The following is a 57,671-nucleotide window of genomic DNA, read 5'->3' as shown; positions in this document are numbered from 1 at the left end:
TCAGAAGGACGCTGCCCGTGCCGTCGAAATGGCCGAACGCAAGGAAGCCGACACTGCACGAGATGTCCTCGAAGCACAGAAGGCCCTGGCGAAAGCCAAGGACGCCCTTTCCACCGGTGATGGCGATGCTGATGCTGTCCTCGCCGCGGAGCAGAAATTAACTGACGCCCGACTCTCGCAAACCGATGCTATTCGCGATCGCGAGGATGCACAGGCCGATGCCCTCAAGCAGGAGAAGGACGGCGCCCGTCAGATCGCCGACGCGCAGCAGGCTATCGAAGATGCTACCCGCCAGGCGGAGAAAGCTCAGGTAGATGCCGCCCGCGCCGTGGAGCAAGCTCATCGGAACCTTGAACGGGTTCAGATGCAGCAGGCAGACACCGCTTCGCAGGCTGGCCAGAAGTCGGCTGATGCCATGGGCAAACTGACGCCTGCAGCGCAGGAGTCAGTGCGGGCTCTGCTCGCGGTCAAGGAACAACTGGGGCAAATCCGGAGGATCGCGCAGGAGAACTTCTTTACTGGGTTCGCTGCACCTCTGCTCTCTCTGGCCGGTTCAGTGATGCCTCAGCTGGCAACGGGTGTGGGCGCTATCGCTTCGGCGCTGGGTTCCGGCGCGCAAATCTTCATGCAGGCGCTTGAGAAGTCCCTTGATGGTGGCGTTCTCGAATCCTTGCTGATGGGCGTGGCGACAAGCACGACCATTTTGAATCGGGCCATTGAGCCTGTTGTGAACTCGTTCGTGACCCTCGGCCAGGTTGGCATGAACTACATGCCCCGCCTTGCTATTGCAATCGCGGACATCGCCACACGCTTCAATGACTTCATTCAGGCCGCGGCCGCTGACGGGCGTCTTGCAACGTGGATCGACAACGGAATTCAGGGGTTCAAGGATCTCTGGTCCATTGGTGGTTCGGTGGCAGGGATTTTCTCCGCCCTGAATCGAGCAGCTGAAGCTGGCGGCGCGGTGTCGACTTTGAGCGGCATGGCAGCAGCTTTGCGCAATATCGAGACGATCATGCAGGGCCCTGTTTTCCAGACGACCATGTCAACGATATTCGCCGGCGCCGAAGCGGGCTCGCAAGGGCTCTTGGCGGCGCTTGGTCCTATCGGCGAGGCATTCAAGAACGGCGCTACAGCCTTTGCTGAGTTCCTCCGTTTGGGCGGCGAGATCGCAGGCACATTCGTTGGTGGCGTTTTCACTGCGCTGTCGAACCCTGCGTTCGGTGCTGGGCTAGTCACCTTCATGGAGGCGGTGCAGCGAGGGGTGGGGGAAATTGTTCCGCTGCTGCCCGGACTGACTGGCGCCTTCGGTGCTTTCCTTTCGGCGCTTGCTCCTATCGCGGAGACGGTCGGGCCAAGCCTGATTCAGGTCCTGACATTTTTCGCTTCCAGTGTGGCGACTCTGCTGTCCGTTTTTGACCCACTCCTGGTCGCGCTTGCTGGCAGCCCTGCTGTTTTGGGTGTCCTGATCGGCGCCTTCGTTGCTACTCGTGCAGCGTCGGCGGCATTAACGGCCGCGGGCAATATTCAGCGGATCGCGATGGCCGGATGGGCTGCTGTAACTAAGGCTGTCGCTGCTGGCCAGTGGCTTCTAAACGCAGCCCTGAGCGCGAATCCGATTGGCGTTGTGGTCGCCCTGATCGCGGGACTGGTCGCCGGCCTTATTTGGTTCTTCACGCAGACAGAGCTTGGACAGCAGATCGTCCAAAACGTGTGGGGCGCCATTCAGGTCGCCGTTTCGGCGGTAGTCGACTGGTTCCAGAACACTGCTATGCCGGTAATTCAGCAGGTCTTCGCCGTCGTCGGAGCCGTCTTCACGTGGCTCTACGAAAATGTGATTCGGCCCGTGTTCGAGGGGATCTCCGCCGTAGTCGGAGCCTGGTGGACCGTGACGAGCTACATCTTCCAGATCCTCGGCGCTGTGATCCAAAAGGTCATAGGGCCAGCCTTCGTGTGGCTGTACGAAAACGTGATCAAGCCGGTGTTCGGATTTATCGGCGCCTTGATCTCGGCGTGGTGGACATTCATCATCAAGCCGATCTTCGATGGGCTTGTCTGGGTGCTGAACAACGTCCTCGGGCCAGCTTTCGTCTGGCTCTACGAGAACGTCATCAAGCCTCAGTTCGATGCTATCGGCGCGGTCATCAAGTGGGTCTGGGAAAACGTCATCAAGCCAGTTTTCGACGTCCTAGGCGACTTCATAACGAAAACGATCCCGAAAGCCTTCGAAGACGGGGTCGGCTTCATAAAAACCGCGTGGGAGAAACTGCAAGATATCGCGAAGGCTCCAGTCAAGTTCGTGGTCGATACGGTCATCAACGATGGCCTGATCAACGGGCTCAATACCATCGGCAAATCGCTTGGGTTGGCTGAGCTACCCCGCGTCTCACTGCCCCCGGGATTCTCCCGAGGTGGTGTGCTGCCTGGGTACGAAGCGCGCAAGCGTGACACCGTGCTTACGCCTATGCGGCCAGGTGAGGGCGTGCTTGTTCCGGAAGTCGTTCGCGGTGCCGGCCGAGGGTTCATCGACATGCTCAACAATGCGGGCAACAAGGGCGTCAGTGCCGTTCGAAAGCTCATGGCGTCGGGGTTCCACCCTGGCCGAGCTAAGGGCGGCCTGATTCACCCCCTGCCGGGCAGTGTCGTATCCCAGCCTTTCCACAGCGGGCACAACGGCATCGACTTCGCAGCTGCGGGTGGTACGCCCATCCGTGCTGCTGGTCCTGGCCGCGTGTCTTCTGCTGGCTGGTCATCGTATGGCGGCGGTAACGAGATCCACATCGACCACCCGAACGGGTTGCAGACGTGGTACGCGCACCTTTCGAAGTTCGCCGTGAAGCTGGGCCAGATGGTCACCGGCGGATCGAAGATCGGCGAGGTCGGTTCCACAGGTAACTCCACCGGCAATCACCTGCACTACATGGTGATGAACGGCGGATGGCCGAGCTACGTGAACCCGGCCGAGTACTTGGACGGCGGCGGCGAGGCAGGTTCCGCAGGTTGGAACCCGATCGCCGGAATCGTGGACGGCCTCGTGGACCAGTTCAAGAAGGCCTTCCCGGATGCAGGCATGTTCGCGGACATGGCCATCGGCGCTGGCAAGAAGATCCTGGACGGCGCCGTCGCATTTGTCACTGGTCAAGGTGGCAAGGACGACGGTATCGGCTCGACCGGGCTGCCTTACCTGCACGATCAGGGCGGCATTCTGCCTCCCGGGTTGTCGCAAGTGGTCAACCGTACTCGGCAGCCGGAATACATCCTCAACCCGAAGCAATGGGAAGCGATGTACAGCCTCGCGACAAGGCGAGGTCATGACCGTCCAGCTGTCCAGATCGGGCAGCTGCACGTTCGTGACGAGCACGAAGCAGTCCGACTCATCGAAACATCCCAGCGTGACGCGCTGGCGGTTCACCGCTAAGGAGCTCAATGGGCATCAGTTACGCGACCCCGTACCGGCCGCCGCTTCCCGCGGCGAGTCCGTGGACGAGGCTCCGAATGACGTGGACCGCTAAGGGTGTCACGTGGCCGCTCACGTCCCCGGCATCAGGCCTGTTCCTGATGCCGGGGGTGCGCGGCCTTGGTTCCATCACCACGGAACGGCATGCAACTGAGGCGCCGGCGGTCGCAGGATCCCGGCACGAAGGCATTTCGGTTCTGGACCGCAGTGCTTTCTGGCCGATCCACATTTTCCATGACGGCGGATCTGAGGGTTGGGTCGAACGGGACCGGGCCTTCTGGCAAGGCATGGACCCGAAAGACACTGGCATCTGGGAAGTTCAGCACCCGGACGGAAAGCGCCGTTCTATCGAGCTACGGTTTCGGGACGACGGCGATCACAGCATCGACTACGATCCGATCCGGTATGGGTGGCAAACGTACGGCATCAACTTCGTTGCGGAACAGCCGTTTTGGATGGGTGAAGCGGTTGTCCGTTCATGGAAGAACAGCGAGTACGCTCCGTTCTTCGAACCGAACGGGCCGCACCTTTTCAACATTGGTTCTGGCGCTGACATCTCCTCGGCGCGGATCGACAACCCGGGCGACGAAGAGTCATACGCCCGGTGGTTCATCGACGGGGAAACCACTACCGCATCTGTTGGTGTTGGGGACCTGATCGTAGATGTGCCATTCCCTATCGGCGCCAACAAATGCTTGGTGATCGAGTCTGATCCTGACCGCATAGGCGCCACCTTGTACGACGTCGCCGCTGGCGCTGAGAGCAAGAAACCCTCCGAGCGAATCATCGGTGTTGACATGGTCAACCCGGAGGACCGTTCGGCGGACCTTGGTGAGGCTGACTTCCCGCCGGTGCCGGCCGGGTCGCAGGTTCCCATCTCTCTGACCCTTGCGGGCACCGGCGTTGTGGAGGCATACCTCCCGACCTTGTATCGGAGGCCATGGTGAGCATCTTCAGAGTCTCCGTCTATGACAAGGACCGGCAGTTCCGGTGCCAGATCGGTAACCCTTCAGCACTCTCGGCAACGGTCCGGCACAACCTCGTATCCACGCTGAACATTACCGTTCCTTTGGCTCACGAGAGGCTACCTGAGCTGATGACTGATGGCACCCGCCTGAAGGTCAAGTTCAAGGGCCGACACCTCATCTCCGGTCCCATTGTCAGCGAGGCTGGCGAAACTAACGGAGTCTCCGGACATGTGACCTTCACTGTTGAGGACGACTTCCGGATCCTGCGGGACATCCTCGGCTGGCAGGTGCCGGGCTCGCCTATCTCAAATCAGGCCGCCGCCGAATACCGGACATACACGGGCGACGCGGAAACGATCATCAAGACCGCAATAACAGAGAACGGCATCACGAGGCTGGCCATCCCTGGCCTGTCGGTTGCTCCGAACCTGCACCGCGGCGCCGTCGTGCCAGGCGGTGTGCCTCTCCGGATGCACCCGTTGGCCGACAAGATGTTCCCGGCCATGGATGAGGCGGGGATCGGTGTGACGGTTCGACAGATCGGCTCAGGCCTTGTTTTGGACGTCTACGAGCCGCAACTGTACCCACGGAAACTCTCGGTCAAGGGACGCACTCTAAAGAAGGCGTCGTGGACAAAGACCCGACCGGAGAGTTCCCGCGTTGTCATCGGCGGCCAAGGCGAGGGTACTGAACGGAACTTCCGGCAGGTCATCGATGCCGCCCGAGAATCCCAGTACGGAATGCGCGCTGAAGCTTTCCGAGACGCACGCGACAACGACGCATCAGATGTCATGGACGATCGCGGCCGCGAGACGCTCACCGAAACTGCCGCCAAGAACGGGATCTCCCTCGACCTCGTCGGCGCTGGCATCTTCCAGTACGGGCCCGGCGGGTTCACGGAGGGCGACCGGGTTCCAGTGAACCTCGGCAACGGGATCCTCATGACAGAGACCATCCGCGAAGTAACTCTCAACTGGGTCTCCAAGGATTACGCGAGCGTCCAGCCCTCCATAGGGGAAATTTCCAACCAGCCTGCGCGCATCGTTGCGCAGCGACTTGCCGCCCTCGCTAAGGGCGTGCGGAACCAGGAGCTCATCTGATGCCTGTGCAGTTCATCAGCCACGGCTATGACACAACCGCTTTGAATCCCTACAACGAAGATGCATGGGGCGAAGCGCACTCCGACTCCCCTATTGGTTCCGCACGATACGGAGTCAGCGGCCCCGGCGACTGGAAAGTCAGCATTGTTGCCAACGCTGATCGGACAGTCTCGATCGCTCAGGGCAGCGGTTGGGGTTGCGGTATCACGGACGAGACGGACGGCAACGAAACTCTGCAGTTCCCGCCGTCGGCCTCTGGCGTGCGCTGGGATACGGTTGCGGTCCGCCGTGACTGGACTCCCACGGCCGGCGTCTCTAAGTTCGTCATAATCCCCGGAGGCTCCACCCGTGCGGTTTCCGGCTCGCGGGTCACTGGGCCCGGACAGATCGACGAGCAGCCCATCGCACTGGTAGCCATCAAGGAGAACCAGACACAGCCTGACGACGTCGTGGATCTTCGATGCTGGGCTGCCAACGGTGGCGTTTACGCAAAGGATGACCTCGCCCGCCAGTACATCAACCAAGTCGGCTCCATGGTCACCATCGGTGACACACAGTGGCAGCTGGTCTTGGGCGAAAACGATACGCCCTCGTGGGTAGTCATCGGCGGCGCGTTCCGGGGGCCGTCACCTTTGACGCTGAACGGAAACTACCGGCACATCGGCACTCATCTGACAGAGCCCATGAAAGACGGTGCAGTGTCCCGAAGCGGCCAGAGCGTGTCCTTGGAGGGTGGCGTCGCCAACAAGGTTCCGATCCAGTATCTGGCGAACACCGCTTACATCATCGCGACGTTCGATAAGTCCTATGCGCCGAAGGTGAATAGCGCCCCTTTCCCCCAAACCATTGTGGGCCTCTACCAGTGCCAGATGTGGGCCACGCCTGCCGGTGAGATCCGCGTGAGCTTCAAGGTCCCTGTCCCGGAACAGGCCATCGGTGCGATGGTGTTCCCGCTCAGCGGATTGGGGTGGAACCAATGAAACTCCGCACAGCACTTCGAGGACTGACCCGTACCGACTGGGCGTTCGTGCACTTCAAGGCTGCTCTCGGGCTTCTCTGGATCATTCCTCTGACGAGGATCTCCTACTTGCAGGAACAGACCGCGCCATGGTTCATCGCTATCTGGGGTCTCCTGACCACAGCAGGTTTCTGCGTCTCCCTTGTCGGGCTGGTCATGTCCGCTCAGTCTTTCGAAACGCGCCGGAATGGCTTCCGGGTGGAGATGGCAGGGCTTGTGCTTCTCATGTCCGCACCCGCCATCTACGGCCTAATCCAGATTGGCCTGGCAATTGCGACTGGCGCCGATCGATGGATCGCATTCGCTTTCGCTTACATCATCTGTTCCGCCGTTGCTGTGCGCATGGTGATGATCAAATCCGCGGCGAAGTCTCGCACGGTCATCTACCGATTCACGGAAAGCGTGGAAGATGACTGAGCTCTACTTCGCCCTTGCCAACGAACCTGAACCGCTCTACGCGGGCATGCCACTACCTCTCCTGCTTGGCATCATCGGCGGCTTGATCACTCTTGCTGGTGCCGTGATCGCCGCTTTCAGCAAGAAGTGGCGCACTCCGGCCGACGACCGAGAAGACAAGAAGATCGGCATCGAGGTCAACGAGCAGATCCTCGAGCAGTTCGAGAAGTTGCTCGTAGAGCGAGACAAGCGAATTGACGGGCTGGTTGCTGAGATCAAGGAAGTTCGGCAGCTAGCCGAGTCCGCAGCGAACGACAACCGGACCCTTATCGACTGGATTTATGCAGCAGTCCAGGTGGCCCGGGTATACGGGTTCGTGGACAAGCTTCCCCGCCCTCCCAAAGGCGTCACCATCGCAGACTATCCAAGCGCCCACACGGGCACAGGAGGCTCCACATGAGGCGACCAGTAGACGCGCCACTGACACAAGACTTCGGAGACGGAGCTACCGCTGGCGTGGCGGCCAGTTCAGATCCGAACTCTGGCATGGGCTATTACGTGTGGCTTTACGGCAACTACCAGCCGGACGGCCACACGGGCCAGGACTACGGAGCCAGGTCGGGGTCCAAGGTGTACGCCGTCACTTCCGGCACAGTCCTGCATGTCGGCTGGCTTGGTGGCACTTATGACAGCAACCCGTGGTGGATCCTGCCGAGCTTCTTTGGCTACGGGTACGTGATCGATCACGGATCGTTCATCGGCATCTATGGCCACTGCCTCGACGGCGGGACGAAGATCAGCACGGGCCAGTGGGTGGCGGAAGGCCACGTCATTGGCCTTTCTGGTTCCACCGGCGCTTCCGTGGCCGCACACCTGCACTTCGAGATCCTGCGTGACGGCTACGTGCTCAACAGCCGATACTACGGCCGCAGCAACCCGGAAGAGCTCTTCGACGGCGCTGCCATCGAGTCCGCCGGCGAAACCGCCCCGGCCCCCATTTACACCCCGGACCAGTTGGTGCTGGTCAATCTCGGCATCCCTCTCCCGTAAAGGAAAAGACCATGGGTAAACTCCCCGAAGGTATGACCAATGAGCGCTACTTGCGCTTCGGACCCGAAGCCCTTGTTGAGGGCGGGCCGACCATGAAAGACGGACTCTCGATTGAGCAGCAGATCGAGAAGGCACCTGTGGACGCTCTCTGAAACAAACAGATGCAGTGGAACGGGTACCGGACCAGCGTCTACGACCAGCTCGCATTTAACGCGAAGGGCATCGCCCAAGGTAACGCCGAGCTTGCCGCTCTCCGGTCGCTGGTGACGCAACTGATCGGCCTTGTCACACAAGGCGTCCCGGTGGTCATCGATTACGACCGGATTGCCCAGGACATCAAGGACAGCATGCCGTCCTTCGAAATCACCCCGATCACGAAGGAGGACTAACCCCATGGCTGATCATCGCGCCCTTTCCACGCAGGAGCGCAACCCGCGTTCTGCTGTTCTCCGCACGGTCCTCGTCGCGGCCGTGGCGCTGTTCCCGCTGCTGAATGGAGCCCTCAAGGTGGTTGTCGAAGAGCTCGAACCCTACCGGGTTCACTTGCCGGATTGGCTCTTTGTTGCGCTCAACGTGGCGATCGCTGTGACCGTGGCCTTGATTGCAATTGGTACCCGAATCATGGCCATCCCCGGCGTGAACGAGTGGCTGAGGAAATATGTCCCGCTGTTTGCCCCTGAGGACAAGGGCAATGCCGAAGTCATCGAAGGCGAGATCGTCCACGATTCCGACGGCCCCGATCACCGCGCCGAACCTGGAGGATAAATGGCTGACTACACGTACGAATCGGAGCTCGTCGCTGACCCGTTCACTTTCCAGCGTGCGGCCAACTCGGCGGTCACGATCTATGACGTGAACGACGAGAGCGAGAGCACGCCTCTGGCGCTGAAGGACTTGAACGGGCTGCCGCTCCCGAACCCGCTCACGTCCAGCGCTGACGCCTTCGTGCCGCCGTTCGTGACCACTTCCCCGCAGGTTAAGATGTCCGGCGGCGGCCTGAAGGTCGCTAAGCCGAGCTTCCAAGGTGTGCGCGATGAAGCCGTGGCTGCGCGGAATGCCGCTCAGGAAGCGCAAGAATCTGCAGCACTCTCTGCTGAACTAGCCCAAGCACCCACTGACGCCCAAGTAGACGCCGGAGTGGCGCGTGCCAACATTCCGGCGCAGGTTTCCGCGGTAGTCCCAGGTCTCGTTCCATCTGTTGTTTCCGCAGAGGTTTCAACGCCTGGCAGCGATATCCGTTCGGCACTAGAGAGTGCAATTGTCGCGCCGCTTCTGGTTGACGGCGGTGAGCGAATGATCGCCATGTTGGACCAAGGTCAGACACCGGTACGGTTCGCCCTCGCTGGCGACTCCACCGGAGACCACAGGTCTGAGTGGTTCCACCGAGGAGCGCAATCCATCGTGGATCGATACCCCTCATATGCGGGTTTCCTTTGGGGAGAGTACTACTACAACGGCTCGGCCAGCACAGGAGGAAGCGCCTACAAGAGGTTCAGGCTGGTTCCAATTGGCAAGACTTATGACGAGTTTGATAGCCCCGGCGAATTGAACGGCAAAGTATCCACAAGCGGCCAAACCTGGGCGTCTACTCCGGGCGCTTGGACCGTATCTGCCGGGAGCGCAACGTCTTCAAGTACGACCAATGCCATCCTCACAGCAACTTCGCCACATCCCGGATTTGGCAGGCGTGTATCAGGCCGACTAGTTCTTGACACCTCCCTGCCTACAGCGGAAAGATCCATCACTATCGACATTGGCGTTGACGACGCCAACCGTGTTGCATTGAAAATCGCTATCTCAACGGCCGGCGTCATCTATGTGGCCGTTTCTAAGGTGATCGCGGGCGCCCTGACCTCAAACATAGCCGTCATCAATCCGCTCACATCCGCAACGGCCACGGGGGCAGGCGTCGAACTGCAGTTCTCTCTTGAGATCACTCCGACCAACATCTTCGCCTACGTCAACGGCAACTCGGGAGGGGCCAGCATAAACGCCGCCGAGTTCACTGCACTCGGCGGCATGACTATGCTCAGGATGCGGGCGACGACACAAGCCGGGGTCAAGGTCGGGCGGATCGGACTTGGAGACGTCTACGAAACGCCTAACCTCATAGAGGTTTGGAACGGATCTAAAGCTGGTTCAACTCTTGCGACACAGCAAACGGACATGGCGGCGCTTTACCCCTCGCAGCTGAACTGCCTCTTCATCTCTGCTAGCCACAACTATCTGGACGATAGCGACATGGCGTACCTCATCAAAGTCCAAACCTTTGTTGACGCTATCCGGGCAGCGCACCCGAATACTGGAATTGTGATCACATCACAGAACACGGAGTATTCTCCAGCTTCGTTCGGCTCCCGCGCAGCTCACAACAGACGAAACGTCTTCATTCGGACTTTCGCCGCACAGCGAAGATATGGCTACGTTCCTGGCACCGAGGTTTTCGCGATGCAGCCTGACGGCGGCCGTTCTTTGGTTGACACTGATGGAGTACACCCACTGCAAACAGGTTCAGACCTTTGGGGGCAGACCTTTTTCAATTGGGTAAAAGGAAAGAGTCTTCGGCCCTAATCGAACGACTCTTCTTTGCCGTTGGCTGCCGCTGCAGGTCCCAGCCCGGCCGCCCAGGTACCGACAGCGAAGATCGCGGCAAACGCGAAGGCTACTGCCGTGAATCCTTGAAATGGCTTGGACCCTGTGGAAAGCCAAACCATCCAAAGGCCTGCAGCTGCGGCAAAGAGTAATAAGGCCACGATGGCGAGTAATTTCTGTTTGCCGTTCAAAGAGTCCCCCAGAGTGTTGTAAACAATGGCTATCATACGATGCGCCAGCATGCGAAGCGCCCCACCTTCAAACGGTGGGGCGCTTCAGTTGTTTAAGAGTCGGTCCGGATGACGATGGCTTTGCAGTCTTCTGGGATGAGTGCGCGGGCGGCAGCATAGGCGGTCTCGTAATCTGGGCCGGATGCTTGCACAGTGCCATGCTCGCCGGCCGCGTTCTCAATTGTCAAGGTAACTTCCACCAGGCCATCTTGGCATGATGGGGGAATGCCGAAATATCCGCCGACATCGTTCCTGCTTGAGGGTGTCACCTACGAGTTTCTGAGCCCCGAACGAGTTGGCCCGCACGAAGACATCCACTCATGGGAATGGGGCCACTACCCCAAGGTGCACGCACACATCCCCCTGAACAACGGCGGAACCGTCCCCGTGTACGCCAACGCCACCCACTGGAACAAAACCCAAATCAGCGTCCAGTGGTATGACGACGACAAGGTAAGCCTCACCGCCTGGCTGCCCAAGTCCGACGTTCGACCTGCCACCGATTCCGAGTGGGACATAGACGAATACAACCGCTGCCCTGAGATGCTGCGTGTCATCCAATGGGGGAAACGGCTTCCCGGGTTCCTGCCGGAGTAGATCCGAGCTTTTGTCGGCCCTGAGGAGTACAAAAGAACTACGAGCAGCGCATAGGAGCGTGATTGCCATGATGGGCGGCGAAATAGAAGACCGGTACACCTACGGTGGGGTTGACTACATTCTCAAGCGGCAGGACGAGTCCAGTGGAGAATGGCAGGTCTACCGCCTGCCAAGGGGCACCCAAGTCGCCAGCATTATTGACGACCACCAAGAGTACCGGTCCTTCACAGCGTGGCCCCTCCTGGACAGTAGGGCGTTAATCCATAAGGAATGCGAAACTCTCACTGAGGCGTTTCATTATGCGGCCGAGAATTTTTAACTCTCCAGATCACTCACCAGATCACTCACCAGATCGACCGTCACCCTCGGACAGTTTACGGAGTGCTGCTGCGATACGGTCTTTGTCGTAGCCGGAATGTTGATGGCCTGCCACAATTTGTGCGATCTCGTCTTGCTGGTCAGGGGAGAATCTGTAGAGTCGGCCGATTCGATCACAGGGCCATGACCCGTCTTGGACTTTCCGCCGGACGGTGTCCGCGCCGATCCTGTACTTGGACGCCATATCTTGGGCCGTGGCATATGAACGATCTTGCATCACAACTGCCTCCCGAGGGTCAGACCATATCCGTAGAAGGGTAACTTGTTCAGGTCTGCCCGGCCGCAAGGCCTGTTGTCCACCAGGCGGATGTCAGCCCCTGTTGGCATGTTGGCCCGGCCAACATTTGAGTGAACAGTACAGGGGCGTGTCGGAACACTTCCGCATGATTCCGCAGCAGCGATTCCGAAATAATCCGAGATTCTGCCGATGGGGAGTTTTCAAATCCCACCGTCACCGCCAATGAGAAAGGCCCTGCTTCCCTTTGTTTACAAGGGAGGCGGGGCCTTTTCCGTCCCAGGCAGCTAGAATCTTCGACACCGATGCCTGTAACTGGAACTGTGCTCGACTAAGTGCATCCTGGCTGCACCGCAGATTGCACCGGAACGCATCGGTCTGGCGCCGTTCACGCAGTGGCGAGCCCAGTAAGCAAGCTGGAACTACTACTTAATAGCTGCAAGCCATGAATTGACGAAAGGTTGCCGTCGAGCGATCGCCGGTGTAACCCTGCGGATTGCCGTTGCGTCAGCGGGGGTCGAAGCGCCGACCTTCTGCCTTTGACGGCATAAGCGCCAGAATCAAAACAGCCAGTCCGCCGACCAGGGGAACAAGCCCAACGAACGCAAGCGGACCCGCAAGATTTGCATCATGCAAACGCCGCCAAAGCAACGACAGCTGCGGCACCACAATGGCCAGCCCCAGAACAACGACGAGAATGAAACCTACCACCATGAGACTTCCAGTCGGGGCGTTCACAATACCAGGAGCGGCCTCATAGAACACTTCTTTCCCGGTGGCCGGATCGAAACCCATGGACTGCACGTTAGGGTTCTGCTGAGCCCAGGCAGTACTGGCCACGAACCCAATAGTCATCACGAGGTATGGGACCACCATCACCAGGAAAACGAAAAGCTGACTCCACCAGAACTCACTCCGCGAGGCGCGGCCAGCGAACTTCGCATACTTGGCAAAGAACCGCTTCACCGACTTACCAAACGACGCTCCATATAGAGGACCAGCCAGCACACCCGAACCTGTAATTTCCGCAACGCCTCCGCCTGCAGAATGAGCCGTCTTAATATCCATCTGTCTTCATGTCCTTCCCAGAAAATATCGATAGAAACCAACATACAACTAACTTCCAAACCGCAATATTGTCATCTGTAGAAGATGATACGCATGAGTAATATTAATAAACCACAGATCAGCAGTGGAAACCTCACGAACTAGACCTCCCGCGAACCCTCCCTTTTTGGCAGCTCAAGAAATCTGGTGCACTGAACACGAAACACAGTCACCAGCTAAAAGCTAACGACGTTCGCCTGCAGTCAGTGTCAGACCAATCAATAGGCCGAGAGGGCATCCCGTCCACAGCGCACCGCCCGTCAAGCCAATCACCGGGATAACATTGGAAAGAACCGCGAAGGCTAAGCTGCCTAAGATGATGGTGGCGCCAAACGATAAAGTGGCGGCAAAGTTGGATTTTCGATACGTCACACATCCAACGCCAAAGGCAGTAGCAATAACGACAATAGCGTTAGCAGTCCATACGGATATTCCATACTCTTCGGTCCTATTGACACACAGAACCAGCATGAGAATTCCCGGCATAACGACGCCGCTCCAGTAATACCATTCCGGAGCGACTCGTTTAGTTGGCGCATACACCCTTTGCTTTGAGATCATCTTAGTTCGCTTCCACAACTCGTCGAAAACAACATTTGTGCCCAATCCCGAGCGAGTTGGCTACGGGGCAGCCTGCCTGATTGCTGGCGCTTACTTCGAAAGCTAGGGCATAGACAGCTATCTATAACCTTTTTAGAATGTTACCCAGGTAAGTAACCACCAGCCACAAGTATTCCTTGCGCCATTATGAGCTGTCCAATAACGCAAGTAAGAACCATTCCTATTCCAAAGATGTACACGGCAAAACGGCCGCCTCCGCCCATATGATGGGCATCAGGCTTCTTTCCGGCCCTCCATAGTCCGAGCAAAACCAGCAGACATGGAATCATCGCAATCTGCATGGGAATGCCGCTTCCGCTGCGATTATACTTTCCGTCATAGGGCATTCTGGTATCCCATGGGACACTTGCAAAAACGAAGATTGCAACGCCGATGCACATAAAGATTGCAATCAGCGAACATATGCGAAACAGCTTTGTCGCTTTCTTCCCTAGTTCCAAATCTTTCTCTGTGAAATGACTGGCATTACTGCCTTCTCCTGCGCCGGAATTGCCATTATCGTTTACCAGGCTTCTACTCCAATTCCTCTTTCGATAAGCTCTCCGCTCACAGATTTAGCACTCTCAACGATAGCCCCAACATGCGCACCGCTGTACGCTGCCAAAGAGTGCGTCATCCAGCCCGGATTAGAGTCCAGGTTGGAGGCGCCGGGGAAGTGCGAACTGACCGCGCCTGCTGTACCGTCAAAAAACACTTCATAGACGCCATAGTGTCCGCCGCTGATTAGATGGTCCACAGAGCCACCAACTAGAGATCCGCCCGAGGCGACAGCATACTGTGTAAGCCGCGAGGGTAGGCCACTAATTGGAGCCGACAGGTACCCTGCTTGGGAACTTATTGCTCCGTACATTGCGCCGTTTGCTGCGGCACCAATGATGCCATTTGGAGTCCAGTCCCCGCGAGGATTTGTCACGAAATACATGCCCGTGTTCCCGATACTGCCTGATATTCCATTCGTCAGTGCCGCCCGGCCCATCTGCTGGGCCGACAACTGCGACAAGTAACTCCCCGCACCGGCACTGACACGGGACACCCCCGCAGTGACAGGAAACCACACAAAGGAGACGGATGAAGCGGACTGCCTTCTTTCCCAACAGCAGGTCTTCTTGCGTGAACTCACTTTCCCAGTGACTATCTCCGGTTGAAGGGCAATCTCCATCGTTTAGCCCCACAGCGGTGCCCTGTTCCTTGCTCTACAAATTCATTTCCCACGAATTGCACGCTTTCAACGATAGCCACAGGATGCGCTCCGCCGTACGCTGCCATACTGTGGGTCATCCATCCTGGATTGGGACTCAGTTCCTAGGCGCCCGGAAAGCGCCCAAGAAACGACCTCAATTGCCCACATATCGTTGTCAAATTACTTCCAGGAAGGTTCCTACCTGTCGAAATATCCGCCAATCGTGAGAATCTCCTGTCCAATAAAAAACTGTCCAGCAACACAGGCGGAAATCATTAACGCGGTAAGAATATAATAGGCTATTCGGGAATTTTTTCCCATGTGATGCGCATCGGCTTTTTTACCCGACCGCCAAAGAGCAAAAAGGACTGCCGCGCACGGAATAAAAGCGATCTGCATTGGAATACCGCTTCCACTGCGATCAAATTTGCCGTCATAAGGCATTCGTGTATCCCACGGCACGCTTATCATGACAAAAATCGCGATGGCAAGACAAGATGCCAACGCAGCTAGGCAGAGGATAGTCTTTACCTTCACAGCCCGCTTTCCTAGGCGCAAATCCTCAGAAGTGAGCTCCTGAGGTGGCTCCTCACCCCCGCCTTCGGGAATGGCTCCGTCATCTACCCCCACAGCGGTGCCCCCGTTCCTTGCTCTACAAGTTCATTTCCCAGGAACTTCACGCTTTCTACGATAGCCCCGGCATGCGCTCCGCCGTACGCTGCCATGCTGTGGGTCATCCATCCCGGATTGGGGCTTAGTTCCGAGGCGCCGGGGAAACGCGTGAGAAGCGCACCGCCCGCGCCGTCAAATGCCATCTCCCCGATGCCATAGCCTTCTCCGCGAATTGCATGATCTACTGCACCACCAGCCTCGGAAACGCCGGCCCCGACACCAAATTGGTCCAGCTTTGCGAGGTCACCTCTGATAGGAACTGCTAGGTAGCCAGCTTGGGAGCCGATTGCGCCGCTGACGAATCCACCCGTCGCTGCTCCGATGGCAGCCCCGAGAGTCCACTTATTATCCGGAGATCTTTGGAGGTGATACATGCCCGTGTTCCCGATACTGCCTGATATTCCATTCGTCAGTGCCGCCCTGCCCATCTGCTGGGCCGACAACTGCGACAAGTAGCTCCCCGCACCGGTACTGACTCGGGACACCCCGGCAGTCACCGCTATTCCGACACGCGAACCCACAGCCGACACGGCCGATCCTGAGCCGGCACGGCCCATGGCCGGCAGGAGCTGGGTGCTAACCGCCGTCCCCGCCCGACCGAGCCCTGCCGTCACAACGCTGCTGACCTTGCCGGCCAACGGCCCCGCCACCACACCAACAGCACCCGTCAACGCCACCTGGCCCCAGTTCACCAAGCCCGTCGTGGCTTTCTGAATAATCGTGTCAGCACCCGCACCAACCAACGCCAAACCAACAGGCTCACCAACACCGGTGGCCATCAAAACACCACCAGCGACCACCATCGCACCACCAGCCAAATACTCCCAGCTATCCCCAAGCCAGTCCCCTCCGCGGCGAACGCGCCGCGGGAGGAGCCGTCATAGGCTTTCAGGTCAGCGTCGCTCAGGGGCCGCAGTCCGGTGGGGTCCGTGGTGTTAAGCGGGTTGTTTCCGGCGTAGGAGTAGGGGTTCCCGTCCCAACCCGCTCCCAGGACCGGGGCGAGGGGGTCGGTGGAGAGGAATCCCCGGGTGGCCGGGTCATACGCACGTGCCCCCAGCCATTCGAGCCCAGCGATGCCGATCCCTCCCCACCAGCAGTCAGGACGATCCCTTACGGATCGATGTGCTCCGAATGGTCGTCCTCCCCAGCACGGTGTTTGGCTTGGTCACGAAGGACGACGTTGAGCACATGGACGTCGCCACAGGGTTGCGTTCGCTGCACGCGCCAGCAGACCGCCGGCGGCCCCACCAAACCCACCTGCGACGGCGCCAATTGCGGCGTCCTTCCACACCTTTTTCCATGTCGACTTTCCCGGAAGAAGCCTTCTGCACGATCACTGATGCCCCACCTGATGTCAGCGCACCCGCAACCGCTCCGACGAGGGCCGTTCCAACTGGTCCCCCAACACCGGTAAACATCAACCCAACACCCACTGCGATGGCAGCCCCCGGCGGCGACGTACTCCCAGTTGTCGTTCCACCAGTCCACCGCCGCAGCGAGGGCGCCGCGAGAGGACCCATCGCAGGCTTTCAAATCCGCGTCGGTCAGGGGTTAAGGGCCGGTGGGGTCGGAAATGTTGAGGGCGCGATCACCACCGGCCGGGTCGGTGATGCCGCCGGGGTGTCGTACTCGAACCCGGTCCTGCCACGCACCCGTTCGTCGTGGACACCAGCTCCCCGGCGCTGTTGTATTCAAAGCGGCTGGTCCCGTGCCAGGAACCCTGGGCGAAACTCAGCCACCCAACCTTGTCGTAACCATGCCGGGCTGCCCCCCGGCGTGAAAGTACGACGGCGACGGGAAGCGTGCCGCTTTCATCAACCCACTAGGGCTCCGCCCGCTGCGCACCAAGCCAGCATGCATCGAGTCCCTTGCTCATTCACACCGACCGAGTCGGATTGGTACGAAATGGAATCAGACAAGCCGCGCAAGCTACCCTCCAAAGAAGCCACCCGCGGTAAGAATTCCCTGTGCAAAATATGCTTGAAGGAAAACGCACAACAGCACAAATAGGCTAACAAACAAGTAAGCTCTGATTCGCCCTCCTTTGGACATCTGATGCGCTTTAGGGTGTTTTGCCGTCCTCCAAAAACCAATTATAGGAATTAGTGCCGGGAATAAGGCAACTTGCATGGGAATGCCATTTCCAGACCTATTATACTTGCCGTCATACGGCATTTTAGTGTCCCAAGGAACGCTAAAAATTACGAATACGGCGATTAGAACACAGACGATTGATGCAATCAAGCAAAGAATGCTGATAAACTGAGTAACTTTCTTACCCAATAGCAGATCTTGCTCGCCGTATCGCCTATCATCGGCCCCATCACCCGCTCCTGAGCCTGCAGCTTCCTTTACCACGGCGTTACCCCGATTTCCTCCCCAACAGATTTCACACTTTCAACGATAGCTCCCACATGAGCGCTACCATGCGCTGCCAAGGAATGCGTCACCCAGCCTGGGTTAGAGTCCAATGCCGATGCTCCTGGGAAGTGCGACGCCGCTGCCCCAGCCAGACCATCGAACCCCGCCTCGAAAAGATTGTAGTCTTCTCCATTGATCATTTTATCTAGGGACCCTCCCGCTATCGATGCACCCGATGCAACTGCATACTGCACGAGTGCAGAGTCAAATTTCTGGGTAAGTGGTCGAGCCAAGTATCCGGATTGCGAGCCCACGGAACCGCTCACAATGCCGTTTACGGCGGCCCCAGCAATTCCGGCAGGTTTCCAGTCACTCTGCGGGGTTGTCACGAAATACATGCCTGTGTTGCCCAGGCCCCCCGATATTCCATTCGTCAGTGCCGCCCGGCCCATCTGCTGGGCCGACAACTGCGACAAGTAACTCCCCGCACCAGCACTGACACGGGACACCCCGGAGGTCACTGCTGTTCCGACACGCGAACCCACAGCCGACACAGCAGATCCTGCCCGGGACGCGCCCGACGCAACCACCGAACCCGCACGGCCCATCGCCGGAAGCAACTGCGTACTCACCGCCGTCCCTGCCCGACCCAGCCCAGCCGTCACAGCACTGCTGACCTTCCCGGCCAACGGCCCCGCAACCACGCCAACGGCACCCGTCAACGCCACCTGGCCCCAGTTCACAGAGCCCGTCGTGGCTTTCTGGATGATCGTGTCAGCACCCGCACCGATCAAGGCCAAACCAACCGGACCACCCACACCGCTGGCCATGAGGGCACCACCGACAGCCACCATCGCAACACCGGCAACATATTCCTTGTTCTTGTGCCACCAGTCTCCTGCTGCGGCGAACGCGCCGCGGGAGGAGCCGTCGTAGGCTTTCAGGTCAGCATCGCTCAGGGGCCGCAGGCCGGTGGGGTCGGTGGTGTTGAGGGGGTTGTTTCCGGCGTAGGAGTAGGGGTTACCGTCCCAGCCGGCTCCCAGGACGGGGGCGAGGGGGTCGGCGGACAGGAACCCCCGGGTGGCCGGGTCATACGCCCTGGCACCGAGCCATTCAAGCCCGGCGATATCGATCCCGCCACCTGCGGTCAGGGTAATACCGGACGGCAACACACTACTGAAGCCCGCATTAGCAACTCCAGGGCTGCCCGGGTGTGGGGTGGTGGGGTTTCCGAGGACGGCCCAGGGGTCGTGCTGGTCGGTGGGGCGGGCTGCACGCCAGCCCGGCGCGGACCACGCGTCACCGATGCCGGTGACCCCACCGGGCAGGGACAACACCTGGGTGGTGTTGGCACCGGCGAGGGTCGGTACGGGTGCTGCGGTGTCCCACCACAACGGTGTCCCGTCCACGGTGGCAAGTTCACCGAGCGCGTCGATGTGGAGCCGGTGACGGGACACCTCGGCCCCGTCCCGGTCCCTCTCGACGGTCCCGGTGAGGTACCCGGTGGGACCCCACGCGTACTCGGTCCAGGACCCGTCCGCCCCGATCACCCGCACCCGACGGCCCAACCCGTCATACACATACTCGGTCCGGGCACCGTCAGGTTCCGTGACAGTAAGGAGCTGGCCCGCGGCGTCGTAGCTGTAGGTGCGTGACCCGGTGGGGGTGGTTTCGCGCAGCAGCCGGCCACCGGCGTCGTACACCCACCCCACCACCGAAGCCGACGCGTTCTGGCTGTCGGTGGTGGTGGTAACCATTTGCCCGGCGGTGTCGTACCCGTACCGGGTAGTGACCCCGTTCCGGGCCAGGGTGGTGATCCGCCCGCCGTCTTCGCGGCCGATGAGTGTCACATCCGCTGTGCCCGGGTCATCGGCATGGACGCGGCTGTGCTCTGCAAGGCTCCCGTCCCGGTATACCCATTCCTGCGTGTAGTTCCCGGCGGTCGCGGTGGTGATCCGCCCGGAGGGGTCGTGGGTGAAGGCGGCGTCCCCGAGCAACGGGTTCGACACTGCCGTGACCCTCCCGGCGGGGTCGCGGGTGTAGCGGGTGGTGGTGCCGGTGGGGTCGGTGAAGCCGGTGCGGTTCCCGTCGCCGTCATACTCCCATGACAGCGTCCCGTTCCCGGTGCCGTTGGACTTTCGGGTGAGGAGGCCGCGGCGGTCAAAGCACAGCTCGTGCTCCACCGCGTACCCCGCCCCACCCGTATGGTCGGTGATGACCACACGCCGGCCAGCCACGTCACGGCTGATGGCGGCGATCAGGGCACCGTCCACCGAGGTGGACGCTTCCCGCCCCGCAGCGTCGTAGGCCCAGGTGGTGGTGGTACCGTCCGGGTCCGTTTGCGACAGCTGCCGGCCTGCCGGGTCATACGTCGCGGTCGTGACACGGCCGAGCGGGTCCGTCACCGTGTCGACCTGGTCCGTGGCCGTATACGTCCGGGTGGTCACCCCACCGAGCGGGTCGGTGATGCGGATGAGGCGGCCGCGGGTGTCGTACTCAAACCTTGTCTCTCCGCCAACACCATTCGTCGTGGACACCAACTCCCCGGCCACGTTGTAACTGAAGCGGCGGGTCCCGTACCAGGAATCCTGGGAGAAGCTCAGCCGCCCGCACCGGTCATACCCGTACCGGGCCGTCCCCTCCCCCGGGGTGTGCTTCGCGGTCAACCGCCCACAGGCGTCGTAGGCGAAAGTTTCGACCTCACCGCCCGGCAGTCTCCGGGAGGTGAGGCGCTGGTCCGGGTCGTAGGACAGTTCCGTGACCGCCCCGACCGGATCAATACTGCGGAACGGGCGGCCGCAGGAGTCGTACTCGAACCGGGTCACCGCCCCCGTGGGTGAGGTGATGGAGGTGATCTTCCCCGCGGCGTCGCGGCCCAGGACCGTCAGCCCGCCCTCGCCATCGACCAACTCGACAGGGTTCCCCGCAGCGTCATAGCTGACCAGCTCCGCGGACCCATCGACAGATTCGACTTTCGTGGGGCGGCCGTACTCATCAAAACTGTACGTGTTCGTGGCGAAGGCGTCGGTCAGGGTCGCGGTGCCGTTGGACCGGTCGGTGACCGCTCCGGTGCGGACACCGGTCGGATCCACGACGGCGGTGAGGGCACCGACCGTGTCGTACTCCCGCCCCCAATCATGCCCGGCAGGATCCGTGATGCCGACCAGCCGGGAGAGGTTGTCGTGGGTGAACCCCCACCTGCCCCCGTCCGGCAACACCGCAGCAGTAATGTTCCCGAGCTCGTCAACAACCCGCTCGATACTGCGGCCCAGCGGGTCGGTGGTGCGGGCCAGTTCACCATTGGGGGCGTACTCGAACACGGTCCGGCCCCCATCCGGGGCAACCATTGCCGTGGTCCGGCCCGCGGCGTCGTGCTCAAAAGCCCACACCGCCCCATCCGGATCTTCGCGGCGCACCAACACCCCGGCATCGTCGTAACCGAACCGGGTCGCTGCCCCCGACGGGCTCAACGCCTCCACCGGACGGCCCGCCTGGTCCCGGACGATCCTCGCGGTGTCACCGGCCGCGTTTCGGGTGGCGGTCAGGTCCCCGAACGTGTCGTACTCAAAACCGATCACCACGCCGGCAGGGTCCGTGACCTGGGTCAGGAGCCCGTCCCGCCATACCAGTTCGGTCCGGCCACCCAGCGGGTCCACGATCACGGACGGGTCCCGGGAGAGGTCATCGGCGTACTCGTAGGTCACCGCGACACCGGCAGCGGTCACCAGGGTGGTGATCCGGTCCTGCCCGTCCCACCCATAGGTAAGGTCCGCGCCCTCCGGGGTGACGGTGCGGACCTTCCGGCCGCGGGTGTCGTAACCATGGACCGTGACCGCGCCGTCACGCTCTGTCAACGACACCAGATTCGAATGCCCGTCATAGGACATGGACTGGCGCCGGTCCTCCGCGTCCAACACCCCCACCAGCCGACCCTTGCCATCGGCGACCCAGGAGTTCGACCGGGACCCGTCCTCATCCGAAACCACCGTGACCCGGCCCGGCAGATACGCGAACCTCGTCCGCCGCCCATGCTGCGTGACCTGCAAAACCACCCGGCCGGCCTCGTCATACGTGTTCTCGGCCTCCACTACCCCCGCAGCAGAAACCACCGAACCGATGAAGCCCTGCTCGTTCCACCGATACACCCGGGTGCCGGTCTCCGATCCCACCGTGACCAAACGGCCCTCGGAGTCGTACCCGTACTCGACCCGGCGCCCATCCGAACCCCGCACCACCGCGACCACACCATCAACGTAATCAAACTCCACAAACCGGCCCCGCACATGCACCAACCGGTCAACCGCCCCCAGCCCGCCGCCGTCGACCGCTTCATCGCGGCCCGCGGAAGAATCCGATGGTGTGTGGCGGTGGGCGGAGATGGTCCGGCCGGGTCCTGCCCCAGTCCCGAGCCACACCCCGGCGGTGGTGTAAGCCCACCAGCCGCCCTGGTTATCCCGCACCACCAACACCTCGGAAACACCCTCCGGGACGGAGGACAGCTCCGCCAACCACGGTGTCGTGACCGGCTCGTGGGTGAGCCAGTAATTCTCCCCGACGGCGCGGGCCCAGCCGGTACCCTCACGGGGGAAGTCCACCGCTCGGCCGTCAGCCATCACCCAGCGTCCGCCCTCATCCGTCAGGACCAGGTGCTGGTCCAGGACCGAGGCCCACCCCGGACCGAACACCCCGTCACCCGTAAGGCCGGAGCCGAGGGAGTTATACATCCTGGTGACCGCCAAACCCGAGGCGGCCCCGGCGAACCCGAGATCTGTTTCGGGTTCAATGAAGTTCCCCGTGGCAGTGTTCACCGGATCATTGGCATACCCGGAAGTGGGCATTGCCCCGGCCGCGGTGGGCGGGTCAATAACCAAGCCCGTCCGGGTCCCCGAAACCCCCGCCGCGGCCAACGCCTCGTTCACCGCCGCGTCCGACAGGGTCGAAACCGCACCCTCGCTACCAGCGGCAGCGAACGCGTCCGCGACCACCACCGCCCACGCCGCATCAGCCTCATTCAACCGCAAATACTCCCGGAACGCCCTCACCACACCAGCAGCGCTAATCCGGCCCCACCCGCACCGGTCCGCGAACGAAGACAACTGCCCCTCCAACGACCCCGGCACCGACGAAACCCCCTCATCCAAGCCACGGGAACTCGCCGCGAAACTCCGCAACGATTCCGGACGGGCCGAGGACGTCCCGCCCCCATACCCGCCACCCGGGCCCGGAGTATCCCGCGACCCCGAACCCGGGGACTCCGAAGGGAACGACGGCGCGTTCCCGGGCTCCATATTCGGCCGCGGTTCCTCACCATTGAAAAAGTCATGAATGTGATCGCCGATGTTCCGGTTGTTATGCCGCCGCACCCACTCGTTGTTCCGCCGACGCCGGTCATCCTCATCCCGCGCCGCGTCGATCATTGTGCCCACATACCCGGCCACCGTCCGTAACGCCGAAGCCAGGGACTCCGCGTCCCGGGACGCCGTGGCCGCGTTCGCCGCGAACACCTCCGAGAAATGCCCCCGGAAATCCTCCCCCGCCGAAGTCACCAACGGCGTCCGCGAGCCAGAATGCTCCACAACCCGCGACGCTGCGGACTCAAAAGCACCCTTCACCGCCTCGGCAACCCCATACACAAACCGCCCACCATGAGCAACACCGGAATCCGGCAACAACGGCATCTCAACGAACTCGGTCACAACCAAGGCCCCCCACAGAACAAGAACGCGAACAAAACCCAACAACCCACAAAACCGTCACCACAAGAACACAGCGCAACGGCCGGGCAACCACACCGCACTCAACAGCCCAACGGCTCAGCGCGGCACGATCACCCGGCCCTCACACTCACAGCAAAAAGGAATCAGGCCCCGCCACCGGCAGAGAAAATATCCTGCGAAATCTTCTGCAACTGACCGCGCAACTGCTCCAACTCCTCCTTGGCCTTATCCAACGCAGCCTTCGTCTCCGGCCACGTCGAACCACGGAACTCAGCAGCCAACGGACCATCCCAAACATTCGGATCCGACAACACACGACCCTGCGCATCCAACGCCGAAATCTGATCCGTAAAACCACCAGTAATAATCGACTGCACCTGACCAATAGCAGCCTTGGCTTGCTCAGTAGACAACACACGCGACATAGAACTTTCCTCCCAATAAGAACAATCGCAACGCCCAAGCCAACAAAGCCAGGCAACCAGACGATGCCTAAACTACCAACACCACCCAATAAATCCAACAAACAGAGAAATAACGTTTCCCCTGCGTGACGGGCTGTGACCTGCGGCGATATGCCCGCAGGTTGATTTATCCATTCGTGAGCGCAACCCCGTATGATACTCAAGGCACCGTGAACGAATGAGGGGACGATCCATGCCTAGGCAGGCAAGTTTTAACCGACACAACCCGGGGCGTCGTATCCCCCCGGTTCGCCAACTCGGTATCGTCTTGGTTGCCCTGGGATTAGTCGCGACGACGTCCTGCACCCAGGCGCCCAAACCGGAGCCGGTGTCCGACCCGGTCAAACTCCTGCAGAGCGTCCGTGTGGGCTTGTCCCCAGCCGCCGGAGTGCAGAAGATTGAAGGCACCACCATTTCTGTGTCCGCTGCGGGTGACTCCTCGGCGGAAAACACCACATATGACACCGCCCAAGTAGTGGGCGAACTCCCGGTGCGCGTGAGCCTCCAGTACCGTGCCGGCGAGAAATCGGGTTCCGATCTCGCCGAACTGAAAGGCCACACGGGCCCGGTAGAGATCGACCTGACGCTTGAGAACCTCACCGTCAAACCACAGACCATTCAGTACGACGCCGCCGGCCAGGCCCGCTCTGACACCGCACTGGTAGGCGCCCCGCTGACCATCGCTGCGTCCACCAAGCTCCCGGGCATCCGGGCGGACGACGTAACACCCGGCTCAGCCTACGGCACCACAGGTACCAACGGAGTCCTGAGCAGCACTGAAGACGGCGCCACCGTAGTCCAGTGGGCTACTGTACTGGCTCCCCCACGTTCCGGGGCGAGCACGACGCTGCGCCTCAGCGCCGACGTGAAGGACTTCCAGGTTCCCGAGTTCGACGTCGCAGTCCAGCCTGGCCTCAATACAGACCTCAGTGCCAACGGCGTGCTCTCCAGCGCCTTCTCCTCCGGGACAGGTTCAGAAATGGAGTTGCAGCGCCGCACCATTTCGCTGGTATCAGACGTCAACACCGTCCTGGCGAAAGCCGGATCCACCATCACCGATGTCCGCCGGAACCTGCAGGCAACCTCGCAGACTCTTGGCGCGAAGACAGCCGGTGAACTGCGGGACAACTCCCAGGCCCTTGCCGTGACGATGTCGGACCTGAAGCAGCAACTGCAGGTTCTCGGCTCGGATTTGGAGTCTTCAACCACTGCCACCCAGTCCACCACGATGTCCCAGTTGAAGCTGACGGTCTCCGCCGTGGACGCGATGCTGGGCGACACGTCCGCCACGCCCCCGGTCTCTCCCATCACCGGTGACGGGTGCACCGCTGAGGTTGCCAAAGCGGCGCCGGCGGCCACCGTGTACTCCAGCGTTCTCACGATGTCCTCACAGCTGGATGCCTACGCGAAGGTCAGCGCGAGTTGCCGGGACACCGTCGCCGGCGCCCTTAGAGCAACCATGGGACCCGAGAACCCCACGCCTGCGGAGTGCGCTGAGCAGGGTTCCATGACCTGCTCTCTTTATGGTTCCGCTGTGACCGTGACCGGCGCGCTCCTGGGCCTGGTGCAAGAAGGCGACGAACTCGTCTCCGGTCTCCAGCCACAGGTCGTCGAAGGCGCGATCAAAGACCAGGCGACTTCCGCCGTCGCACTTGAAAAAGTGCGCACCGACCTCGGTGCGATGCTTGACGGCTCCGGGACCTCGGAGGATTACACCAAAGCCCTCGCGGTGTTGGATACAGCCATCAAGTCAGCCTCCGACACTGCAGCCGCGACCCGCAAAGCGGCTACCGCAGCGCAAAGCAGCATTGACACTCTCCGGCAGAAACTGCTCGCCATCGCCACCAATGCCAAGGCGGCCAAGGGCGAACTCGGTCAGGGAACCTGGCTGAACGGCTCCATGCTGCAGCAGAACCAGAAGGTGGCGGATGAGCTGTGCAAACTCTCCGATGATGGCCTCCTCCCCGGCAAGGGCAAGCTGTCCGCGAAGGAGGTGGAGCGGCTGCGTTCCTATTTGACGTCAGTGCCGTGCGAACCGACTGATGAGGACGGAAATCCCTCACCTGCCCTGAATCCGCCGCCGGGGTTCAAGGAGCCTTTGGACGTGCGGCTTGAAGGCCAGTCAACTGCCTGGGACCAGGTCCTTGCAGCCACCGACACCGGCGCAGCCGACCAAGCGATCGGCCAGGCATTCTCGGCATTGGAGGCCACCTTCGACGACGCCGACACCAAACTGGAGGCCATCAAGTCAGCCGTCAAAACGCTCGACGGCGCCGCGACAGGAAGCGTCAACGGCACCAAACGGGGACTTGAGGCGCTGGATGCTGCACTCGCTGACGCGATTGACTCCTCCGGAACAGTGACGACCGCACTCGCGAAGTTGAAAGAGCAGCAGGACGGCCTTGGCGAAAAGATCAAGGAATCCCTCCGCGACGTCTCTGCCGAAACTGCTGCCGAGGTCTACAAAACCGTGGGCGAACAGGTACGTCAGGTTGCCGACATCGGCGATGCCAGCTCTGAAGCCGTAACCACAGCCTTCAACCGGTCCATTTCCGGGCTGAAGTCCACCTCGGACGACGTTGTGAAGGATGCCGAGGGGACGGTCAACAAACAGCGGGACGAGCTGTTGGGGCAGAGCGGTGACTTGACAGCCGCCCTGTCCAAGAGCACGCAGTCCTCGTTGGACAACATCGCGTCCAGCACGTCCGGCTCCACCCGCGACGTCGAAGGTGCCAGCGCCCTTCTCGCCTCCAGCCTCAACAAAGTGATGCTGGACCTTGGCGACCGCGCGGTCAACGGCTCGGGCCTGCTCGGCTCCATGGCCACCAGCGCGGCCAAAGCGGACACCGCGGACTTCCAGTTGGCCCTGGCCTCCCAGAATGCTGAGGGCTACGCCAACATCCGCTCCCGCGACGTTGCAGGACTCCTGTTGCGCCAGGCCCAGTTCAAGGCCTCGCTCACTGCCGTGGATGAACTCCCGCCGTTCCAACTCGAAGTCCCGGCAGGTGCGACGTCACAGACGCTCTACACACTGAAGATCGGCGGCAACGCGTGAACCCCCGGAACCGTCTCTTCGCCCTGATCGCTGCGGGAGCCGCCGTCGTTATTGCTGCTGCCGTGGTCCTGACCATGACGCTGAACCGCCCCACGGAAGCACCCCGGCCCGATCCTGTGGCCGCAACAGTTCCGGTCGCCCTCAAGGCTGACGGCCTGCCGGCGGACTTCTCGATCGGCGTCGTCATGACGTTCGGCCAGTCCGGCGAACCTGGCTCCGAGTACAACCGCGCAGCTCAGGGTGCCATAGTTGCCGGACAGCGCTTCGCCCAAGGCGGGTCGACAGTCGCCCTCCCCACCCAAAACGACCAAGGTACCGAAGACGGGGCCCGTGCTGCCGTTGCAACCCTCGCCGAGCAGGGTGTGTCCGGCGTTCTCGTTGCCAGCACAGGGCCGCAAGCCCGTGCAGCAGCGAAGGCCGCTGAGGAGCGGGGCCTACCCGTCATCCTGCCCTACTCGGAAGCTTCGGAGCCAGCTCAAACCACGTGGACCACCGGACCGACGGCGGCCTCTGTCCAGGCCGGCCTGGACACCGCACTTGCCGGCAAGAGCCGGGTGCTGCTGGTCAGCGACGGCGGTCAGGTCCCGGCGTCCGTCACTCCCGCTGACACACTGGCACTGGATGGCTTCTCCGACGTGTCCGGTTTGGCCCAGGAAGCCGCCATCCGTACAGGCGACCAGCTTCGGCCGCCGTCCAAGGATGCGCCGGCAGACGCTGAAGGAACCCGGATTGCCAACCCCGCAGACGCTGTTGTGGTGTCTGCAGCCACCCCGCAACGCTTGGCCCGGCTTGTCCAAGCCCTCCAGTCACGCGACGTGTCAGTTCCGCTGATACTTCCCGACGGCGCCACTACCCCCGCGTTCGCGTCCTCGCTTTCGGAGTTGGACGGCACTGCTTCAGGACAGCTGGTCAGCATTGCGCCGGCAACCGGCGACGCTGTCGCGCTCCAGCAGGACGCCCAAGGGCGGGGAATGTCAGCATTCCTCGCCGGCATCAGACTGGCCACCGGGAATCCGGAAATCAAGAACCTGACGGACGATACTCCGTTCTCGGCGGACGCCTGGGCCGCGGATGCACGCAGTCACGATGCTGTGGTGGCCTTGGTCCGAGCAGGCGCCCTGGCCGGGAGCAACGATCCGTCGAAGGTGGCAGCGTCTCTTCGCACCATGTCCTTCGGTCCCGGAGAAGGCCTCGCCGGACCGACATTGGACTTCTCGCAATCCCAGGCGCTCACCGCTGAAGCAACCCCGGTTTACGCATCCCCTCAGGACCTCGGTCTCCGTCCGGCGGATGAAAACGCCCCGCGGCTCGTCTGGGTCCCGGCGCCAGCCAGCCCCTAACCCAATCTTTCTGTCCCCACGTCTGAAGGGAACAGATCCACTACAGGAGGAGCGCCCTGGTGCGTGTGCTTATCGACTTGGACGATCGTCGTTTTGAGTGCGAGGTTGCCCATGCTGCGCCCGCCATCACGCTGTCCGACTTAGTGGAAGCCGCCGGCGGGCCCAGGGTTTCGCCGGACGAGCCGGTGTTCGTCAATGAGACAGAGGTCCGGGGTGCCACGCCACTCTCCGAACTGATTCTGCTCGAAGGCAGCCGCATCTCGCGAGCGCCCTGGCCTGTACCGGACCGCGTACGGGGGTGGAGCCTGACGCTGGCCGGTGGTCAGCGTACCGGTGGTGTGGTGGACGTTCCGCAGGGGCGCGACATGCTCGTTGGCAGGTCTCCCCAGGCCGATCTCAGCCTCCCCACCGAAAGTGCGTCGTGGGATCACTTCCGCCTTCGCCGCGAAGAGGACGGATTGCGGGTGGTGGATGGAGGTTCCACCAACGGCACCTTGGTCAACGGCGAATCTGTGGGCGAGGACGGTGTCCTGGTCACTCAGACAGCCACCATCACGGCAGGAGGCACGGTCCTACTCCTCCGGCCAACCCTGGAGGAGACACCTGCTCCCGCTCCGGGGAGCCTGCACAACCTGACGCCGGCAGCGACCGCTCCCTTCAACAGACCTCCGCGACCCGGCCGCGCCCCGGCTGGCGATCCACTGGTCCCACCCAGCCGCAAAGACGTGCCGCCGGCCAACAAGTTCAGTTACATCACGGTGCTGGCGCCGCTGGTTATGGCTGTTGCGATGGTGATGATCCTGAGGGACATGCGCTTCGCCATGTTCGCCATGCTGAGTCCCGTGATGGCGGTGGGTATGTGGTTCGAGCAGAAGCGCCGCCACGCCCGCGGACTCAAGGAAGAGGCAGAGCGCTTTGACGGAGCCCTCCAGGAGTTCGAGCAGCAGATCCGTACGGCCGCTGAGGTGGAAACCGCCCGGAGGCACCGGATGGTCCCCGATCCCGCCACCGTTGTTCGTCGTCCTGCGCTTCCGGCCACCTCACTGTGGCAGCGCCGTGCGGACTCGGACGACTTCCTGGCCCTGCATGCCGGCACCGGTGACGTGCCGTGGAAGCCTGAGGTGGACCGGGCTGCCGGCTCGCGTCCCGACGAAAAAGTCAGGGAATCCCTCACAGCAGCCCGTCTCTTGGCCGCTCCCGTCCTGGTGGACCTGACCGACGCCGGCGTGGTGGGCATCGTTGGCTCGCGGGACGGCGCTTTGGCCTTGGCCCGCTCCCTGGTAGCCCAGGCCGCGGTGCACGTTGGTCCTGCGGATCTGACAATCGGTGTTTTCTGTGATGCCGGCCGGGCCGATGAGTGGGAATGGGCGTCCTGGCTTCCCCATACCCGCCAAACGGGCAGCAGCACCGGCGAGCGATGGATGTCCGCACACCGCGAGACGAGCCTCGCCATGCTGCGCACCCTCAAGGACTCTGTGGAAGAACTGCCCACGCCCGCTCTTATGGTGGTCCTCGATTCCGATGTCCTCACTGAAGGCAGGGACGCCCCGGCACGGGCACTGCTTGGCATGGGCCGTTCCGTCCCGGGCGGCCACATCAACCCGCAGCAGCGCCCACCGCGAGTGGCGGGCATCGTCATCGCCACGTCCGAGGAGCAATTGCCGGCGTCTTGCACCACCATCATCAGGGTAGGGGCCGATGCTGCAGCCACCGTGGACCAACCGGAGGACCTGACCCGGGTGGAAGACGTCATCCTGGCGGGCCTCGACCAGGAAGAGGCCCTGCGCTGCGCCACACGGCTGGCACACTTCGATGATCCCGAACTCAGTGTCCCCGGGGCGTCCCTGCCCCCGCTGGTCCGACTGCCCGGCTTGCTGGGGTACGAGCGCCCCGACCCGGCGACAATCCGCCGGATGTGGCAGGCCTCCACTGGTGTCTCCACCCCCATAGGCACCGGCGAAAACGGGACGCTGACACTGGACCTCGTCAAGGACGGTCCGCACGGGCTGGTGGGCGGCACCACCGGATCTGGAAAGTCCGAGTTCCTGCGCTCGCTCGTTGCCGGCCTCGCTGCCCGCAACGATCCGACCCGTCTGAACTTCATCCTGGTTGACTTCAAGGGTGGCGCCGCCTTCAAGGCCTGCGAGCGCCTGCCGCACACCATCGGAACCATCTCCAATCTGGACGAACAACTGGCGGACCGCGCCCTGATCGCTTTGGAAGCGGAGATGGAGCGCCGCCAGCGGGTTTTCGCGGAGGCAGGCGAGGGCATCGACAACCTCAACGCCTACTTGGCCACGAACCCGGCCGAACCAATGCCACGACTGCTCCTGGTGGTGGATGAGTTCGCCATGCTGGCCAAGGATTTCCCGGATGTGCTGACCGCCCTCGTCAGCATCGGCGCTGTGGGCCGCACCTTGGGAGTCCACATGATCCTGGCTACGCAGCGTCCGGCTGGTGTGGTGAGCGACGACATCCTCGCCAACACCAACCTGCGGGTGGCGTTGCGTGTCCAAAGCCGTGATGATTCCAACAACGTCATCGGAGTACCCGCCGCTTCTGCCATCGGCAGGGCGCAGATGGGCCGCGCCTTTGTGAAACTTGGCCAGGACGACATCACGCCGGTTCAGACCGCGCTGGTCACCGGTCAGGCACAGTTCGACGGCGGTCCCGCCGTCGATGTTCGCGACATCCGTCAGTTCGGCGTCCCTGCTCCGGCACCGGCGGTTCCACGATCCGCAGCGGTTGACGAGAACGACCTTGATCTCCTCATCGACGCCGTTGTGGAGGCCAACAGCGAGGCCGGCTACGCCCCGCCGCGGCAGGTGTGGCCCGAGGCCCTCGGCGAACGGGTAGAGCTTGAGGGTTTCGCGGTGGAAGCCGCTGCTGTGGATGGGTCCCCCCGGGTCCTTCCGACCGTGGGCCGTATCAATGGGTCAACCGTCCAGGTGGCCCTGCTGGACGAGCCTGAACTGCAGCGTCAATCCGCCGCCGGATGGGACATGTCCGTGGGCAACCTGATGCTGATGGGTGTGGCAGGCTCCGGCACAAGCACAACCCTTGCTTCCATCGCGTTGGCGCTTGCACGGGAGACAGATCCAACCGATCTGGATCTGATGATTCTGGACATGGGCTCCGGGGATCTTGAGATGCTGAAACGCCTGCCGCACACCATGGCATACGTCGGAACGGGGGCCGGAGCCAAAGAGCAGCAAGCGCGTTTCCTGCGTCATCTGAGCACTGAACTGGAGAGCCGCCGCGCGGCGCCGGGAACGCATCGCCGCATGGTGGTGCTGCTTGACGGCCTGGCATCCCTCCGTGACGAATTCCAGGACTTTGAAGGGCAGCAACTTCTGGGCCTGCTGTACCGCGCCTACGCCGACGGCCCGGCTCTTGGCCTGTCCTTCGCCGTGACCACCACCCGCGCCAAAGCGGTCCCCTCGGTGATGAATGAAGTAACGCTCCAGAAGTGGCTTTTCCGGCTCGCCGATAATTACGACTACTCCTCGCTGGGCGTGCGGTCCAAGAATGTCCCCGCGGCACTCCCCGGGCGATGCGTGGACCCTCGCACCTCTCTGCAAATGCACGTTGCAACGCCTGGGATCGGGATCGAGTCCGCCGTGGATCGCGTGCGGCAAGGCTGGGCAGATGCCCCCGCGAAGACCACCGCGATCCGGAGCCTGCCTACTGACGTCACCATGGCGGATTTGGGCGTCAAGCCACAATTGGAAACCGAGCCGTGGCATATCCCTGTGGGAATCCGTGAAACAGACCTCGCGCCGGCCTTCCTGGAAATCTATGAAGGCGAGCACGCCCTGATCGCCGGGCCGGCCCGTTCGGGCAAGTCCACTTTGCTGCTGGCCTTGGCCGAGGCTGTTAGTGGCGTAGCCACCTCCCGGGGTCCGGCCCAGGTTTGGGGCATCTGCGACCGCCGCTCGCCGTTGGCCACCGCCAGCCTGGACAGGGTGGCCGTTGGCGCGGACGAGGTGCCGGCGCTGCTCGCCTCCCTGCGGATCGAGCGTGGTCCGGTGTTCCTGCTGATCGACGACGCCGAGCGTTTCGAGGACACGGACCAGTCCATTGCGGGGATCGTGGCCTCCGGGCCGCCGGGGCTGTGCATCATCGCGGCCGGGCGGGCGACTGACCTGCGTGGGCTATACAGCCATTGGACCAAGACCGTGCGTAAATCGCGCCTTGGCGTGCTGCTCCAGCCGGACGTAAATTACGACGGCGAGCTGCTGGGTACCAGCCTTCCACGGAAGGCACCCGTGGCGATGACAGCCGGACGCGGGTACGTAGGGGTGGGCGGGCAAATATCGCTCATCCAGTCGGTAAGCCCCGGGAGCTGAACGGACGGGCAGCAGGCGCCCTGCCCTGGATGGCCTTGGGAATCAGATCGATAGCTTTGGAGAGTACGGACATGCAATTGGCACAGACGGGGCAGGCGCTCGGGGCCTCTTACCGCTTCGGCGAACGGGTGGGTTCCGGAGCTGTTGGCGAGGTCTGGACTGTCACTTCGACGGACGGCCGGACGTTGGCGGCCAAAGTGCTGCGTCCGGAGCATGCCGATGATCCATCCCTGGTGGAGAGGTTTGTCCGCGAGCGATCCGTGCTGTTGGGACTGCAGGACTCCCACATCGTTACGGTGCGGGACATGGTGGTTGAGGGTGAACGGCTCGCCATCGTCATGGACTACGTTGCTGGCGGCTCGTTGCGTGACATGGTCCAGGAAGCCGGACCGCTGGCACCCGAAGATGCCGTGAACGTTGCAGCTGAAATCTTCGATGCCCTCGCCTTCGCCCATTCGCGCGGTGTAACCCACCGGGATATCAAACCGGACAATGTGCTCCTCGCCCGTCCGTGGTCCGAGCGTGAAGTCGGGGACGTCAGGGTCTCCGACTTCGGAATTTCCGACGTCGTGGGCGAGAAAATCCGCCAGACCACCGGACTTATTGGCACTCCGCAGTACATGCCTCCCGAGCTCATCAGCCAAGGCCGGTCCGGGCCTCCCGGCGACATTTACTCCACGGGCGTCCTGCTGTACGAGCTCCTTGCCGGACGGACTCCATTCGCGGGTCCCGGCACGGACTTCAGTGTTGCATACCGCCATGTTTCCGCACGTCCGCCGCGGATTCCCGTGGACGACGCACTCTGGGGCGTCCTCGATCAGTTGCTGTCCAAGGATCCTGCTTCCCGCCCCACTGCCCGTGAGGCTGCTTCGACGCTCCGGAGGCTGGCACCCGGTCTTGCGGGCAGCAGTCCCATCGCCCGGGGGGAAGCCCCTGAAGATTTCGACGACGTCGAACGTCCTGCCACGGTGGTGCGCGGCGCCTTTACCGATGACGAACTCGCGGCCTTTGCGGCGACCCCACCTGCCGACGTCGAGGCCGTGGTCCCGGACCTCGGGCAAGCCGGCAGCGCCACCATTGCCCGCCCCATGCCACGCCGCGAAATCCGGCCGATGGCGGAGGAGCGGCCAAGGGAGAAGGAGGCCACCCCGTTTTGGCGGACCCGCAAAGCGCTGCTCCTTGCCGGTGGCGCGGTCTTACTGATCGTGGCGATGGTAGTGGGCTTCGTTCTCCTGTCCCCCACCACCCAGCAGGCCGCCCCCACGCTTCCCGGACAGCAGGTGTCGGCGCAGTTGCAAGACCCGGCCCTACCCACGGGGCTCACCATTTCCCGGAGTGCCACGTATGAGCCGTCGTCCGGCCAGGTCCGCTTGACGGTCTCCTACTCGGCGCAGAAGGCGCCCTTGTCTGGTGAGTTCCTCGAGGTCATTCCGGGGCTGGCTGATGGAGAATCATGCCCCGCTGTGACGTGGGATGGCGGCACCGTGAGCCGTAACCAGGCCTCCGTCACCGGCGTGGATGTGGCCTGCGGCTGGAAACTGTCCGGCGTGGAGCTCCCCGCCGGCGGGTCAGTGCAGCTGACCGCCAAGGTGCCGGTGGCACCCGCAGACCAGAAGGCATTGGACGGGTGGCTGCGCGCCGCGTCCCAGGCAACCACGGCAGCCACCCAGGATCCGGCCGTCAAAGGCACCGCTTACCCCGTCCAACGACTGAAGGGGGTGGAAGTGCGGACGCCTGCCCGGGTGGTAACGCCCAGCCCCTTGAAAATCACTCTGGTTCCCGTGTGGGCCGGCGGGGCCGATGAACTCAATCCGCTCTACGTCAGCCCCGCTTCGGGCAAACCATCGCAAATGCTCTCCGCTGTCACCGGTGGCGAAAAGGGCGTGCGATTCTCCGACGGCTGCGGTGGTGCTTTGGCAGTGGACAGCTCAGGGCTCACAGTGACGGCCTTGCAGATCACGCCACAGTGCACAGTGCGGGCAAGCGTCGGAAACTTCACTGAGCTCCAGTCCACGCCTTTCGGCATTACATCGCGGGAGAACGCGGGCGAGTAAAGCCCTCCTTCGGTAGCATTGGAGCCGGAGGCAACAATGGCCGGGACCACAAACAAGACAGGCAAAAGCACCGACTACGCGTTCGTCACGGTGTGGCGCGTCGCCGGAACCCGCGAGGAAGTGGTCGAGATCCTCGGCGACGCCGCGGCTCTCAAACAGTGGTGGCCCTCCGTCTACCTCATGGTCACGCCCGTAGCCCACGGCGGACCTGATGGAGTTGGTGCCTGCTTCGACCTGCACACCAAAGGTTGGCTCCCCTACACGCTCAAGTGGCGGCTCACAGTCACCGAACCCGTCACCTTGGACGGCTTCGCGCTCACCGCCAAAGGGGATCTCAACGGCACCGGCCGCTGGACCTTCGAGACTGACGGCCCCGAAGTGGTGATCACTTACGACTGGCGGGTCAGTGCATCCAAGCCCCTGCTTCGCCGCCTGAGTTGGCTCCTGAAACCGGCGTTCTCTGCCAATCATCACTGGGCCATGGCTCGCGGTGAGGAGAGTCTAAAACTTGAGCTACGCCGTCGACGGTCCGGATCCAGAACAAACATCCCGGAGCCGCCGAAGCCAACATTCCTCCGGCCATCAAGGGGTTAAGCCGAACTATCCACATAGACACCAATCCGAGACCCGCCCAGCGCCGAACTCCCGATAGAATCAAGACGCTGACAGTCAGGCAGCGGCCACAGAGATGAGGGAGGACCCGTGCGCACAACACAGCCCCGGGCACCCTTTCATGCGTTGCGTTCAGGCGTCATCTCGCTGATTGTGGTTCTGCTCGCCGCAGGAGCTCACATTGTGGGTGGCGGAGAACTTCCCACAACACCGGTCCTCCTGGCGCTCGTTGCGCTGACGGCCCTGGCTGCCACGCTGGCCACCCGGTTCAAGCTGAATCTTGTCACCATGGCCGGAATCTTGGGCGCAGGACAGTTGGCGCTTCACGAGGCTTTCACCGCCTTGGGCCCAATATCGGCAAACGTGCAGGAAACAACGCACCACCTCGGCGCTGAACCTTTGAGCGCCGGGCTGGACATCGCGGCTACACATACCCATGAGCTCGGCACAGCATTCGGCACCATCATGTTCGTGAGCCACGTCGTCGCCACCGTTGCGTCTGCCGTGGTCCTGGCCAAGGGTGAAGATGCCTTGTGGCAACTCGCCGCCTGGCTGCGGCCGCTGCTCTCCCTGCCCACCTTGGTGTTCAGGCCCGACGCCGGAGCCTCGCCTGTCGCTGTCGGTGCACCCGACGTCTTCATCCCCCGCCCTTGGCGGAACCTTAGGCAAGACAGCCGCCGCGGCCCGCCCGCCGTCGTCGTACTTCCTTAGTTCCGCCCGGCACCTTCTGCGCACAACAATCACGCGCTGCAACAGCACAGCCTTTGCATGGTGACGGGCCTCAAACCCGTACCCCGCGCCGCTTCATCTGGCGCCCCCGAAAGGCACTTCCCATGAAATCCTCGATTCGCCGCACCCTGTCCGCTACCGCCGTCGCCGGTGGAACCGCTGCCCTGATGATGGCCGGCTTGGCCGGAGCATCCGCCCACGTCGGCGCCGACCCCAACAAGACCGCAGCTAACTCGTACGCGCTGGTGACCTTTGGAATCCCCCACGGTTGCGACACGTACGGCACCACCAAAGTGGCCATTTCACTCCCCGAGGAACTGAACGACGCCCAGCCGACCGTCAACCCCAACTGGACCGTGGAAAAGGTAACGGAGACGCTCGCTGAGCCCAAGAAACTTGATGACGGCACCACCATCACCAAGCGGACAAGCCAGATCGTTTACACGGCCAAGGCGCCGTTGGATCCGCACCTGCGCGACGCCCTTGTTTTGTCGGTCAAGCTGCCGGATGCAGCGGGCAAGACCATTTACTTCCCCACGCTGCAGACCTGCGAGACGGGCCAGACAGACTGGTCCGAGATTGCCAAGGAGGGCCAGGACCCGCACGATCTCAAGGCTCCGGCACCGTCGGTCACCATCACGGCAGCCGATGCCGCAGGCGACCATCACGCTGCAGAAGCCGTCTCCACCGAGCAGGCCGCCGCTGTAACTGACGACGGCTCGCAGGCGCGAAGCTGGGCCGGCCTGATCGCAGGCATCGCTGGCTTGGGTCTGGGCGGCGCTGCGTTCTACCGCAGCCGCTCCGCCAAGCCGGCCGTGGCCAAAGCCGACACCAAGTAGTTGACAGCGGGTTGGCGCCCGGAAGATCACAATCCGGGCGCCAATCCGCGCTCCTGACCGTGGCTGAATTGACTCGGATCAGGGCCGGGGCAAGGCTGGTGCCCATGTGGACTCAGCGCATCAAACCCGGACTTGTGACGACGACGGCAGCCGCTGCGCTGCTACTTCTTGCTGCCTGCGGGCCAAGCCCCAGCCCGTCGGGAAGCAGCAGTGCCCCGCCAACCTCTTCGACGCCTTCGGCCTCATCCCCCTCGGCATCAGCGACGCCGTCCGCAACGGCGACGACGACGCCATCCCCCTCCGCGACAGCAACCTCCGCTGCACCCGCAGCACCCGCGCTGTGCAAGGCGGCATCGCTCACCGCCGCAACGGACGCCACCGGCGGCGGCGCGGCCGGCAGCATCTATGAGAAATTGATCCTGACCAACTCCGGCAGCGCCCCCTGCATCTTGGAGGGCTTCGCAGGAGTCTCACTGACTGCCGACGCCAACGGTGAACCGATCGGCGAACCGGCAACCCGGGAAACCACAACCCCGGTCACCAAAATAGAACTGGCCCCGGGAAAGTCGGCGTGGGCCGAAATCCGTTACACGCAGGCCGGCAACTACGGCGACTGCACCAAGGTGGCCGCCGCCGGTTTCCGCATCTACCCGCCGAACGACACGGCCTCACTGTTCATCCCGGAGCCCCACGATGCGTGCAGCAACGCCGGCATCAAGCTCCTGACCATCACCGCTTTCCAGGCAGTCTGACCGTCTCCTCACGGCTCCGGCTTATTCTGTCGGAGCCGTGAGGCATGATGGAGGAATGCAGGAGCCGAAGGCGTCGGATGGCGCTATCAGCCGTTTCAGCCAGGCAACCAGGGAATGGTTCCTCGGCGCTTTTTCCGAGCCCACACCCGCGCAGGATGGTGCATGGAACGCGATCTCCTCGGGCTCCCATGCCCTGGTAGTGGCGCCTACAGGTTCCGGAAAAACCTTGGCGGCTTTCCTGTGGGCGCTCGATCGCCTTCATTCCAAGCCCACTGACACCCTGCCAGGTCTTGAGACTGTCCCAGCCAATGGCAAGGGCAGGGCAAAGCGGCCTAAAACCAAGACCCGCGTCCTCTACATCTCGCCGCTCAAGGCGCTGGGTGTGGATGTGGAACGGAACCTCCGAGCACCCCTGATCGGCATCACCCAAACAGCGAAACGTTTAGGCCTTGCCGCACCACTGGTGACGGTCGGCGTCCGTTCGGGAGATACGACGGCGGCAGATCGCCGCACGCTGTTGACCAACCCGCCGGATATCCTCATCACCACGCCGGAGTCCCTGTTCCTCATGCTGACCTCCCGTGCCCGGGAAACGCTCAGCGAAGTGGACACCATCATCATCGATGAAGTGCACGCTGTAGCCGGCACCAAACGTGGCGCACACCTGGCCGTTTCCCTGGAGCGCCTGGACGCACTGCTTCCGAAGCCTGCGCAGCGCATCGGGCTCTCGGCAACCGTTCAGCCCCGTGAGTTGGTGGCGCAGTTCCTGGCCGGCCAAGCCCCCGTGGAGATCGTCGCCCCGCCGTCCAAGAAGAACTGGAACCTCACGGTCACCGTACCTGTGGAGGACATGTCCGATCTGCAGGGCGCTGCCGGAGCGTTCGACTCCGGGCCGGCATCGGGGTTGCAGCCTCAGGCGTCCATCTGGCCGCATGTTGAGGAACAGATTGTGGACTTGGTCCTGTCCAAGCAATCCACCATCGTGTTCGCCAACTCCCGTCGCTTGTCAGAACGACTCACAGCCAGGCTCAATGAGATCTACGCCGAGCGCCAGTTGATGGCGGTGGGCGGCAGCGAGTGGGCTGCTCCCGAATCCAACCCGGGAATCCCGGCCTCGACGGCAACCCCGGCACACATGATGGCTCAGGCCGGAAGCACTACTGGCGCCGATCCTGTGCTGGCCCGGGCGCATCACGGCTCGGTGTCCAAAGACCAGCGCGCCATGATCGAGGACGACCTCAAGTCCGGCAGGCTCCGCTGCGTGGTGGCAACATCGTCGCTGGAACTCGGCATCGACATGGGTGCTGTGGACTTGGTGGTCCAAGTTGAATCTCCCCCATCGGTAGCCAGCGGTCTGCAACGCGTCGGGCGTGCCGGACACCAGGTTGGTGAGATCTCCGAAGGCGTCCTCTTCCCCAAGCACCGGGCCGATCTCCTCCACACCAGCGTGACTGTGGAACGCATGCTCAGCGGGCAGATTGAGCGGCTGAGCATTCCGGCCAACCCCTTGGACATCCTGGCCCAGCAAACAGTGGCCGCTGCCGCCTTGGGCAGCATCGATGTTGAGGACTGGTTCAGCACTGTCCGCCGGTCCGCGCCCTTTGCGAGCTTGCCCCGCTCGGCATTCGAGGCCACGCTGGATCTCCTGGCGGGCCGGTACCCCTCAGACGAATTCGCCGAGCTCAGGCCCCGCATCATCTGGGACCGGCACGCCGGGACCATTGAAGGCAGGCCCGGAGCCCAGCGCCTAGCCGTCACATCCGGTGGCACCATCCCGGACCGTGGACTGTTCGGCGTGTACATCATCGGTACGGAAGTTGAAGGCTCTGCCTCCCCCGCCACCGCAGACGGGAGTGAACCCACCGCTTCGGCGCGTGCGGCCAAGGGTGGACGCCGCGTTGGCGAACTCGACGAAGAGATGGTCTACGAATCCCGCGTAGGCGATGTCTTCGCACTCGGTGCCACCAGTTGGAAAATCGAGGACATCACCCACGATCGTGTGCTGGTCTCCCCCGCGTTTGGCCAACCCGGCAAGCTTCCGTTCTGGAAGGGCGACTCCCTTGGCAGGCCCGTTGATCTGGGCCGCGCACTGGGTGCCTTCATCCGCGAACTCTCCGCAGCGGACGAGGCCCCGGCTATGGAACGTTGCCAGGCCAGCGGCTTGGATGCCTTCGCCGCAAGCAACCTGATCCAGTACCTCAGGGAGCAAAAGGAAGCCACAGAGATTGTTCCCAGCGATCGAACCTTGGTGGTGGAACGCTTCCACGACGAACTCGGCGACTGGCGGGTAGTCCTCCACAGCCCGTTCGGCATGCCCGTTCATGCCCCGTGGGCACTTGCGGTGGGCCAACGGCTCCAACAGCGCTACGGTCTTGACGGATCGGCCATGGCAGCCGACGACGGCATCGTCCTGCGCGTGCCCATGATGGAGGACGAGCCGCCCGGTGCTGAGCTCTTTCTGTTCGACCCCGAAGAACTCGAACACATCGTCACCGCCGAAGTGGGCGGCAGCGCGTTGTTTGCCTCGCGGTTCCGTGAGTGTGCGGCCCGCGCTTTGCTCCTGCCCCGCCAAAACCCGGCCAAGCGTCAGCCTCTGTGGCAGCAACGCCAGCGCTCAGCCCAGTTGCTGGATGTCGCCAAGAAGTACCCTTCCTTCCCCATCGTGCTCGAAGCCGTCCGCGAATGTTTGCAGGATGTTTACGATCTACCCGCCCTCAAAGACATTGCGGCGTCCGTGGAGCGCAGGGAGCTCAGGATCGTGGAGACCACCACCCAGCAGCCCTCCCCCTTCGCGAAGTCCCTGCTGTTTGGGTATGTGGCCCAGTTCCTTTACGAGGGCGACTCCCCCTTGGCCGAACGCCGGGCTGCCGCCCTGGCCCTGGACTCCACCCTCCTCAACGAACTCCTGGGTCGCGTGGAACTGCGCGAACTCCTGGACGCCGCAGTCATCGACAAGACCGAGATGGAGTTGCAGCGGCTTGCGCCGGACCGGCGGGTTCGTGGCATGGAGGGCGTGGCGGATCTCCTTCGGCTGCTTGGCCCGCTCGACGTTGAGGAAGTCGCAGAGCGGCTGGAAGGTGCCAAAGCACCCGAATCGTCCCTCCAGCCTGAATCAAAACCGCCGTCTATAGATCGGGCAGGACCCGATGACGCAGAGCTCGCAGAGGATGCTTCCGTCGTAACACCCCACGGCACCGTGGCTGACGCCGGGGCACACCTCACGGCATTGCAGAAAGCCAACCGCGCGCTGAAAGTAACCATCGGCGGCGTCGAGCGTTTTGCTGCCATTGAAGACTCGGCGCGGCTCCGTGACGCAATCGGCGTTCCGCTGCCCATGGGTGTGCCGCTCGCCTTCATTGAGCCTGTCCACGATCCCTTGGGCGATCTCGTTTCCCGGTACGCACGCACCCATGGTCCCTTCACTGCCTCAGAGGCTGCGGCCAGGCTGGGGCTTGGCGTCGCGGTGGTCAATACGGCGCTGAAACGCCTCGCTGATGACGGTCGAGTGGTGGAAGGCGAGTTCCGGCCCCACGCGGTCGCCGAGCAGCCTGCAGAACGAGCCGACTCAGAGCTCATGACCGTGGACGCCCCGCCGTCCAGTGAATGGTGCGATGCCGAGGTCCTGCGGAAGCTGCGCCGTCGTTCCCTCGCTGCGCTGCGGGCCGAGGTGGAGCCTGTGGACACGGCCGCCTATGGTCGATTCCTGCCGGCCTGGCAGAACGTGACCGCGCCAGGGAAGTCCCGGAGCCAGGCTTTGCGGGGGCTGGACGGCATCATCACGGCAGTGGACCAATTGTCCGGCGTGCCCATCCCGGCATCCGCATGGGAACCCCTGGTCCTCGCGAGCAGGGTGGCGGACTACAAACCGGCCATGCTGGACGAACTCATGGCAGCCGGCGAACTCCTTTGGTCCGGGGCAGGGTCCCTGCCAGGGAACGACGGCTGGATCAGCCTCCATGTAGCCGATTCCGCTGAGCTGACGCTCAACCCGGACCCCGAGTTCGAACCCGGCGACGCCCAGCAACGGCTCTTGGAACACTTCAGCGCAGGTGGTGGCTACTTCTTCCGGCAACTCACGGAGGTGGCCGGTGGCATGGATGCGGTGTTGAGCGACGACGCCGTGGTTTCCGCCCTCTGGGATCTCGTCTGGGCCGGCCGCGTCACAGGGGATACTTTCGCTCCGGTGAGGGCCATGATCGCCGGCGGGAAGACCGCGCACCGGCAAGTGGCCAAGGCGCCGAGGGCCCGCGCCCCGCGCATGAGCAGGTTGGGCCGTTCTCATGGGTCGGGATTGTTGGGCTCTCCGGGGCTCACGGGTGGTCGCTATGGAACGGCGTCAGGTGGCATCGCGGCCGCGCCGCCGTCGGCCGTGGGTCGTTGGTCTGCGCTACCCGCGCCGGAACTGGACCCCACCATCCACGCCCGCGGCACCGCTGAGCTGCTGCTGGACCGCTACGGCGTGGTCACCCGGGGCTCGGTCATGGCAGAGAACATCATTGGTGGCTTCGGGCTCATGTATAAAGTCCTGGCCCGTTTGGAGGAAGCCGGGCGTTGCAGGCGCGGTTACTTCATTGAGCATTTGGGGGCCGCCCAGTTTGCCGTCCCCGCCACGGTGGACCGGCTCAGGTCCTTCACCGAGGACGCGCGCATCTCCAAAGCCGAGCCATCCGCGCTTGCCCTTGCCGCGACAGATCCCGCCAACCCCTACGGCGCTGCTCTTCCTTGGCCTGCTCTCTCTGTCGACGCCGGTTCCGGTCACCGTCCGGGGCGCAAAGCCGGAGCGCTGGTGGTGATGGTGGACGGCGCGTTGGTCCTTTATGTGGAACGCGGCGGCAAGACCCTGCTCACTTTCAGCCAGGACGAGGCCGTGCTGACCGTTGCGGCCCAGGCATTGGTGGATGTGGTGCGCCGCGGTGCCGTGGACAAACTCGTCATGGAGAAGGTCAACGGCCACGATCTCCTGGAAACTCCCATCGCCGTAGCCTTGGCGGCCGCGGGGGCCTACTCCACACCGAAGGGACTCCGAATCCGTGCCTGAAGGCGATTCCATTTGGCGGGCTGCCTCACGCCTGAACGAGGCATTGGCAGGGAAGATCATCAACGCCTCAGACTTCCGTGTGCCCCGCTTCGCCACCTTGAACCTGGCGGGCTGGACCATGACCGAGGTTGTTCCCAGGGGAAAGCACCTGCTCATGCGCTTGGCGGGCCCGGTTGACGAGGAACCCGGCGCCAGCCGAAGGCCCCGTGCACTAACCATCCACTCCCACCTCAAAATGGAAGGGAACTGGATGATCTACCCGCCCGGGGGCCGCTGGACGAAACCCGGCCACACTGCGCGGTGTGTGCTCCGCACGGACTCCGCAGACGCCGTCGGGTTCTCACTCGGCATCCTGGAAGTAGTGCCCACTGTTGAGGAAGACAAGATTGTGGGGCACCTCGGCCCGGACTTGCTCGGTCCTGACTGGGACGAGGAAGAAGCCCTGCGCAGGCTTCGCGCCGAACCGGACGTGACTGTGGGCTTTGCCCTGCTGGATCAGCGGAAGCTGGCAGGTATCGGCAATATCTACCGTTGCGAGTCGTGCTTCCTCTCCGGCATCCACCCAGCCCTGCCCGTGGGCGAAGTCCCGGACCTCGCCAAGACCATCAACGACGCCAAACGCCTCCTCGGCGAAAATCTGGGCCCGGGCCGGCGGACCACCTTAGGCCCGCGCGCGTTGCGCCCCGGGTATTGGGTGTACGGACGGGAACGCCAACCGTGCAGGCGCTGCGGCGCTACAGTACGCCGCGGCCTCCTGGCAGGACCGGACGGCACCGAGGAACGGGACATCTACTTCTGTCCGCGCTGCCAGCCAGCGCCCTGACCAAGAAACACCCTGCTCAACAAACACAATGCTCAAAAAACACACCCAACCGGCCGGACCCGGCCACCTAAACGCCAGCCAGGTCCGGCCACCCACCGCCGCGACGGCTGCGCGCACCTGCCTGCCCGGCCCGCTACTCCAGGAAGCTCCCCAGCCGCCCCAGCAATAGCCGCCGGACCCCGCAAAGATGCGCGCCGCCGTCGGACGTTTTTTTACGCCATCCGCCACCACTTTTGGTTGGTGGACCCGGCGCAATCCCATAGTTGCAGTTTCGCACCGTTGGATGGATTCCAGTCAGTTACGTCCACGCATTTGTTGGCCTGCGGGTTCACCAGATCCCCGGCAGTGTTGAGGACGAACTGCTGTGCAGGGCTGCCGTTGCAGCTGGTGAGTTGGACTGGCGCACCGTTGGCCGTTGATCCCCACGCCACGTCCATGCACTTGCCCAGTGACCGGATGGTGCCGTTGGCGGCAAAGGTCCATTGCTCCGAAGCGGAGGTGTCGCATTCCCACAGCTGCAATGGTGCCCCGTCGGTAGCTTGCCTGCCGGCCACATCGATGCATTTTCCGGCATAGCCCTGGATTCGTGTGGTGGACGCAGCAGCGGGCGTCGCGGGAACCGAAGCAAGCTCGTAGACGCGGACGTAATCAACCAGCAGGGTCTGGGGAAGCACCGTGCCGGCGTCCGGCGCTCCCGGCCAATGGCCGCCCACGGCAAGATTCAGCAGAAGGAAGAAATTGTGGTCGAAGACCCACGGTCCGGAAGTTGTGGCTTTGCTTTTCCGTGAGTAGGAGATTCCGTCGATGTACCAGGTGATGGAATCGGGTCCCCAGTCAACGGTGAACGTGTGGAAAGCATCGCCCAGGGCCTTACCGCCGGGCAGTGTGTAGCTGGCATGTGCGGCGTTGGCCCCTGAGTATCCGGGTCCGTGGATGCTTCCCCAGACCGTCCCGGGTTCCTTGCCAACGTTTTCCATGACGTCGAGTTCCCCGCTGGCGGGCCAGCCGTCGGAGAACACGTTGTCTCCGAGCATCCAGAAGGCGGGCCACATGCCTTGGCCCTTGGGCAGTTTAAGTCGGGCTTCGAACCGGCCTTGAGTCCGGCTGAACTTGCCGGCGGTCAACAGCCGGGCGGAGGTGTACTGGCAGGTCCCGTAGTGGCACTCATATCCGGCAGGGTTTTCTTTGCGGGCAGTGATGGCCATGTTTCCCTGACCATCAGCTGCGGCATTGCCGGTGCTGTTGGTGTAGTACTGCAGTTCGCCGTTGCCCCATCCGGATCCTCCGGTGTCGTGGGACCATTTTCCGGGGTCGGGCGCCGTTCCGGCGGGGGCGTTGAATTCGTCGCTCCAGACCAGTGATCCGGGGGCTGGCATACCAGCGGCTGCCTGGGCAGATGGCTCCGGAGCAATGAGGGTAGCTGCGATGGTCAGGCCAGCGACGAGCATCGTCAGGGGCATGAGTCTTCGCTTCATGGTGCCACTCTGAAGGCCCGTCCCTGTAGTGCGCAAGCCCTTTTCGCTGCGACACGCAAAACGTCACGGCAAGGAAATAATCAACGCGGGTTTTCTTTTCAGTGCCGTAACGAGGACGAAATGTGGGCGGGAGAAAGTGGAATAAGGAACCGATTGGCTTTGACAAGAATTTCAAGCCCATTGGCAGTAAGGACATTCCGTTCGCAGCCGAATTCCTTCCCTTGAGCATCGACGATGCAGCTCCAGGCGCGTCAGCCGTGTCCTCCCAAATTCGCTCTGAAGAGCGTGTGGACATGGTGGCGCGCCTTGGCCTTTTCCCCAGAAGTTACCGGAGGCTAAAGATGGGCATTTACAGACAAATACTGGTAAGGATCCTTGCAGTTCTGGTGGTTTCCTTCGGATTGATTTACATCAGCTGGCGCTGGTCCAGCACTGTGGCCTGGGATGCTTGGTGGATCTCGCTGCCGCTCGTGGCGGCGGAGACTTACAGCCTGGGCGAATCAGCACTTTATGCCGTGACCATGTGGAACGCACGACGACGTCCACCTCCCCCGCCTGCCCTGCCGGGCAGATCGGTGGACGTTTTCATCGCAACGTACAACGAACCACTGGACCTGGTGATGAAGACGGCCATTGCGGCCAGGGACATGGAGTATCCCCATGAAACGTGGATTCTTGACGACGGAGATCGGGCCGAATTTGCTGAAGCAGCCCGGCAGATCGGCGTCGGATACATCACCCGTGGCCCCGAGTGGGATGGCCGGCAGCGCTTCGCAAAGGCGGGCAACGTCAACAACGCCCTGTCCCTGACAACGGGCGAGTTCGTGGCCATCTTCGACGCAGACCAGGTCCCTGAGCCGCGCTTCCTGGACCGCGTCCTCGGGTATTTCGACGCCGAAGAAGTGGCCTTTGTCCAGACGCCGCAGCACTTTTGGAATGTTCCGGAGCGGGACCCCTTGGGAAGCCAGGCGGAACTTTTCTACGGACCCATCCAGCAGGGCAAGGACGGCTGGGACGCAGCGTTCTTCTGCGGTTCGAATGCTGTCCTTCGCCGGGAAGCCCTCATGGCGCTGGGTTTGACCCGTTACACCCGGACAGCCACGGAGCAGACGTGGCGTGCTTTGCGCAGGGGCCGGTCCAGGCTTCAGGATCTTCACGGCGAACTGGGTAGGCGCCATCCTGCCGCCATGCCGGTGGCGGAACAGGCCTTGGAGGCAGTGGCGCGCGCGGAGCATCAGGTGCGCAGGGGCGATGTCCTTGCCGAGATCACTTTTGAGCTCCGCGTCGCCTTCCATGCTGCCGCGTTGGCGGTCCCCGATGCGATGGACGATGTGGTGCCGGAATTGGACGCGGTCCTGGAATCCGTGGATGTTGCGCACACGGACCAGGCCTTGGCCATCCACCCCATGGATACCACCACCATTACCGAGGACATGGCGACGGCCATGCACCTGCACGCGATGGGGTGGGGCAGTGTTTACCACCACGAGGTCCTGGTCCACGGACTGGCCCCCGAGGACGTATCCACCATGCTGTCGCAGCGGCATCGATGGGCGGCAGGCACCATGCAGGTGTTCTTCAGTGACAATCCGGTCTTGCTTCGGGGCCTCACGGTGGCCCAACGGCTCATGTATCTGGGCACTATGACGAGTTATCTCAATGGCTTCGCTGCCCTGAGCTACATCGCAGCGCCTGTGGTGTTCCTGGTGGCTGGGACCTACCCGCTGACTGCCAGCCCGGTGGTGTTCTTCTGCCTCTTCCTCCCCTTTTTCGTGACCTGCCAGCTGCTTTTCCAAGTAGCGGGCAATGGTTCCAAGGGACTGTGGCGCGGACAGCAATGGTCCTTCGCACTGTTTCCCACCTGGATAGCGGCCACGTGTTCCGGTGCGGCGGCGGTCTTCCTCGGCAAGCACCTCACGTTCTCGGTGACGGCCAAGAGCAAGCAGGCTGCAGGACGCGGTTTTCAGCACGTCAGGCTGCAAGTGGCAGCCATGGCATTGCTCGTTGTGTCCTCGCTCATCGGCATTGCCCGGGTGTCCTTCGTGGAAGCGCCGCTGTATCCCACCCTCATCACGCTTGCCTGGGTTGCTTTGGACCTGGCGCTGTTGAGTGTAGTGATCGGCGCGGCAAGGTACCGCGGTCCCGGCGATCACCTGGAGGAGCCAATGCCCACCCCGAAGGAGCTCACCAGCGTCCTTGGGACCCCGTCCGAATCCAAACACTGACAGCAATCACACGCCGTTCCACCCCCCAGCAAGGAGCGACCCCCATGTCCATGCTTTCCCCTGCCCCGATGACCATTTCCTCCGCACAGAACACAGCGGATCTGACCAGTCTGGAGCTGACCGTTACCGGTGCTTTGGACGCCCCTACCGTTCTTGCCGTTCGTCAAGCGTCCGCCCAGGCAGCCGCGGACGGCCCCATCCTGATTTTGGTGGATGTCGCTGCGGTGACATCCGTGGGAGCCTCAGGCGTCGTAGGGCTGCTTGAGGTATTGCACCTGCTCCGATTGCGCGGTGGCGATCTCCGCCTTTTCGGTCATTCCAGCGAACTGCAGGAAACCCGCCTCCAAGCCCATCTGGGTCATGTGGCCCGCGTCTATGCAAACCGTCAAGATGCGGTCGACGGCGGCATGGCACGTGTGCGGCCACGCGGACTCGCGCCTCGCTTGAGTTGGCGCACCCTCTTCGGGCGCCGGCATCGTTCCTTGGGCTGGGGCTGACCATGGCGCCGGCTCCTCCCACCTTCACGGGACATCCGAACAGAAAACGCCGGCGGGCCAGCCTGCTCATTCCTTTGGTGGTGACTGCCTTGGCTGCCACCGGTTTGAGTTTTGCTTCCAAGGAAGTGGTCCCCGTAGTCCAGGCTTTGTCCCTGTGCCGGGCCGGGGACGCTTCCACTATGATCCCCAAGGATGGAGTGCTTCTGGGAGTGAACCTGGATTGGGACTCGGAGACCTTGTCCGAGCACCGGGAAAACCTCGGCCATGATCCGGCGGTGGTGGTGCAGTTCTCGGACATCCCCTACGACGACGAAACGTGGGCGCACACCACCAACGCCGTCACCCAGGTCCGCCCCACTGGGGGCGTGTTGCTCCTGACGCTCGAACCGCACGGCGGACTAGAGACGATGAGCGATGAGGTGATCGCCAAACTCGCCGCCGACTTACGGGACATCAATGATCAGGGGACGCCCGTCGTCGTACGTTTGGCGCATGAAATGAACGGTTCCTGGTATTCCTGGGGCCAGCAGCCGCTGCGCTATGTGGAGGTGTTCCGCAAGGTGGCCGCCGCCGTGCACTCGCAGGCGCCGGGTTCGTCCATGATGTGGGCCCCGAACTATGGCGGCGGCTACCCGTTTACGGGGGGCCAGTTCGCGGCGCGTCCGGGCACGCCGGATTTCGCTGCCTTGGACACAGACCATGATGGCGCCATCACCATGGCCGACGACACCTACGCGCCCTACTATCCGGGGGACGACGCCGTGGACTGGGTGGGCGTTTCCCTGTATCACTGGGGCAATCAGCGCCCTTGGGGGAACAACGATATCTCGGAGCCGGGCAAGTTCCTGGCCATGCTGACCGGAACGTACAGCGGCACCGCCGGTGACGACAGTTCCGTCCCGGATTTTTACCAGGTGTACGGTGTGGACCACAACAAGCCGGTGGCCATCCCGGAGACAGCCGCCATCTTCACCCCGGCCCGTGCCGGGGCGTCCGAACTGGACGTCAAGCAGGCGTGGTGGCGTCAGGTCTTTTCGGATGAAACCCATCAAAAATATCCGCAATTGAAGATGATCAACTGGTTTGAGTGGAAAAAGTACGAGATCGAAATTAACGACGACGTCGACTGGCGGAGCGCTGGATCGCCCGCCATCCGCGATGCCTTCAGTGAGGACCTGCCGGACTGGTTGGAGTACGGCGAGGATCTGGAGGCGTGCCGTTAGGCGGGCGATCCGTTAGTGCCTGCGCTGAGGCCTAAGCAGCCGCTGCGGCCTCCACGGTTTCCGTGGGGGCCGTAGCTTTGGGACGTTCGGGCACCATGAATTTGGGAAGCAGCACCTGCACAACAGGGCCGATGGCCAGAGCGTAGACCACCGTACCAACACCGACCGAACCGCCCAGCAGGAAGCCCACAGCAAGGACAACCACTTCGATGCCTGTGCGGACCAGGCGCACGGACCACCCGGTGCGGCGCACAAGTCCGGTCATCAGCCCATCGCGGGCCCCGGGTCCAAGACGGGCACCGATGTAGCAAGCGGAGGCGATGCCGTTGAGGATCACGGCACCGGCGAGCATGGCGATCTGTCCGCCCAGATGTGAGAACTCCGGGATGAGCCACAGCCCAAGATCGGCGAATAGTCCCACCAGCACGGCGTTGGCGATGGTTCCGATCCCTGGCATCTGCCGGAGCGGGATCCACAGGAGAAGGACCAGGAAGCTGACCGCGATGACCACAACACCAATGCTGAACCCGGTCTTTTCGGAGACGCCCTGGTGGAACACGTCCCAGGGGTCCAAGCCAAGCCCGGCGCGGATGAACATGGCCAAGGAGATGCCGTACATCGCGAGGCCGATCAGGAGTTGGGTGATTCTTCGGGTCATCATGGGTTCCATCCTCCGATAAAACTGGCCTTGCATTCCATAGCCAGTTTGAAATACTGGTCTGATGTCAGGCTCACTGAACCCCACCGCGCTCGTTCGCCTCCTCGGCTCCTGGAATTCCGGCGCCCTGCCCGCCTACCGCGAGCTTGCCGACGTCGTGCGTTTGCTGGTGATGGATGGCCGCATCCCACTGGATGTGGCCCTGCCCAGCGAGCGGGCGCTGGCGCAGACGTTGGGCCTCAGCCGCACCACGGTCACCGCCGCGTATGCGAGCCTGCGCGAACAGGGCTTCCTCACAGCAGGTCAGGGCAGCCGCGGGCGGACGTGCATCCCCCACCGCACCGCGCCGGTGAGCGCCCCCGGACTCGCAGTCCCGGAGGGATTGTTGGACTTGGCCTATGCATCGCTCCCGGCCGCCGGCGAGGTAGTGCACCGCGCCTTTGCCGACGCACTGACCGAGTTACCCGCCCTCCTGCCGGGCTTCGGGTACGACGCCGTGGGCGTTCCGGCCCTCCGCGAAGCCATCGCCGCTAAATACACGGCTGAGGGGGTCCCCACCACCCCTGACCAGATCCTTGTGACCTCCGGCGCGCAGCATGCGCTCAATATCGTCCTGCGCACTTTGGCCGGCAAGCAGGACCGGGTCCTGGTGGAACATCCCACGTATCCTAACGCTTTGGACGCCATCCGCGCCGCCGGGTGCAAGCCCCTTCCTGTCGCGCTGCCTGCACTGGAGTCCAGCACCTCTCCCGCCTGGGATATTGACGCGATGGTGGCCACCATGAACCAGCAGCGCCCCGCCATGGCCTACTTGGTGCCCGACTTCCACAACCCCACCGGGCGCATCATGTCGGACCTGCAACGGCGGCGCCTCGCGCGGGCTGCCGCCGCTTCCGGAACCGTGGTGGTGGTGGATGAAACGCTGCGCGGGTTGAATCTCGACGGCGTCCGCACCGCACCGATGTCCTCCTTCAGTCCCGCCGTGGTTTCCATCGGCTCGCTCAGCAAGTCGCATTGGGCGGGGCTGAGGACCGGGTGGATCCGGGCAGACGAGGCCTTGGTTGCCCGCTTCGTTTCCACGAGGACAGTCATGGATCTGGGCGGGCCGGTGGTGGAACAACTGGCGGCGGCACGCCTGGTGCGGGCTTTCGCCGAACCGCTTGATGCCCGGCTCGCGGAGCTTCGGCATCAGCGGGAATCCCTGCTGGGGTTGCTTGCGGAGCGCCTGCCGGAGTGGGAGGTTGAACGCCCCCGCGGTGGCCTCACAGCCTGGTGCCACCTGCCCACGCCGTGCAGCACTGCCTTGACGGTGCTCGCTCCGGACTTCGGCGTTCGGTTGGCTGCCGGACCACGGTTCGGGGTGGGTGGGGCGTTCGAGCACTACTTGCGCGTTCCGTTCACCTTGCCCGCCGCACAGTTGGAGTTCGCCGTCGGTGCCCTCCGCGCCGCCCAGGACAAGCTCGATGCCTCGCCCCACCTCCGCAGGACCCTCAAGGCAGAGCGGCCAGCCGCCGTCGCGGTCGCCTAGGCTGTCGGCCCGCGGCCAGTTCCGCTGCTGGAACCCAAGTAGGTAGCAGTTCAGGTCGTTCTCAGCGCTGGGAACGACCTGAACTGCTACCTAGTTGGGGGCGGCGTGCGCGGAGTCTCAGGCGTACACCTTCTCCAGGAATGCGCCCCACGTCTTGGCCGTGAGTTCAGAATCGCCGGAGCCGCTGAACTCGTGGACCGTCATGCCCACCGGGGCGCCGAAAGCGTTCCGGCCGAAGAAGCGGTACATGGCATCGGATGTCCTGAGCCCCAGGAAGAACTCGTTCGAAAAGTCCACTTCCCCGCTCAGCCGGCCTACGCCGTCGACGTCCACATCCACGGCAGTACCGGCGGGCGCGCCGTCCACACCAAGTGCCCTCTTCAGCTGCAGGAAACCATCCGGAGTCTGCGAAGACGCGGGCGCCTGGACATCAGTGAAGACCACCGGCTTGCCGTCGAAGTACTGGAGGTACTGGCCGAGGGTGTGCAGGTAGAACTCGGTGTGCTTGCTGGCGCCGTCGTACTGCTCGTCCCAGTTGTCGGCAAAGATGCCACTGTGAACGTAGTGCAGCTTGGCGCGGCCACCCTCGAGCGGCTCAAGGACGTGTTCCAGCTGGTTGAACCATCCGTCGAGACCGTCCATCCGGGACACCAGGTGACTGGGGTATTCCTCGGTGGTCTTGACGTCGGGCCACTGATCCGTGGGGAACATCCAGGCGGGAGTGTCCTTGGTGACCGCCTGCCACACCCGCTCTGGAGTGCCGGGCAGTTCGGTGTCCGCTACGATTTCGAATTTTCGGTTGTCAGTCATTGCTTTGATCCTTTTCTGCTGATTGCTCCGGGGAGGCTTGGGTTGGTTTAAGTGCAGGGTGAAGTACGACGACGAGCCGGTGCTTACGTGCACCGCCCGCCACGGCGGCAGCACCGCCGTCGTGGTACTTATCCACCAGTTGGGTCACCGCTACGCCGAGCTCTTCCGCGAACGCCGCCCGTTCGGCAGCAGAGCGGAAAGTGATCTCGCCATCGATCGCGAAGCTGGCCAGCTTCTTCTTGGCCACCGCAGCACCGGCGATGAGTTTGCCCATCTCCTGCACCGTGCGGGAGGCCAATGCCAGCAGCCAGAACGCCGAAAACCGGTCAGAGAAGCGCCGGGGGTCAGGCGCCACGGACGCCAGGGCGACGGGCGAAATCAGGTAGGAGGCCGCCGTGGCACGCAGCACCCTCTCGGTGACGTTGCCCTTGCGTCGCTCTTCCACCAGTTCCACCAACCCGTGGCGTTCCAGGGCTTTGAGGTGGTAATTCACTTTCTGCCGGGGCAGCCCCACCTTCGCGGCCAGTTGCGTGGCGGACGCCGGTTCCACGAGCTCCCGCAGGATACGGGTGCGGATGGGGTCCAGCGAGGCTTCCGCCGCGGCCGGGTCTTCGATCACTTCGATGTCCAACATGCTTCAAGCATGTCTACCGACAACTTTTATTGTCAAGAACTTTTTTGTGTTCGGCTTCCACATCCCGTTGTGGGGCCCGCTATGCGCGATTCGCACGCGTTTAGGGGCGCAGAGCGGGCCCCACAACACATCGCCGGTAGAATTGTCCGGTGATGCAATCCCCCCTCCCCGTGCGCGACGGCGTGAACGCAACCCGCCTGCGCCTGCCGGACGAGGGCCCCTGGACCACCGCCATGGACTACATGATGCACCGCTGGGGACACATCGACCCCCAAGGCATCGAGGACCGATTCGACGCCGGCGAAATCGTGGGCGAGGGCGGCGTACCCCTGGACCGCAGCACCAAACTGGAGGACCACACCTTCATTTGGTACTACCGCACGCTCCCGCCGGAGACACGGCTGCCCGTGGAAATCACCATCCTCCACCAAGACGAGCACATCCTGGTGGTGGACAAACCGCACTTCCTCCCCACCACGCCCGGCGGCACGTACATCCAGGAATCCGCGCTGGTCCGGCTCCGGAACCTGCTGGACCTCCCGGACCTCATCCCCATGCACCGCCTGGACCGCATGACCGCCGGCCTGCTGCTGCTCTCCACCAATCCGGAAACACGCGGCAAGTACCAGGTCCTCTTCGAGAAGCGCCAGGTCCAGAAGGAATACGAGTGCGTGTCCGCCGCGACGCCCGCCGCAGGCTATCCCGCCGTCGAGTTCCCTGTAGTTGTCCGCAACCGCATGACCAAGTCCCGCAGCTACCTGCTCGCAGAAGTCATTGCCGGTGAACCGAACGCCGAAACGCGCATTGAACAGACAAAAACGTTCGACGCCGGAACTCACCAGCGCGCGCTGTACCGGCTGGAGCCGCACACCGGAAAAACACACCAACTCCGCGTGCACATGGCCTCGCTAGGGCTGGGAATCGTCAACGACGCGTTCTACCCGGACCTGCTGGACAAGGCACCGGACGACTACGCCAAACCCTTGCAGTTACTGGCCCGGGGCATCACTTTCGTGGATCCCATCAGCAAGCAGCCCGTGGAATACCGCAGCCAACTGGAGCTCAGCGAAGCCCACGGCTGACTGGTCCCCCAGAGCTCAGTCCCCCGGCGTCAGATGATCAAACACCAGGTTCGTCTGGGTGTTGGCGATCGCGGGGTCGGAGGCCAGATGCACCGCGATGAAGTCCCTCAATTGCGTGGGAGTTTCGCAAGCAACATGCAGCAGGAAGTCCTGATCGCCGGCCAAGAGGAACACGCTCTGAACATTGGGCAATGCGCGCAAGCGTTGACCAATGGCAAGCATCTTGTTGCGCGCTTGAGAGTTCACCCGCACCGAGATCAATGCGTAAACCAACAAGCCCAGGGCCTCAAGATCCACCGAAGCGTGGAAGCCCCGGATGACCCCGGCATCACGCAGTGCCCGGACCCGCCCCAAGCACGTGGAAGGCGCAATTCCCGCTTTTGAGGCGAGAACGTTGTTGGGAATTCTGGCGTCCGCTATGAGTTCTTTAAGGATCAGTCGGTCTATATCGTCAAGCCGAACCCGGTTCGGAAGGGGACCACGCGGACGCGGCGCGGATGAATCAGACACGAAATCCCCTCCAATACTTTCGTGATAGTTCGAAATCCTTGGCACAGCTTTGAGCTGGATTCTATCTTGAAGCGATTTGCAGAATCGACAAGGAGGTCGGATTGGCCAGTTTCAGCAAGATCCAGGAACGTGAAGGCGGGCTCAAAAGGCAGCTCACCTCCCGTCAAATGACCATGATCGCCCTGGGCGGAGCCATCGGCACCGGACTGTTCCTGGGGAGCAAGTTTGCCATCGGCTTAGCCGGGCCCAGCGTCATCATCAGCTACGCAATCGGAGGACTGATCGCGCTCCTCCTCATGGGTAGCCTGTCCGAGATGACAGTGGCCCACCCAACATCGGGCTCCTTCGGCGCTTTTGCCGAACACTACGTCAGCCCGTTGGCCGGCTTCCTGGTCAAATACATGTACTGGTCCTGCATTGTGCTGGCCGTGGGAACCGAAGTGACTGCGGTGGGCGAATACATGAAGCTATGGTTCCCGGACGTGCCCTCGCTGCTGTGGGTGATCTTCTTCTCCGCTGTCCTGATCGGCGTGAACACCATGAACGTAAAGGTGTTCGGAACCCTGGAGTACTGGTTCTCCAGCATCAAGGTCTTCGCGATCATCGCATTCATCGTGCTCGGGGCGTACATCGTGTTCGGCGCCCGCACCGAAGGCACCGGATTCCACAATTACACCGCCGAAGGCGGATTCTTCCCCAACGGGCTGTCCGGCACCTGGTTCGCGGTGATCGTGTCCATCTTCAGCTACCTCAGCATCGAAATGATTGCCATCGCCGCTGGTGAAGCCAAAGATCCCTCGACGGCAGTCAAGAAAGCCTTCCGCACCACCATTGCCCGGCTCCTCCTGTTCTACATCGTCACGCTTGCCCTGATCCTGGCCATCGCCCCGGTCAGCCAGATCCTGGCAGGCGGCAGCCCGTTCGTCACTGTCATGCAGAACCTGGGCATCCCCTTCGCTGACAGCCTGCTGACCTTCGTGGTAATCATCGCTGCACTCTCGGCAATGAACAGCCAGCTCTACATTTCCACGCGCATGATTTTCAGCCTCTCACGCAGCGGCGACGCACCAGCCCTGTTCGGGAAACTGCGCTCCAACGGCGCCCCCGTGAACGCCCTGGTCCTCTCCACCACAGGAATCGCCATCGCCACCGTTGTCTACGCGATGTTCCCTGAGACGGCGTTCACCTTCATGATGGCCATCTCCATGTTCGGGGCCATGTTCACCTGGTTCATGATCTTCGTAACCCACTGGTTCTTCCGGCGCAGCATGAAGCGCAGCGGCACTGAACTCGCCTACACAACCCGCTTCTACCCGGCCGGTACCATCCTCGGCGCAGTCCTCATGCTGGCCATCGCCATCAGCACACTCGGCACCTCGGCGTTCACCATGACCTTGGTTTTCGGCCTTCCGTCCTTGGCACTCGTCACCGTCCTCTACTACGTCGTGCAGCGCCGCAAACGTCAGATGAACCGGGGTGAGGACGCCAGCACAGTGCGGAAGACCGCCGTCGTATCCTCCGAAAACAGGACGAACTCCACCAACTCCAGTGGGCTGTCCGAAGAGGCACGCGCTGATGATGACGACGAAAACGACCTCACGGCGTCGAACGCCACCTCCGCAACCTGACGCGCGTCCCAACCATAAACTCCGGCACTGATCGCAGGGAACGCCACTGACCGCGCCCCAAGCCCTGCTGCCACTATCAGGCTTTCGTGGAAGCACGAGGCGAGCAGCGCCGGATCTGTCTGCCCGGCATGCCGGTTGGGACCCACAGTATGGATCACCCAGCGCGAGGGGAGCCGAAAAGCAGGAGTCGCGACCGCCGAACCCACCGGCAGCCCGTCCTGCAGTTGCGTCCGCCTCAGCACGCGGCACGCCTCCAGCAGCTCCCCTCCCGCGGCCCGGTGGATAGCGCCGTCCACTCCCCCTCCCCCGAGCAAAGAGGAGTTGGCGGCGTTGACGATCGCATCAACATCGCGGGTGGTGATGTCACCGTGCAGAACGTCGATTCGCATGGCGCCAGTCTCACTCCGAAGCGGCGGACACGGCAAGTGCGGTACCTTGTGCCCATGGACATCACCGCCCCGGAAACATGGGGATCCGCGATTTACCTGTGGATCGTCCCCATTGTGCTGGGCGACGCCATCTTCCCGCCCATCCCCTCCGAAATGGTGGTCATCACCGGCGGGGCGCTCGCAGCCGATGGCCATGCGAACTTCTGGCTGGTCCTTTTCCTGGCTGCGTTCGCTTCCTGGTTGGGTGACATGGCGGTGTTCATGCTCTTCAAACGGCGTATCAGCCACGTCTTGGACCGGTGGGCATGGGGCCGGCGCATCCACCGCGGAATCCACGAGGCCATCGCAAAAGCCGGCCGTTCCTCCACTTACGGCGCCATCATCGGCGCGCGCTTCATCCCCGGCGGCAGGCTCGCCACCTCATCCGCGGCAGGCATCGCCAACGTCTCGGTGCGCGGATTCAGCCTCTGCGCCGGGCTCGGGGCAGTGCTGTGGGCCGTGTGGCAGGTAGGCCTGGGATACTTCACCGGTTCCACCACCAAGCTCCCGTTTTGGGCCAGCTCACTCATTGGGGTGGGACTGGGCCTGGTCATCGGCGTGGTGGTGGGATTGATCGTCACCCGGCGCCGCGGCAGCCGCTCCCCCGTGGACGAACCGTTCGACGCCGACAAGCCCGGCGACGTCCCGCAAACCGAATAGGGCCGGGATCCTAAACGGGGTTTCTAAACCGGTGACCAGCGTCCGCGGCTACGCCGCAGCACATACAGGCTGCCGGTCAGGGCAACGCGCTCGACGGCGTCCCGCATCATGGCTGCCGACGTGCGGGCTTCGTGGTTCTCGCCTGAGTAATCGCGGTCGTCCACTGTGAAGCGGAGACTGAGCTGAGGTACCCCGCCCACGATGTCCAGCTGGTTCGATTCCACGTGGTGGCGGGTTTCCAGCGCTTCCACCGCGGCGGCCATCACCGATTCAGGTGCGTTGCCCGGTTTGAGGCCAGTGATCTTCAACTTGGTCTGGAACGACGGCATCCCACTACCCTAACGCCCTCTCACATCCCACGCCCTCGCAGGTTGTCAAACTGTGTGGAGTCAGTGGGTGGGTTGTTTGGTTGGTTTTTCGGGGAGGTTGATTCCGACGTGGCTTCGTGGGGCCGGTGTGGTGGGTCGTTGCCGGAATCGGTGAGGGTTCTGGTCGTAGTAGTGCTGGAGGGCTCGGTCGCGTGTCTTCCAGATGTTCTTCCAGGAGCCGTCGTGGACTTCAGCTGGTGAGAACAAGGCG

General features: G+C 62.7%; 46 protein-coding genes and 1 pseudogene (1 of these 47 running past the window's edge). 29 read left to right on the top strand and 18 right to left on the bottom strand.

The window, feature by feature from the left end:
• The 11 genes from AR689_RS11260 to AR689_RS11215 all read left to right on the top strand — a co-directional run.
• Positions 1 to 3,418 carry the 3' portion of a peptidoglycan DD-metalloendopeptidase family protein gene (locus AR689_RS11260; protein ID WP_062070183.1) on the top strand. The gene continues 1,118 nt to the left of window position 1, outside the view, so only the last 3,418 of its 4,536 coding nucleotides appear in the window; its start codon lies off the left edge, out of view; the stop codon is at positions 3,416 to 3,418.
• A gap of 77 nt (positions 3,419 to 3,495) precedes the next feature.
• Entirely contained in the window at positions 3,496 to 4,404 is a 909-nt protein-coding gene (locus tag AR689_RS11255; RefSeq protein WP_156424578.1) for a hypothetical protein, read from the top strand.
• Positions 4,401 to 5,525, top strand: coding sequence for a Gp37-like protein (locus tag AR689_RS11250; RefSeq protein WP_231745494.1), 1,125 nt, complete (start codon positions 4,401 to 4,403; stop codon positions 5,523 to 5,525). The genes AR689_RS11255 and AR689_RS11250 overlap by 4 nt, the downstream gene beginning before the upstream one ends.
• Positions 5,525 to 6,505, top strand: a complete 981-nt coding sequence (locus AR689_RS11245) for a hypothetical protein (RefSeq protein WP_062070177.1) — start codon at positions 5,525 to 5,527, stop codon at positions 6,503 to 6,505. The genes AR689_RS11250 and AR689_RS11245 overlap by 1 nt, the downstream gene beginning before the upstream one ends.
• The gene (locus AR689_RS11240; RefSeq protein WP_062070175.1) at positions 6,502 to 6,960 is read left to right on the top strand and encodes a hypothetical protein; all 459 of its coding nucleotides are present in this window, start codon (positions 6,502 to 6,504) and stop codon (positions 6,958 to 6,960) included. The genes AR689_RS11245 and AR689_RS11240 overlap by 4 nt, the downstream gene beginning before the upstream one ends.
• Entirely contained in the window at positions 6,953 to 7,399 is a 447-nt protein-coding gene (locus AR689_RS11235) for a hypothetical protein (protein WP_062070173.1), read from the top strand. The genes AR689_RS11240 and AR689_RS11235 overlap by 8 nt, the downstream gene beginning before the upstream one ends.
• Positions 7,396 to 7,989 carry a M23 family metallopeptidase gene (locus tag AR689_RS11230; RefSeq protein ID WP_082697917.1) on the top strand — a complete coding sequence of 198 codons (594 nt, stop codon included), beginning with the start codon at positions 7,396 to 7,398 and terminating at the stop codon, positions 7,987 to 7,989. The genes AR689_RS11235 and AR689_RS11230 overlap by 4 nt, the downstream gene beginning before the upstream one ends.
• Positions 7,990 to 8,000: 11 nt before the next feature.
• On the top strand, positions 8,001 to 8,141 hold the full coding sequence (locus AR689_RS23040) for a hypothetical protein (RefSeq protein ID WP_156424577.1): 141 nt from the start codon (positions 8,001 to 8,003) through the stop codon (positions 8,139 to 8,141).
• A 9-nt stretch (positions 8,142 to 8,150) separates the two neighbouring features.
• Positions 8,151 to 8,378, top strand: coding sequence for a hypothetical protein (locus tag AR689_RS11225; RefSeq protein ID WP_062070170.1), 228 nt, complete (start codon positions 8,151 to 8,153; stop codon positions 8,376 to 8,378).
• 4 nt (positions 8,379 to 8,382) lie between these two features.
• Positions 8,383 to 8,754 carry a hypothetical protein gene (locus AR689_RS11220; RefSeq protein ID WP_062070168.1) on the top strand — a complete coding sequence of 124 codons (372 nt, stop codon included), beginning with the start codon at positions 8,383 to 8,385 and terminating at the stop codon, positions 8,752 to 8,754.
• Positions 8,755 to 10,560, top strand: coding sequence for an SGNH/GDSL hydrolase family protein (locus AR689_RS11215; protein ID WP_062070166.1), 1,806 nt, complete (start codon positions 8,755 to 8,757; stop codon positions 10,558 to 10,560).
• Here AR689_RS11215 and AR689_RS11210 read toward each other — a convergent pair.
• Both AR689_RS11210 and AR689_RS23650 read right to left on the bottom strand, forming a co-directional pair.
• Positions 10,557 to 10,808, bottom strand: a complete 252-nt coding sequence (locus AR689_RS11210) for a hypothetical protein (RefSeq protein ID WP_062070164.1) — start codon at positions 10,806 to 10,808, stop codon at positions 10,557 to 10,559. The genes AR689_RS11215 and AR689_RS11210 overlap by 4 nt on opposite strands.
• Before the next feature lie 56 nt (positions 10,809 to 10,864).
• On the bottom strand, positions 10,865 to 10,999 hold the full coding sequence (locus AR689_RS23650) for a hypothetical protein (RefSeq protein ID WP_286158879.1): 135 nt from the start codon (positions 10,997 to 10,999) through the stop codon (positions 10,865 to 10,867).
• Positions 11,000 to 11,036: 37 nt separating this feature from the next.
• On the opposite strand from AR689_RS23650, the gene AR689_RS11205 reads away from it, so the two are divergent.
• Complete coding sequence (locus AR689_RS11205; RefSeq protein WP_062070162.1) at positions 11,037 to 11,408, top strand: hypothetical protein; 372 nt, start codon at positions 11,037 to 11,039, stop codon at positions 11,406 to 11,408.
• A gap of 1,120 nt (positions 11,409 to 12,528) precedes the next feature.
• On the opposite strand, the gene AR689_RS11195 is transcribed toward AR689_RS11205, so the two are convergent.
• The 8 genes from AR689_RS11195 to AR689_RS11160 all read right to left on the bottom strand — a co-directional run bounded on the left by AR689_RS11195 (position 12,529) and on the right by AR689_RS11160 (position 24,104).
• Positions 12,529 to 13,089, bottom strand: coding sequence for a DUF805 domain-containing protein (locus AR689_RS11195; protein WP_082697915.1), 561 nt, complete (start codon positions 13,087 to 13,089; stop codon positions 12,529 to 12,531).
• A 222-nt stretch (positions 13,090 to 13,311) separates the two neighbouring features.
• Positions 13,312 to 13,689, bottom strand: coding sequence for a hypothetical protein (locus AR689_RS23035; protein ID WP_156424575.1), 378 nt, complete (start codon positions 13,687 to 13,689; stop codon positions 13,312 to 13,314).
• A gap of 1,438 nt (positions 13,690 to 15,127) precedes the next feature.
• On the bottom strand, positions 15,128 to 15,466 hold the full coding sequence (locus tag AR689_RS11185; RefSeq protein ID WP_231745493.1) for a hypothetical protein: 339 nt from the start codon (positions 15,464 to 15,466) through the stop codon (positions 15,128 to 15,130).
• 83 nt (positions 15,467 to 15,549) lie between these two features.
• Positions 15,550 to 16,380, bottom strand: a complete 831-nt coding sequence (locus AR689_RS11180) for a hypothetical protein (RefSeq protein WP_156424574.1) — start codon at positions 16,378 to 16,380, stop codon at positions 15,550 to 15,552.
• Positions 16,380 to 16,658, bottom strand: coding sequence for an RHS repeat-associated core domain-containing protein (locus AR689_RS22720; RefSeq protein ID WP_231745640.1), 279 nt, complete (start codon positions 16,656 to 16,658; stop codon positions 16,380 to 16,382). Before AR689_RS22720 ends, AR689_RS11180 begins: the two co-directional genes overlap by 1 nt.
• 872 nt (positions 16,659 to 17,530) lie before the next feature.
• Entirely contained in the window at positions 17,531 to 17,959 is a 429-nt protein-coding gene (locus tag AR689_RS23030) for a hypothetical protein (protein ID WP_156424573.1), read from the bottom strand.
• Complete coding sequence (locus AR689_RS11175; protein ID WP_156424572.1) at positions 17,953 to 23,658, bottom strand: DUF6531 domain-containing protein; 5,706 nt, start codon at positions 23,656 to 23,658, stop codon at positions 17,953 to 17,955. The genes AR689_RS23030 and AR689_RS11175 overlap by 7 nt, the downstream gene beginning before the upstream one ends.
• Before the next feature lie 164 nt (positions 23,659 to 23,822).
• The gene (locus tag AR689_RS11160) at positions 23,823 to 24,104 is read right to left on the bottom strand and encodes a hypothetical protein (protein WP_026547649.1); all 282 of its coding nucleotides are present in this window, start codon (positions 24,102 to 24,104) and stop codon (positions 23,823 to 23,825) included.
• Positions 24,105 to 24,336: 232 nt separating this feature from the next.
• Here AR689_RS11160 and AR689_RS11155 point away from each other — a divergent pair, with 232 nt between their 5' ends.
• The 10 genes from AR689_RS11155 (at position 24,337) to AR689_RS11110 (ending at position 43,734) form a co-directional block, all read left to right on the top strand.
• A complete protein-coding gene (locus AR689_RS11155; protein WP_062070150.1) occupies positions 24,337 to 27,198 on the top strand; it encodes a hypothetical protein in 2,862 nt (953 codons plus the stop codon).
• Positions 27,195 to 28,538: a type 1 periplasmic-binding domain-containing protein gene (locus AR689_RS11150; protein WP_062070148.1), complete on the top strand. Its 1,344-nt coding sequence runs from the start codon at positions 27,195 to 27,197 to the stop codon at positions 28,536 to 28,538. The genes AR689_RS11155 and AR689_RS11150 overlap by 4 nt, the downstream gene beginning before the upstream one ends.
• Positions 28,539 to 28,597: 59 nt before the next feature.
• Positions 28,598 to 32,887: a type VII secretion EssC family protein gene (locus AR689_RS11145; protein ID WP_062070146.1), complete on the top strand. Its 4,290-nt coding sequence runs from the start codon at positions 28,598 to 28,600 to the stop codon at positions 32,885 to 32,887.
• 71 nt (positions 32,888 to 32,958) lie between these two features.
• Positions 32,959 to 34,941 (top strand): serine/threonine-protein kinase, encoded by a 1,983-nt coding sequence (locus tag AR689_RS11140; protein WP_062070144.1) that lies wholly within the window; start codon positions 32,959 to 32,961, stop codon positions 34,939 to 34,941.
• A gap of 36 nt (positions 34,942 to 34,977) precedes the next feature.
• Complete coding sequence (locus tag AR689_RS11135) at positions 34,978 to 35,535, top strand: SRPBCC family protein (protein ID WP_062070142.1); 558 nt, start codon at positions 34,978 to 34,980, stop codon at positions 35,533 to 35,535.
• Positions 35,536 to 35,643: 108 nt separating this feature from the next.
• Positions 35,644 to 36,264 carry a hypothetical protein gene (locus AR689_RS11130; RefSeq protein ID WP_062070140.1) on the top strand — a complete coding sequence of 207 codons (621 nt, stop codon included), beginning with the start codon at positions 35,644 to 35,646 and terminating at the stop codon, positions 36,262 to 36,264.
• 122 nt (positions 36,265 to 36,386) lie between these two features.
• Entirely contained in the window at positions 36,387 to 37,121 is a 735-nt protein-coding gene (locus tag AR689_RS11125) for a YcnI family copper-binding membrane protein (protein ID WP_062070138.1), read from the top strand.
• 104 nt (positions 37,122 to 37,225) lie between these two features.
• Entirely contained in the window at positions 37,226 to 37,873 is a 648-nt protein-coding gene (locus AR689_RS23315) for a DUF4232 domain-containing protein (protein ID WP_197412949.1), read from the top strand.
• Positions 37,874 to 37,928: 55 nt separating this feature from the next.
• Positions 37,929 to 42,911 (top strand): Lhr family helicase, encoded by a 4,983-nt coding sequence (locus tag AR689_RS11115; RefSeq protein ID WP_062070136.1) that lies wholly within the window; start codon positions 37,929 to 37,931, stop codon positions 42,909 to 42,911.
• Entirely contained in the window at positions 42,904 to 43,734 is an 831-nt protein-coding gene (locus tag AR689_RS11110) for a DNA-formamidopyrimidine glycosylase family protein (protein ID WP_062070133.1), read from the top strand. The genes AR689_RS11115 and AR689_RS11110 overlap by 8 nt, the downstream gene beginning before the upstream one ends.
• Before the next feature lie 212 nt (positions 43,735 to 43,946).
• On the opposite strand, the gene AR689_RS11105 is transcribed toward AR689_RS11110, so the two are convergent.
• Positions 43,947 to 45,209 (bottom strand): ricin-type beta-trefoil lectin domain protein, encoded by a 1,263-nt coding sequence (locus tag AR689_RS11105; RefSeq protein WP_062070131.1) that lies wholly within the window; start codon positions 45,207 to 45,209, stop codon positions 43,947 to 43,949.
• 293 nt (positions 45,210 to 45,502) lie between these two features.
• Between AR689_RS11105 and AR689_RS11100 the strand changes: the two genes are divergently transcribed.
• From AR689_RS11100 to AR689_RS11090, 3 genes are read left to right on the top strand one after another with little or no spacing between them, the layout of a single operon-like run.
• Positions 45,503 to 47,434: a glycosyltransferase gene (locus AR689_RS11100; RefSeq protein WP_082698145.1), complete on the top strand. Its 1,932-nt coding sequence runs from the start codon at positions 45,503 to 45,505 to the stop codon at positions 47,432 to 47,434.
• Between the two features lie 44 nt (positions 47,435 to 47,478).
• Positions 47,479 to 47,931 (top strand): STAS domain-containing protein, encoded by a 453-nt coding sequence (locus AR689_RS11095; RefSeq protein WP_062070129.1) that lies wholly within the window; start codon positions 47,479 to 47,481, stop codon positions 47,929 to 47,931.
• Positions 47,932 to 47,933: 2 nt separating this feature from the next.
• Positions 47,934 to 49,154, top strand: coding sequence for a glycoside hydrolase family 26 protein (locus AR689_RS11090; RefSeq protein ID WP_231745492.1), 1,221 nt, complete (start codon positions 47,934 to 47,936; stop codon positions 49,152 to 49,154).
• 31 nt (positions 49,155 to 49,185) lie between these two features.
• Here the strand turns inward: AR689_RS11090 and yczE are convergent, their stop codons facing one another.
• Positions 49,186 to 49,815, bottom strand: coding sequence for a membrane protein YczE (gene yczE / locus AR689_RS11085; protein ID WP_062073752.1), 630 nt, complete (start codon positions 49,813 to 49,815; stop codon positions 49,186 to 49,188).
• Positions 49,816 to 49,876: 61 nt separating this feature from the next.
• Between yczE and yczR the strand changes: the two genes are divergently transcribed.
• Complete coding sequence (gene yczR, locus AR689_RS11080) at positions 49,877 to 51,340, top strand: MocR-like transcription factor YczR (RefSeq protein ID WP_062070127.1); 1,464 nt, start codon at positions 49,877 to 49,879, stop codon at positions 51,338 to 51,340.
• A gap of 117 nt (positions 51,341 to 51,457) precedes the next feature.
• Here the strand turns inward: yczR and AR689_RS11075 are convergent, their stop codons facing one another.
• On the bottom strand, positions 51,458 to 52,150 hold the full coding sequence (locus tag AR689_RS11075; RefSeq protein WP_062070125.1) for a hypothetical protein: 693 nt from the start codon (positions 52,148 to 52,150) through the stop codon (positions 51,458 to 51,460).
• Positions 52,143 to 52,784 (bottom strand): ArsR/SmtB family transcription factor, encoded by a 642-nt coding sequence (locus tag AR689_RS11070; RefSeq protein WP_062070123.1) that lies wholly within the window; start codon positions 52,782 to 52,784, stop codon positions 52,143 to 52,145. The genes AR689_RS11075 and AR689_RS11070 overlap by 8 nt, the downstream gene beginning before the upstream one ends.
• 152 nt (positions 52,785 to 52,936) lie before the next feature.
• On the opposite strand from AR689_RS11070, the gene AR689_RS11065 reads away from it, so the two are divergent.
• The gene (locus AR689_RS11065) at positions 52,937 to 53,866 is read left to right on the top strand and encodes an RluA family pseudouridine synthase (RefSeq protein WP_062070121.1); all 930 of its coding nucleotides are present in this window, start codon (positions 52,937 to 52,939) and stop codon (positions 53,864 to 53,866) included.
• A 15-nt stretch (positions 53,867 to 53,881) separates the two neighbouring features.
• On the opposite strand, the gene AR689_RS11060 is transcribed toward AR689_RS11065, so the two are convergent.
• Complete coding sequence (locus tag AR689_RS11060; protein WP_062070119.1) at positions 53,882 to 54,376, bottom strand: Lrp/AsnC family transcriptional regulator; 495 nt, start codon at positions 54,374 to 54,376, stop codon at positions 53,882 to 53,884.
• Between the two features lie 167 nt (positions 54,377 to 54,543).
• Between AR689_RS11060 and AR689_RS11055 the strand changes: the two are divergent.
• Positions 54,544 to 55,752: pseudogene (locus AR689_RS11055) on the top strand (amino acid permease); the annotation flags it as partial.
• 86 nt (positions 55,753 to 55,838) lie between these two features.
• On the opposite strand, the gene AR689_RS22715 reads toward AR689_RS11055, so the two are convergent.
• Positions 55,839 to 56,393 carry an O-acetyl-ADP-ribose deacetylase gene (locus AR689_RS22715; RefSeq protein ID WP_197412859.1) on the bottom strand — a complete coding sequence of 185 codons (555 nt, stop codon included), beginning with the start codon at positions 56,391 to 56,393 and terminating at the stop codon, positions 55,839 to 55,841.
• Positions 56,394 to 56,447: 54 nt separating this feature from the next.
• Between AR689_RS22715 and AR689_RS11050 the strand changes: the two genes are divergently transcribed.
• The gene (locus AR689_RS11050) at positions 56,448 to 57,092 is read left to right on the top strand and encodes a DedA family protein (protein WP_062073751.1); all 645 of its coding nucleotides are present in this window, start codon (positions 56,448 to 56,450) and stop codon (positions 57,090 to 57,092) included.
• Between the two features lie 23 nt (positions 57,093 to 57,115).
• On the opposite strand, the gene AR689_RS11045 is transcribed toward AR689_RS11050, so the two are convergent.
• Together AR689_RS11045 and AR689_RS23540 are read right to left on the bottom strand one after the other, a co-directional pair.
• Entirely contained in the window at positions 57,116 to 57,421 is a 306-nt protein-coding gene (locus AR689_RS11045) for a hypothetical protein (protein WP_024819548.1), read from the bottom strand.
• Between the two features lie 60 nt (positions 57,422 to 57,481).
• The coding region (locus tag AR689_RS23540; RefSeq protein ID WP_231745491.1) for a hypothetical protein at positions 57,482 to 57,671 on the bottom strand (190 nt) is incomplete at its 5' end.

It is taken from the genome of Arthrobacter sp. EpRS71, from assembly GCF_001512285.1.
Classification (GTDB): domain Bacteria; phylum Actinomycetota; class Actinomycetes; order Actinomycetales; family Micrococcaceae; genus Arthrobacter.
Note: the sequence above shows the minus strand (reverse complement) of the source record. Positions and strands in the feature narration are given on the sequence as shown.

What these genes read in the sequence shown, in the direction of transcription:
- AR689_RS11235 (WP_062070173.1), top strand. Translation starts at nt 6,953, where the DNA reads ATGACTGAGCTCTACTTCGCCCTTGCCAACGAACCTGAACCGCTCTAC.
- AR689_RS11065 (WP_062070121.1), top strand. Translation starts at nt 52,937, where the DNA reads ATGCAATCCCCCCTCCCCGTGCGCGACGGCGTGAACGCAACCCGCCTG.
- AR689_RS11240 (WP_062070175.1), top strand. Translation starts at nt 6,502, where the DNA reads ATGAAACTCCGCACAGCACTTCGAGGACTGACCCGTACCGACTGGGCG.
- AR689_RS11115 (WP_062070136.1), top strand. Translation starts at nt 37,929, where the DNA reads ATGCAGGAGCCGAAGGCGTCGGATGGCGCTATCAGCCGTTTCAGCCAG.
- AR689_RS11230 (WP_082697917.1), top strand. Translation starts at nt 7,396, where the DNA reads ATGAGGCGACCAGTAGACGCGCCACTGACACAAGACTTCGGAGACGGA.
- AR689_RS22715 (WP_197412859.1), bottom strand. Translation starts at nt 56,393, where the DNA reads ATGCGAATCGACGTTCTGCACGGTGACATCACCACCCGCGATGTTGAT.
- AR689_RS11100 (WP_082698145.1), top strand. Translation starts at nt 45,503, where the DNA reads ATGGTGGCGCGCCTTGGCCTTTTCCCCAGAAGTTACCGGAGGCTAAAG.
- AR689_RS11225 (WP_062070170.1), top strand. Translation starts at nt 8,151, where the DNA reads ATGCAGTGGAACGGGTACCGGACCAGCGTCTACGACCAGCTCGCATTT.
- AR689_RS11070 (WP_062070123.1), bottom strand. Translation starts at nt 52,784, where the DNA reads ATGTTGGACATCGAAGTGATCGAAGACCCGGCCGCGGCGGAAGCCTCG.
- AR689_RS11255 (WP_156424578.1), top strand. Translation starts at nt 3,496, where the DNA reads ATGACGTGGACCGCTAAGGGTGTCACGTGGCCGCTCACGTCCCCGGCA.
- AR689_RS11125 (WP_062070138.1), top strand. Translation starts at nt 36,387, where the DNA reads ATGAAATCCTCGATTCGCCGCACCCTGTCCGCTACCGCCGTCGCCGGT.
- yczR (WP_062070127.1), top strand. Translation starts at nt 49,877, where the DNA reads ATGTCAGGCTCACTGAACCCCACCGCGCTCGTTCGCCTCCTCGGCTCC.
- AR689_RS11215 (WP_062070166.1), top strand. Translation starts at nt 8,755, where the DNA reads ATGGCTGACTACACGTACGAATCGGAGCTCGTCGCTGACCCGTTCACT.
- AR689_RS23035 (WP_156424575.1), bottom strand. Translation starts at nt 13,689, where the DNA reads ATGATCTCAAAGCAAAGGGTGTATGCGCCAACTAAACGAGTCGCTCCG.
- AR689_RS11205 (WP_062070162.1), top strand. Translation starts at nt 11,037, where the DNA reads ATGCCGAAATATCCGCCGACATCGTTCCTGCTTGAGGGTGTCACCTAC.
- AR689_RS11090 (WP_231745492.1), top strand. Translation starts at nt 47,934, where the DNA reads ATGGCGCCGGCTCCTCCCACCTTCACGGGACATCCGAACAGAAAACGC.
- AR689_RS11155 (WP_062070150.1), top strand. Translation starts at nt 24,337, where the DNA reads ATGCCTAGGCAGGCAAGTTTTAACCGACACAACCCGGGGCGTCGTATC.
- AR689_RS11180 (WP_156424574.1), bottom strand. Translation starts at nt 16,380, where the DNA reads ATGGCCACCGGTGTTGGTGAGCCTGTTGGTTTGGCGTTGGTTGGTGCG.
- AR689_RS11220 (WP_062070168.1), top strand. Translation starts at nt 8,383, where the DNA reads ATGGCTGATCATCGCGCCCTTTCCACGCAGGAGCGCAACCCGCGTTCT.
- AR689_RS11245 (WP_062070177.1), top strand. Translation starts at nt 5,525, where the DNA reads ATGCCTGTGCAGTTCATCAGCCACGGCTATGACACAACCGCTTTGAAT.
- AR689_RS11105 (WP_062070131.1), bottom strand. Translation starts at nt 45,209, where the DNA reads ATGAAGCGAAGACTCATGCCCCTGACGATGCTCGTCGCTGGCCTGACC.
- AR689_RS11210 (WP_062070164.1), bottom strand. Translation starts at nt 10,808, where the DNA reads ATGATAGCCATTGTTTACAACACTCTGGGGGACTCTTTGAACGGCAAA.
- AR689_RS11045 (WP_024819548.1), bottom strand. Translation starts at nt 57,421, where the DNA reads ATGCCGTCGTTCCAGACCAAGTTGAAGATCACTGGCCTCAAACCGGGC.
- AR689_RS23315 (WP_197412949.1), top strand. Translation starts at nt 37,226, where the DNA reads ATGTGGACTCAGCGCATCAAACCCGGACTTGTGACGACGACGGCAGCC.
- AR689_RS11050 (WP_062073751.1), top strand. Translation starts at nt 56,448, where the DNA reads ATGGACATCACCGCCCCGGAAACATGGGGATCCGCGATTTACCTGTGG.
- yczE (WP_062073752.1), bottom strand. Translation starts at nt 49,815, where the DNA reads ATGATGACCCGAAGAATCACCCAACTCCTGATCGGCCTCGCGATGTAC.
- AR689_RS11160 (WP_026547649.1), bottom strand. Translation starts at nt 24,104, where the DNA reads ATGTCGCGTGTGTTGTCTACTGAGCAAGCCAAGGCTGCTATTGGTCAG.
- AR689_RS11195 (WP_082697915.1), bottom strand. Translation starts at nt 13,089, where the DNA reads ATGGATATTAAGACGGCTCATTCTGCAGGCGGAGGCGTTGCGGAAATT.
- AR689_RS23040 (WP_156424577.1), top strand. Translation starts at nt 8,001, where the DNA reads ATGGGTAAACTCCCCGAAGGTATGACCAATGAGCGCTACTTGCGCTTC.
- AR689_RS11075 (WP_062070125.1), bottom strand. Translation starts at nt 52,150, where the DNA reads ATGACTGACAACCGAAAATTCGAAATCGTAGCGGACACCGAACTGCCC.
- AR689_RS11140 (WP_062070144.1), top strand. Translation starts at nt 32,959, where the DNA reads ATGCAATTGGCACAGACGGGGCAGGCGCTCGGGGCCTCTTACCGCTTC.
- AR689_RS11135 (WP_062070142.1), top strand. Translation starts at nt 34,978, where the DNA reads ATGGCCGGGACCACAAACAAGACAGGCAAAAGCACCGACTACGCGTTC.
- AR689_RS11095 (WP_062070129.1), top strand. Translation starts at nt 47,479, where the DNA reads ATGTCCATGCTTTCCCCTGCCCCGATGACCATTTCCTCCGCACAGAAC.